The sequence below is a fragment of the Nioella nitratireducens genome (genome assembly GCF_001879715.1).
Classification (GTDB): Bacteria; Pseudomonadota; Alphaproteobacteria; order Rhodobacterales; family Rhodobacteraceae; genus Nioella; species Nioella nitratireducens.
Genome location: NZ_MNBW01000019.1, coordinates 1 through 56539 on the forward strand (window position 1 = coordinate 1; position 56539 = coordinate 56539).

Below are 56539 nucleotides of genomic sequence, written 5' to 3' on the forward strand. Positions count from 1 at the left end.
CTTCCTGTGCCCATAGCTCGTCTCCTTTGCTGCACATTATGCTATCAAAGGAGCGGCACCAAACCGCGACAGGTCCAATACGGTGCGGCAGAGCGCATGAGTTTTGACATTGGACTTTGCTAAAAAGGTGCAACCCATGCAACTCTGTGCGCCCGCGCGCAGATAGAAGGGCCGCAGGGGCCTTCCACGCCCCCCCACCTCCTCGATCTGTGACCCCTGACACAGTGTCACCCCGGCCACACCGTCGCCCCGGCCCTTGCGCTCAAAGCAGGGGTATTTTTCGCCCATTTCTGAGGTGCGAACGCGCCTTTGAAAGCAGTTATTCATTAAAAACAAAGACTTATGGGTTACATGGTTACAAAACAAAATTTCTATTTGTAACCCAACGGGAGCAGAAAAGTTACTATATATCAGATAGTTACAAGAGAGGTTACAAAGTTACAAAGGTTACATGAAAAACAAGAGTTTCCAGATGATCCCAACCGATTTCCGCTATGCTCATTCGCCGCCGCTTCGCTCAGATCGACAGCCGGTTCCGAGCTTCATGGAAAGGTGCAGAGGGTGAAAATTTTGCGCGACAGGAACCCCTGCGCTACCCCGGCGCGGGGGTGATGGATAGTCCCCTACCGCGTGACCCGCCCAGCGCCCCGAAATGGCAATCCGTGGTAGCCCGGTGGTAGCCATGAAAAACAAAAGGCTCAGCCGATACCGGCTAAGCCTTTGATTTTAGTGGTGAGCCGTGCAGGATTCGAACCTGCGACCCACTGATTAAAAGTCAGTTGCTCTACCAACTGAGCTAACGGCCCACTCTGAGATGTGAAAGGCGCCCTGCGGCGCCCCCTCACAGGCGGGTTCTCTATAAACACCACCGGGGGGCGTCAAGGGAAAAACTGCCCTTTGGGATTTCAAATCGACATCCGAAGGCGTATATCCCCGGCCATGGCGGAAAACATGCTTCATACCGGCCTGCCCTTCATGAAAATGCACGGGCTTGGCAATGACTTCGTGGTCCTCGACTCGCGGCAGACCCCCGTCGTGATGACGCCCGCATTGGCGACGGCGCTGGCGGATCGGCATCGCGGGGTGGGGTTCGACCAGCTCGCGGTGATCCATGACGACGCCGAGGCCGACCTGCGCCTCGTGTTCTACAATTCCGACGGCTCGCTCTCTGCGGCCTGTGGCAACGCAACCCGCTGTATCGCGCGCTACGAGATGGCGCGCACGGGCAAGGCGGCGCTGAGCCTGCGGACCGAGCGGGGGCTGCTTTCGGCGCTGGATACGGGCGATGGGCTGACCTCTGTCAACATGGGGCCACCACAGCTTGCGTGGGACGCCATTCCATTGGCGCGCGAGATGGACACGCTGAGGCTGCCGCTGGACGGCGCGCCCACCGCGACCGGCATGGGCAACCCGCATTGCACCTACTTCGTCGAGGATGCAGAGGCGGTGGACCTTGCGGCGCACGGGCCCGTCATTGAGCACGATCCGCTCTTTCCCCAGCGCACCAATGTGCAATTCGCCCATGTCATCGGCCCCGACCACCTGCGCATGAGGGTGTGGGAGCGGGGCACGGGGATCACCCTCGCCTCTGGCTCGTCCAGTTGTGCCACGGCGGTGGCGGCGGCGCGGCGGGGCCTGACCGGACGCACGGTGCGAATCGAGCTTGACGGCGGCACCATCCACATCGACTGGCGCGAGGATGGCGTCTGGATGACCGGCCCCACCGCCCATGTCTTCGACGCCGTCCTGACGCCTGATTTCCTGGCGGGGCTGGCATGACGACCCCGCCTGTGTTCCACACGCTCGGCTGCCGCCTGAACGCCTATGAGACCGAGGCGATGAAGGCCCTGACCCAAGAGGCCGGGGTCGGCAATGCCGTGGTGGTCAACACCTGCGCGGTGACGGCCGAGGCGGTGCGCAAGGCCCGGCAAGAGATCCGCAAACTCCGCCGCGACAATCCCGGCGCGCGCATCATCGTCACGGGATGCGCGGCACAGACAGAACCCGAGACCTTCCGCGCGATGGACGAGGTGGATGTCGTCATGGGCAACACCGAAAAGATGCAACCCGAGACATGGGCGGGCCTTGCGGGCGATTTCATCGGCGAGACCCAGAAACTCATGGTCGACGACATCATGAGCGTGACGGAAACCGCCGGCCACCTGATTGACGGTTTCGGCACGCGCAGCCGCGCCTACGTGCAGGTCCAGAACGGCTGCGACCACCGCTGCACTTTCTGCATCATCCCCTATGGTCGGGGCAATTCGCGTTCGGTCCCTGCTGGCGTCGTGGTGGACCAGATCAAGCGGCTGGTGGATCGCGGCTATAACGAGGTGGTGCTGACCGGCGTCGACCTGACCTCTTGGGGCGCCGACCTTCCGTCAGAACCCAAGCTTGGCGATCTGGTCATGCGCATCCTGAAACTGGTGCCCGACCTGCCGCGCCTGCGTATCTCCTCCATCGATTCGATCGAGGTGGATGACAACCTGATGCAGGCCATCGCCACCGAGCCGCGCCTGATGCCGCACCTGCACCTGTCCTTGCAGGCGGGCGACAACATGATCCTCAAGCGCATGAAGCGCCGTCATTCCCGCGAAGACGCCATTGCCTTTGCCGAGCAGGCCCGCCGCCTGCGCCCCGACATGACCTTTGGCGCCGATATCATCGCGGGTTTCCCGACCGAGACCGAGGCGATGTTCGCCAATTCGCTGGCGCTGGTCGAGGAGTGCGGGCTGACATGGCTGCATGTCTTCCCCTACTCGCCCCGCCCCGGCACCCCGGCGGCGCGGATGCCGCAGGTGAACGGCAAGGCGATCAAGGCGCGCGCGGCGCGTCTGCGCGCGGCGGGGGCGGCACAGGTTGCCCGCCATCTGGACGCGCAGGTGGGGCGGGCGCACAAGGTGCTGCTGGAAAATCCCCATATGGGCCGGACCGAGCAATTCACCGAAGTCACCTTCGCCGACCCGCAGCCCGAGGGCCAGATCGTCGACGTCGTCATCGCCGGGGTCGCGGGCACCCAACTTCACGCCTGAGACCACCACCTCGCAGGATGGGCATCCTGCCCACCACCCGCGCGCCGGAGTGCGGTGGTCGGGTCGTCCCCCTGCCCTGAACAGCGCCCCGTTATACCGAGCTACCCCCCAAATTCGGACACTGACGTAGGCTATGATTTGCTGTCTGCTGGTCTTCGACGAGAAGGAGATCAGAGATGTCGAAGCGGAAGCAGCATTCGCCTGAGTTCAAGGTGAAGGTGGCGCTGGACGCGCTGAAGGGTGAGCAGACGGCGGCCCGGCGGCAGAGGGTGACCCCGATGCCTGGAACAAGATGCTGAACCTCAACATCAACGCCGCCTTCCGCTGCGTGAACGCGGTTCTGCCGCGCATGATCGAGCGCCAGACCGGCGACATCCTGTTCACCAGTTCCGTCGCGGGCGTGGTGCCCGTGGTGTGGGAACCCATCTACACCGCGTCGAAATTCGCGGTGCAGGCCTTCCTGCACACGACCCGCCGGCAGGTGTCCGAACACGGCATCCGCATGCCTTCGCTACGATCTCGGATGCAATGGCCGCGATGTCGTCGGCTGACGACATATGTGTTCCACGAGCCGCCTTGGAACGATTTCACGCGCATAGATTTGAGCTCTACGCGCAAATGCAGGAGCTTGCGAGACGTCTGGCCAAAGGCGCATAGTCCCTCAACACAGCCACGACCAAGGCGATCGCCGGGGGGTATGAAGACGGCTTTCTGGCGACAGAAGCCCTCGACAAGGCGACCTCGTAGCAGCGACAGTCACGGGTGGCGGGCCTGATAGGATCGGGCCTTCAAGGGGCCTTCTGTAAACGGGCAGGGCTTGCCCCATTGCTTGGCGGAAAGGGCCTCACATGCGGATCTCGATCGACGTCCAGATGCACTATCGCTTCTCCCGTCCCAACACGGTGTTTCTAGCGTTGGAGACGGCGCGGACCGACGGGCAGCAGGTCTTGGACTCCACGATGCAGCTTGGCGATGCGCGCGTTGATCGGATCATTGGGGATGACGCGATCGGTGAGCGGATCTGGGCGCGGGTGCCAGGGTTGGAGATGCGGTTGACCTATCGCGCCATGCTCGACATCTCGCGGCCTGTCACGTCGCTTGACGGGCTGCGGGCCATGCCGCTGCACATGATCCCGGGCGCTGTCGCCCCCTACCTGCGCCCGTCGCGTTATTGCCAGTCCGACAAGTTCATGGCCTTTGTCGAAAAACGGTTCGGGCATCTGGTTGGCGGACAAAAAGTGGCGGCGATGCGCGATTGGGTTGAGGCGGAAATGTCCTATGTGCCGGGCAGTTCCCACGCCGATACCGATGTTCTGGATACATTTGCCGCCCGACAAGGAGTGTGCCGCGATTATGTGCACCTGTTCTGCGCGCTGGTTCGCGCAGCCCAGATCCCGGCGCGGGCGGTGGCGGCCTATGGTGCGGATGTCTGGCCGCAGGATTTTCATGCCGTGGCCGAGGTGTGGCTGGACAATGGCTGGCATCTGGTCGATCCCACGGGAATGTGCGCACAGGATGCGATCGCGGTGGTCGGGGTCGGGCGCGATGCCTATGACATCGCCTTCATGGATTCCGAGGCGCCGGCGGAAATGCTGTTTCAGCAGGTTCAGGTGTCGCGGGTCTGATCGGCGAAGCCCATGCATGAAAACGGCCCGCGCAGGGGCGGGCCGTCAGCGTTGAGCTATCTGGAAACGCCCTCAGACGGCGAGGTATTCCTCGCGCAGTTCCTTGTTCTGGAGCACTTCCTTGGCGTCGCCGTCGAACACGACCGAGCCAGTGTCTAGGATCACGGCGCGGTCAGCCAGATCCAGTGCCGCCAAAGCGTTTTGTTCCACGATGATCGTGGTGATGCCCTGGTCGCGGATCACGTTCAGCGTCTTGGCGATTTCCTGCACGATCACAGGGGCCAGCCCTTCGTAGGGTTCGTCGAGCAACAGCACCTTGATGTCGCGGGCCAATGCGCGGGCAATGGCCAGCATTTGCTGTTCGCCCCCCGACAACGTCACGCCCTCTTGCTTGCGGCGTTCGCCAAGGCGCGGGAACAGTTCGTAGAGACGGTCCAGCGACCAGCCAACAGGCGGCGTGATCTGCGCCAGCTTAAGGTTTTCCTCGACGGTCAGGCCGGGGATGATCCGCCGGTCTTCGGGCACAAGCGCGAGGCCCGCGACAGCGGCCTGGTGGCTTTTCATGGTGTGCAGTGGCTGGTGATCCAGCCAGATCTCGCCATGGCGCAGCTCGGGGTTGTCGACCCGGGCGATGGCGCGCAGGGTCGAAGTCTTTCCCGCCCCGTTGCGCCCCAAAAGGGCGAGGATTTCGCCTTCATGGACGTTGAAGCTGACATTCTGGACGATGTAGCTTTCGTCGTAATAAGCGTCCAGCTCCCAGACCGACAGGAAGGCCGGGGCGTGCGAGGCATGGTTGGCGTTCGGGTCGAACTCCGGTTTGACGTTCATGCGTTAGTTCCTCCATTGGCCCGAACCGGGCGCGGCTCCGGTCAGACCTGGGCTTCGCCAAGATAGGCTTCGCGGACCTTGGGATTGCCCTTGATGTTTTCCGGCAGGTCTTCGACCAGCGGCGTGCCCTGCGCCAGCACGGTGATCCTGTCGGACAGGCTGAACACAACGTGCATGTCATGCTCGATGATCGCCATGGTGATGTTGCGCATTTCCTTGATCTGTTTCAGCAGGTCGATCGTGTTGTTGGTATCGGCCCGCGCCATCCCTGCGGTGGGTTCGTCCAGCAGCAGCAGGCGCGGGTTCTGCACAAGGCTCATCGCCATTTCCAGCCGTCGCTTGTCACCGCGAGAGAGCGAGGCAGCGTGCATGTTTCGCTTGTCGATCATGCCCAGCTCTTCCAGCATCCCCTCGGCCTGCGCCAGAAGGTCCGCTTCGTGGGCGATGCTTTCGATGGCGTGCATCCGAAAAACCCCGTCCCGTTTGGCAAAACAAGGGATCAGCGTATTTTCCAGCACCGTGAGATCCCCGAAGATCTCGGGCGTCTGGAACACCCGGCTGATCCCCATCTGATTGATCTCGAAGGGCTTCTTTCCCAGAACGCTTTGCCCGTCGAAGGTTACGGTGCCCGAGTCGGGGATCAGCTTGCCGACAAGGCAGTTCAGCAGCGTGGACTTGCCCGCCCCGTTGGGCCCGATGATCGCGTGGCAGGATCCTTCCGCCACGCTGAGGTTGACATCACCGAGGGCTTGCAGGCCCCCGAAGCGCTTGTTGACGCCAGATACTTCAAGAATTCCCATCGACGTCTCTCCTCACTCGCCCGGCTGTTCGGCCGTGGTGGACCCGGTGCCCGGGGTTGGCGCGTCGCCGTTGCTGCGCTTGCGGCGAAACAGGTTGCCCAGCTTCTTGCCGCCTTCCACGATGCCGCCGGGCAAGAAGCACACGACCAGCACGAAGACGAGGCCGAGGGTCAGGTGCCACCCCTTGCCGATGAAGGGGTGCAACACGGTGACGAGCGTGTTTTCCAGCCAATCGGGCAAGGGGGCGAACCAGCCATGCACGACCGAGTCGTTGATCGTCGAAACGATCGACTCGAGATACTTGATCAGGCCGGCCCCGAGGATTGGGCCGATCAGGGTGCCCGCGCCGCCGAGGATGGTCATCAGAACCACCTCGCCCGAGGCGGTCCAAAGCATCCGCTCGGCGCCTGCCAGCGGGTCCATGGCCACCATTAGGCCACCGGCCAGGCCAGCATACATGCCCGAGATCACGAAGGCCGCCAGCGTGTAGGGGCGCGGGTTCAGGCCGGTGTAGTTCATCCGGTTCTGGTTTGATTTCACGGCGCGCAGCATCAGCCCGAAGGGCGAGCGGAAGATGCGCACAGCGAGGTAGAAGGCAAGCGCCATGATGATTGCCGCGAAGTAGTAACCGGTGCTGATCGTGAAGGACCATGCGCCGAAATCCAGCGTGACGGCGTGCGACATGTCGAGGCCGAAGACGGTCGGCACCGGGATGTTGCCCCCGTCGGTGGCCTGAACCCCGAAGATGCGCGGATCGTCGGTCGACAGCGACAGGCCAGACTCACCGCCCGTGATCGGCGTCAGCACCGAGTAGGCGAGGCTGTAGAACATCTGCGCGAAAGCCAGAGTCAGGATCGAGAAGTAGATCCCCGAGCGGCGCAGCGAGACGTATCCGATCAGAAGCGACACGGCCCCGGCGACCACGACCGATGCGATCAGCGCCGGGATCACGTTCATCGTCAAGAGCTTCATCATCCAGACACCGGTGTAAGACCCGATGCCCAGAAAGGCTGCGTGACCGAAGGACAGATAGCCGGTGAGGCCGAAGAGGATGTTGAAACCGATGGCGAAGATGCCGAAGATCACCAACTTTTGCATCAGGTCCGGGTAGCCCGCGTTGAACTGGGCCATGCCGGAGGTGTCGGGAAACGGGTTCAGCAGGATGGGCGCGAATACCAGCATCGCGATCACGATGAGGAAGAGCCGCAGATCCGCCTTGTTCAATCCAAGCATGGATCAGTCCTCCATAACGCCCTTGCGGCCCATCAGGCCACGGGGGCGGGTCAATAGCACGACGACAGCAACGAGGTAGATGATCACCTGGTTGATGCCGGGAATGAATTCGATGATTTGCGACATCGAGGCAAAGCTTTGCAGAATGCCGAGCAGGAAGCCCGCGGCAACCGCGCCTTCGAGGCTGCCCATGCCGCCGACAACCACCACAACGAAGCTGAGCACGAGGAAATCCATCCCCATGTGATAGTTCGGCGACAGGATCGGTGTATACATCACGCCCGCAAGGCCCGCGACGATCGAGGCGATGGCGAACATGGCCACGAAGCGCTTGTCGATGTCGATGCCCAAAAGCCCCACGGTCTCGCGGTCGGCCATCCCGGCGCGCACGACCATCCCGAAGGTGGTGTAGCGCAGGAAGGCGAAGACCGCGCCAATCACGACGGCGGCGAAGCCGAAATAGACGAGGCGCCAGTAGGGATACATGATGGCGTAGGCGTCGAAGCCGATCCACCGGCCAAAGTCGAAGCTGCCGGTAAAGGCCTCGGGCGCGGGCATCGGGATCGGGTTGGCGCCGTAGAAGGCCTTGACGATCTCTTGCAGCACGATGGCCAGACCGAAGGTCACGAGGATCTGGTCTGCATGGGGCCGCTTGTAGAAATAGCGGATCAGGCCGCGTTCCATCGCCACGCCGATAAAGGCCATGATCGGGATCGCGAACAGGATCGACAGCGGCACCGACCAGTCGATGATCGAATGGCCCATTTCTGGGCCGAACCACGCCTCGACATATGGTGTATTGACTACCATCGGATTGCCGAGAAAGTCGGTGCGGGTCGGATCAATCGCCTCGAACGACAGGTTGAAGATCTTGTTGAGCGTCACCGCACAGAACGCGCCCAGCATGAACAGCGCGCCATGGGCGAAGTTGACGACCCCGAGCGTGCCGAAAATCAGCGTCAGGCCAAGCGCGATCAGCGCATAGGCCGAGCCTTTGTCGAGGCCGTTGAGAATTTGCAGGATGATGGTTTCCATGGCTGCACGGGATCCTTTGCCGATGTGCCGATATACGCGGCTCTCAGTCCGGGGGGGCGTGTGGGCCCCGGACGGTGCCAAAAAGACCCGGGCGCTGGTGAGGCGCGCCCGGGTCCGAACTGTGCCCTGGCTTATGCGCCGGGGTTACAGGAGCCGAGCGATCCGCCCTGGAAGTCAGGGTGGTCGATCGGATAGGTGACGGTCTCACGCGGGGTGATCTCGACAACTTCCAGAAGGTCGTAATCGTTCTCGGGGTTCTCTTTCCCGCGCACGACCAGCACGTCCTTGAAGCACTGGTGATCTTCGGCGCGATAGAGGGTCGGACCGTTGCCCAGACCGTCGAACTCGTAGCCTTCCAGCGCTTCCACGACCGAACAGGGGTTGAAGCTGCCGCCACGCTGCACGGCGTCTGCATAGAGCAGGGTCTGCACGTAGCAGGTATGCGCGGCCTGCGACGGCGGGAAGCCGTACTTGGTGCCGAAGGAACGGGTAAAGGCTTGCGACCCTTCGTCCTGCAACGACCAGTGCCAGTTGGTGGAGCCGTAGATGCCTTCGATCGCCGATCCCGCACCACGGGCCATCAGGCGCGAGAAGAGCGGAACGATGATTTCGAACGTCTTGCCGTTGGCCATCATGTCGCGGAGACCGAACTGCACGGCTTGCGTCAGCGAGTTGACCATGTCGCCACCGTAGTGGTTCAGGATCAGCACGTCGGCGCCAGAGTTCGCCACCGGGGTCAGGTAGGACGAGAAGTCGCCCGCGCCCACCGGGGTGCGCACCGTGTTGATGGTCTCCCATCCGAGTGCCTCGGTGTAGGTGCGCATGGAGTTTTCCTGCGACCAGCCCCAAGTATAGTCTGCGGTCAGGTGATAGGCCTTGCGGTCGTTGCCATAGGCATTCGACAGGATCGGCGCCAGCGCGTGACCGGACATCTCGGTGTTGAAGAAGTGGCGGAAGCCGTTTGCGCGGCGGTCCTTGCCGGTGGTGTCGTTCGAGTGGGTCAGACCGGCCATGAAGATGACGCCTGCGTCTTGACAGAGGCCCTGCACGGCAATGGCCACACCCGAGGACGAGCCGCCGGTGATCATGATGGCGCCGTCACGCTCGATCATCGAGCGGGCCGAGGAGCGGGCCGCGTCGGACGATGTTTGCGTGTCGCCGGTCACGTACTCGACGCGGCGGCCAAGGATGCCGGTTCCGTCCAGTGCCTGGCTGGAGAAGGTGCTCAGCATGCCGCCGTCGCCTTCGCCGTTCAGGTGCTCGACCGCCAGCATGTAGGCGCGCAGTTCGTCGGCACCCTCATCGGCATAGGCGCCGGTCTGGGGCACGTTGAAGCCGAGCGTCACGGACGACGCACCGGGTTCGTTGGTGAACGCGCGGGCCGAGCCGGTGAAGATCGTCGGCAGCGCCAGGCCAACACCGGTTGCGGCACCAGCTTTCAGCACGCCGCGACGCGAGAAACTCTTGGTAGACATATATTCCTCCCATGGATTTTTCCGCCTGGACCTCCCAATCCGGGCAGGGGCAACGATGGCCCTCCTTTACAGTCTGGAAGAAGCCATTTGTTATCCAGTCGGGCGAACTGGCGAAATTAAGTTTTGCAAAGTTCTTTACAATTTTGGCGGGGGTGTTGAAAATTATGATATAAATCAGCCGTCTGCGTGTAGGGCTATTTGGACGAACCCTCGTCCCACGGCAGATACCGCCAAACCGGGCACCCTGCTTGCCCAAAAACCCGGCAGACAACCCGGCCCGGATCGCGACGCAAGGTTACGAACATGGGGTGGCCCGGTCGGTCAAGGCCCCCGTTACACGCACAATGCGAATCCTGTCCGGCCCAAAGGGGCGTGAGTGCACCGCGTCTTGGCCCCGTCTCAGAACGGCATTCCCGAGACGCGCGCCACCAGTTCGGCCAGATTCCGCGCCTCGAATTTCTGCAACAACCGCGCGCGGTGCTGCTCGACCGTGCGATAAGACAGGTCCAGTGCGCGCCCGATCTCTTTCGAGGTCAGGCCCTTGCCGGTCATCATCGCCACCTCGCGTTCGCGCGGGGTCAGGTGCACCACGGGGCGCGCCTCCGACAGGTCCGAGAACGACCAGACGCTGCGCGCAAACGGATCGTCGGGGGTCAGTGACCGGCCCCGGCCGCGCGCCCAGAACTGCTGTCCATCCAGCCGCTGCATGATCCGCTCGTCATCATAGCTTGGGCTTTCCCGCAGCACCGCCAGCCCGCGTTCCCCGATCCTCTGGTAATCCTCCACAGATGGGTAAAGCCGCGCCATCTGCATACCTTCGAAGGCCCCGACCGGCCCACGGAACATCTCGGCAAAGCGCTGGTTGGCGGCCCGGATCACCCGGTGTTCCAGCAGGACAAGGCCGATCGGCGCATGTGTAAAGGCAAGTGTTTGCGGGTCCATGGCCACGGGTGTAGCGGGTTTGCCCTGGCTTTGGGACTCCCCTTGTGCCGTCCCCTTGTGCCGCCCCCTGGTCCGGCTCGCCCGTAGTTCTACGGAATTGCGGCCCCGCCTGCCCGCGCCCATGCTCTGCCCCGGAAAAAGGGAGAATGCAGCATGGTCCATATCGTCGGCTGGGGGCATACGAAATTCGGCAAGCTCGAAGGGCAAGGGCTGGAAGACCTGATCGTCGATGCAGGACGAGAGGCGCTGGCCCATGCGGGTGTTGCGCCCGGTGATGTGGATGGCATCTGGATGGGCCATTTCAACGGCGGCATGGTGCCCGATGGCTTTCCGTCCTCGATGGCATTGTCCATTGACCCAGCCCTGCGCTTCACCCCCGCGACCCGGCTGGAAAACGCCTGTGCGTCCGGGTCGGCCGCCGTCTTTGCGGCGCGCAACGCGATCCTTGCGGGCGAGGCCAAGGTGGCCCTTGTGTTGGGCGTCGAGAAGATGACGCACCTGCCCACGGCGGATGTGGCCGCCGCCCTTGGCCATGCCGCCTATCAAAAAGAAGAAGCGGGCCTGTCCTTCCCCGCCGTCTTCGCGGGCTTCGCGCGGGCCTATTTCGACAAATACGGCGACAAGACCGAGGCGCTGGCGATGATCGCCGCCAAGAACCACAAGAACGCCATGGCGAACCCATTGGCGCAGCTGCACAAGGAACTGCCCGTGTCGTTCTGCGCCTCGGAAAGTGAGCGCAACCCGATGATCGCGCCGCCGTTGAAGATGTCGGATTGTTCGCTGGTGTCCGACGGGGCCGCCGCCATCGTGCTGGTGGCCGATGACGTGGCCAAGGCCATGCCCCGCGCGGTCCGCCTGCGTGCGGCGGAACAGGTGAATGACTTCCTGCCCATGTCGCGCCGCGACCTGACCGCCTTTGAAGGCCCCAAGGAAGCCTTCCGCCGCGCTTTCCTTGCCGGGGGTGTCACGCTCGACGATCTGGACGTGGCCGAGGTGCATGACTGTTTCACCATCGCCGAGCTTATGATCTACGAGGCCATGGGCCTCGCCGCGCCGGGGCAGGGCGAAACCGTGCTACGCAATGGCACGGTTCTGCCCGGTGGAAAACTGCCGGTGAACCTGTCGGGCGGGCTCAAGGCCAAGGGCCACCCGGTTGGGGCGACGGGGGTGTCGATGCACGTCCTTATCTCGCGGCAGGTCACGGGCACGGCTGAGGATATGCAGCACGCGGGCGCGTCTTTGGGTATGGTGTTCAACATGGGCGGCTCGGGAGTCGCCAATTATTGCACCATTCTAGAGGCGGAGCGCGCCTGATGAACATCTCTTTCTGGCTTCACCGCGTGGCGCAGCCTAGCCCTGATCGCCCCGCGATGCATCTGGGCACGGATCTGGTTGAAACCTACGGCAGCTTCCACGCCAAGGCCGCTGCCGTCGCTGGTTGGCTGGACGCCAAGGGTATCGGCCCCGGCGACCGGGTGGCGCTGTTCATGCAGAACGTGCCCGATTACCTGATCGTCCAATATGGCGCGTGGTATGCGGGCGCTGCGGTGGTGCCGATCAACGCCAAGCTGCACGGGCGAGAGGCCGCGTGGATCACGCAGAATGCCGGGGCGAAGCTCAGCTTCGCATCTCCGGGAATGGCCGAAGCGCTGGCCGAGGCCGGGGCAGAGGGCGAGATCGTGAATATCGGCGCGGGCATGGACGTGATCTACGCAAGCAACCCGCTGCCCCCACAGGACCGCGCCCCGCAAGACCTTGCGTGGCTCTTCTATACCTCGGGCACCACGGGCCGTCCCAAGGGCGTGATGATCACCCACCGGATGCTGATCTCGATGGCACTCTGCTACGAGGTCGATGCCGATCCCGTCAGCGCCGAAGACGCCGCGCTCTATGCCGCACCGCTTAGCCATGGAGCGGGCATCTACAACCTGATGCATGTCCGCGCGGGTGCTCGCCATGTCTTCCCGCCTTCGGGTGGGTTTGACGAGGCCGAGATTTTCGCGTTGGCCAAACACCATGGCCGGGTTCACATGTTCGCCGCCCCCACCATGGTCAAACGTATGACCGAAGTGGCGAAGGCCAACGGTGAAACCGGCGCGGGGTTGCGGACCATCGTCTACGCGGGCGGGCCGATGTATGTCGCTGATATTGTCGAGGCGGTGGACCATTTTGGCCCCGTCTTCGTGCAGGTCTATGGCCAGGGCGAATGCCCCATGGGGATCACAGCGCTGAACCGCCATGACGTGACCGACCGCAGCCACCCCCGCTGGCGAGACCGGCTGGCCTCTGTCGGACGCGCGCAATCGGCGGTCGAGGTGCGGATCGGCGATGCGCAAGGCACCCCGCTGCCCGTGGGCGAGCATGGCGAGATCATGGTCAAGGGCGACACCGTCATGCCCGGCTATTGGCAGAACCCCGAAGCCACGGAAAAGACGCTGCTGAATGGCTGGCTGATGACGGGTGACATGGGCTTCATGGATGCCGACGGCTATGTCACCCTGCAAGACCGCTCCAAGGACATGATCATTTCCGGCGGCTCCAACATCTACCCGCGCGAGGTGGAGGAAGTGCTGTTGATGCACCCGGATGTGTCCGAGGCGTCGGTTGTCGGCAAGGCCCACCCGGAATGGGGCGAGGACGTCGCCGCTTTCTATGTCGGCACCGCCCGACCGGAAGAGCTGGACCAATTGTGCCTCGACAACATCGCGCGGTTCAAACGGCCCAAGTTGTATCGGCGGGTCAAGGCCCTGCCCAAGAACAACTATGGCAAGGTGCTGAAGACCGAGTTGCGCAAATTGCTGGAGGAAGACAGATGACGGACCTTTCGGGAAAAACCGCCCTTGTAACCGGATCGGTGCAAGGCATCGGGTTGGCGATTGCCGAGGCATTGGCGGGTGCTGGCGCGCGGATCGCGGTGCATGGCATCGCGGGCGACGCGCAAATCCACGAGGTCTGCGAACACTTGCACAAACTGGGCAGCCCTCAGGCCGAGTTCTTTCCCGGTGACCTGCGCCAGCCCGACCGCATAGACGAACTGATGGAGGCCGTCGCGGCGTGGGGCGGGGCGGATATCCTCGTGAACAACGCCGGCATTCAGCATACCGCACCGATCAGGGACATGCCGCGCGCGCAATGGGATGCGATCCTTGCCATCAACTTGTCGGCAGCATTCCACACCATGCAGCACGCGCTGCCGGTGATGGCCGAACGCGGCTTTGGCCGGGTGGTCAATATCGCCTCCGTGCAGGGGCTGATCGGCTCGGTCGAGAAAGCGCCTTACGTGGCCGCCAAGCACGGGCTGGTCGGCCTGTCCAAGGTCGCCGCGCTGGAATATGCGCGGGCGGGCAGCCGAGAGTCGGGCGGCGTGACCGTGAACTGCATCTGCCCCGGCTGGACCGAAACCACGCTGCTTGGCCCGCAGATCGACGCGGCGGTCGCGGCCCATGGCGGGTACCGCGAGGAAGGAATCGCGGCGATGGTTACGGGCAAGCAGCCCTCGGGCCGCATGTCCGACCCGTCCGAAATGGGGCGTCTGGCGCTGTGGCTCTGCGATCCGGCCTCTCACAACGTCACCGGCACCGCGATCCCGGTGGATGGGGGCTGGACGGCACAATAGGCGCCCCTTGACGCGGATCGGCAGACAGGGTGATCAGCGCGGCGCAGAAGTTTGCCGGGCCCGAGCCCGCCACAGTGTGAACAGGCCTGCCGCCACGACAATCGCCGCGCCGATGACGACGTTGGCCTCTATCCCTTCGCCGAAGACCACGATCCCCAGGGTCGAGGCAAAGACCAGTTGCAGATAGGCGAAGGGCTGCACCGCGCTCGCTTCGGCCAGTTCATAGGTCTTGATCAGGGTGAAATGCCCGGCAGCGCCGGTAACGCACAAAAGCGCCATCCACGCCCAATCGGGGGCGGTCATCGGCTCCCAATACCAGATTCCGACCGCGGTCATGGCGATGGCCCCCACGGTTCCGGTCCAGAAAAAGCTGGTGGCAGCGCTGTCCTTGCGGGCGGCAAAGCGCGTCAGCAGACCATAAAGCGCAAACATCAGGGCCGAGGCCAGCGGCACCACGGCGCGCGGATCGAACACGCCGAAGCCGGGTTCAAGGATGATCACAACGCCAAGGAACCCTACCCCGATGGCAACCCATCGGCGCCAGCCCACCTGTTCGCCCAGAACCGGGCCGGACAGGGCCGCGATCAACAGCGGGTAACAGGCAAAGACGGCGTGGCTTTCCACCAGCCCCAACAGGGTAAAGCCCAGAACCATCACGCAGATTTCCGTCACCAACAGAACCGCGCGAAAGCTTTGCAGGATCGGCTGTTGCGTGGCCGCGGCGGCCCGAAGGCCCCCGGCCTTTCGCGTGGCCACGGCCATCACGAAAGCCGCGAAGAACCAATAGCGGACCATCACCACCATCATGACGTTGTATTCCCCCGCCAGATGGCGAGAAATTCCGTCCTGCATGGCAAAAATGAAGGTGGTCAGCACCATCAGGAAGATGCCGGCCCGCGTGTTCTGTGCACTCATGGTGTCCTGCCCGTGGTCATGTGTCTCTTGCGGCCATAGCCCGGTACGCGGGTGACGTCGAACCCGGCGGCGACAAGGGCGCGTCGCACATCGCCCGCCGCCGTGTAGGTCGCAAAGCTGCCGCCCGGTGCGGTGTGGCGTCCGACCTCGGCCAGCAGATCCGCTTGCCACAGGTCGGGGTTCTTGGCCGGTGCAAACCCGTCGAGGAACCATGCATCTGCGGCGTCGTCCCAGTTTGGCAGCGTCTGGCGCGCGTCGCCCACGATCACCTGCATCTCGATATCGTCGCGGATCAGGGGCTGCGCCGGATCGGCCAGCAACGCCGCGACATCCCCGGCATCCGCGTTTGCCTCGGGGAAAGCGGACAGGGCGCGCAGCGCATCCTCGGGGGGCATCGGGAACGCTTCGAAGCTGGTGAACCGCAAGGGGCCGTCCATGCCCGCCGCCCGCCATGCCTGCCGCGCCGCGATCAGGTTCAGCCCGGTGCCAAAGCCAAGCTCGGCGATGCGAAAGCCGGGCCGGAACCGCGCGGGCAGGTCATTACCTTGTAAAAACACATGCCGCGTTTCGGCCAGACCGTTTTCCAACGAAAAATAGGGGTCATCGAAGCGTTCCGACACGGGAACGCCGTTCTCTTTCCACAGGGTTCGGTCTGTCTGGGCATTGCTCATGGCCTGACCTATGAAGGGTTCCGCGAGGTTCGGCAAGCAGGAGCGATCCATGGTGGATGTCACGGTCAGGGGGGCGGGGATTTTCGGGCTGAGCGTGGCCTGGGCTTGTCTGGTGCGGGGGGCTTCGGTTCGGGTAATCGACCCGAACGGGGTGGCTTCGGGGTCGTCCGGCGGGCTGGTCGGGGCGCTCGCGCCGCACACACCGGAACGCTGGAACGACAAGAAAGAGCTTCAATTTCAAAGCCTTGATATGGCCGAGGCGCTGTGGGCAGAGGTGGCTGAGCTGGGCGGCAAAGATCCGGGCTATGCCCGCACGGGGCGCATCCAGCCGGTGGGCGCGCTGGAATTGGCCACCGAACGCGCCCGCGCGGCGCAAGAGCTGTGGAAGGGCAAATACACATGGGAGATCCGCGATGTGCGGGAGTTCGGGGCGTTCGTGCCGGTCACGCCATCGGGCCTTGTGATCCACGATACGCTCACTGCGCGCGCCCATCCGCGCAAGGCAACGGCGGCCCTTGCGGCGGCGGTGATCGCCAAGGGTGGCGAGATCGTCGAGGATGCCGCGGAACAGGGCAAGGTTGTCCATGCGACGGGCGCGGCGGGGTTGGTGGCGTTGTCGGAAGAGCTTGGCAAGCCTGTGGGGGCGCCGATCAAGGGACAATCCGCGATCCTCGATTACGACGCCCGCGACTTGCCGCAGGTTTTCGTCGATGGTCTGCATGCCGTGCCCCATGCGGATGGGACCGTGGCTATTGGGTCAACCACGGAACGAGAGTTCGACGATTCCAGCCGCTGTGACGGCGGGCTGGACGATATCCTGGGCCGGATCGTGCGCTTGATCCCTGTTTTAAAAAACAAAACCGTGTTGGAGCGCTGGGCCGGATTGCGCCCGCGCGCCCGATCGAGGGCGCCGATGTTGGGGGCCTATCCGGGGCGGGACCGGGAATTCATCGCCAATGGCGGGTTCAAGATCGGCTTTGGCATGGCGCCCGTTGTCGGGCAGCTCATGGCCGACCTGGTGCTGGACGGAGAAGACCGGATTCCAGAGAGTTTCCGGGTCGAGGCGTCCTTGCCCAAGGGGTAGGAGAACTGGCCGGGGCGGTCCCCCGGCCAAGATTTCCGACAGGTGCGTCGGTTATTTCTGACACCCCTGTCGGAAATCCGTTAACCTTTCACCCGCGCGCGACCTCTTTGCGCAGGTCGGCCATCAGCTCGGTCAGTGTCGCCTCGTAGCGTTCGTTCACCAGCCGCCCGTCCGCATCGAACTGGTCCGAGGTGCTGCCCACCAAAACCTCTGGCCCCGGCAACAGACGCGGGCGGAAGGGCAGCAGGCAGAGGCGCAGGGTCCATTGCGTGCGTTCGCCGCCCGCGCGGCCGCCGGTTGCGGCCATGATCGCCACGGGCTTGTCGCGCCACGGGCTGCCCTTGGTGCGGCTGACCCAGTCAAGCGCGTTTTTCAGCACGCCCGACAGCCCCTTGTTGTATTCCGGGCCCGAGATCACGACCGCGTCGGCGTGCTTGATCTGGTCGGCGAGGCGCTGGACCTCGGCGGGGATGCCGTCGCTGTCTTCCAGATCGCCGTCATACAGTGGCAGGCGTAGGTCGGCCTCGATGAAGGTGGCGGGGGCATATAGCCGAGCCGCTTCGCGCATCAGCTTGCGATTGTACGATCCCGCGCGTAGCGAGCCTGAAATCCCCAAAAGGGTTCCGCTGGACATTCTATCTCTACTCCGATCAAACCTTGTCGGGACAATCTAAGATCGAGGTCTGGAATGGCAAATGTACATGGTGGGCAAATCCTGGTGGACTGTCTGAGGGCTTTCGGAGTCCGGCGGGTTTTCTCGGTGCCGGGGGAAAGTTTCCTGGCTGCGCTGGACGGATTGCACGACAGCGGACTGGAAAACGTCGTCTGCCGTCAGGAAGGTGGCGCGGCGATGATGGCCGAGGCGCATGGCAAGATGGGGCCGATGCCCGGCGTGGTCTTCGTGACACGCGGCCCCGGTGCGACCAATGCCAGCGCGGGCCTGCATATCGCCATGCATGATGCCACGCCTCTGGTCTGTTTCGTCGGGCAGGCCCCGCTGAAGCACCGTGACCGGGGCGTGTTCCAAGAGGTCGATTACCGCGCGTTTTTCGGGCCGTTGGTGAAATGGGTGGCCGAGGTCGAACGCACCGACCGCATCGCGGAATATGTCGCCACGGCGTTTCGGATTGCCCGGTCGGGCCGCCCCGGTCCGGTCGTGCTGGCGCTGCCGGAAGATGTGCTGTCGGCCCTTGCCGAGGAAACGCCCCACACCGACGCCGCGTCGCCGGATCTGGAGATGTCGGACCGGCAGGCCAAACGAGTGCTGGAGGTTCTGGGCACGGCAGAGCGCCCGATGATCGTGGTTGGCGGGTCCAGTTGGGATGCCACGACCGCGCAAACCGCGGCCGAGGTCGCCCGGCGTCTGGGTGCGCCGATCGCGGCCACGTTCCGGCGGCAGGACTATATCGACAACGATCACCCCAATTATGCGGGCGATCTGGGGGTGGGCATGAACCCCGCGTTGGGCAAGCGCTTGTCGCAGGCGGATGCGATCCTGGTGGTCGGGGCCGAGTTGAACGACATCACCACGCAGGATTTTTCGTTGATCGACGCCGCCCATCCGCCCCGGATCGTGCAGGCGAGTTCCGATCCCGATGCGCTGTCGAAACACTACCCGGCAGAGCTGTCGTTTACGGTCGATCCGGCGGCGGCCTTTGGTGCGCTTGCGGCGGCCTTGCCCGATCGCGCGGGGGCCGACCGGGGGGCAAAGGCCGCGCGGGCGGAATTCGAGGCCTGGCAGACGCCCAAGGAAACCCCCGGCGAGGTGAAGCTGGAAGAGGTCATCTGCTGGCTGCGCGACAATGCCGACCCCAAGACGATCATCACCAACGGCGCGGGCAATTACGCGGCCTTCCTGCACCGCTATTACCGCTTTCGCCAGTTCGGCACGCAATTGGCGCCGACCTCGGGGTCGATGGGCTATGGCCTGCCCGCCGCCGTGTCGGCCAAGCTGAACCACCCCGAGCGGCCGGTGATCTGCCTTGCCGGGGACGGCTGTTTGCAAATGACCATTCAAGAGCTGTCCACCGCCCGCCAATATGGTGCGGATATCATCGTGATCGTGGCCAATAACGGGCGCTACGGCACGATTCGGATGCACCAGGAAAAGAGCTATCCGCAGCGGGTGTCGGGCACCAACCTGTTCAATCCCGATTACGTGGCGCTGGCCGGGGCCTATGGCGGCACCGGGCATCTGGTGACGAAAACCGGGGAGTTCCCCGCCGCCTATCGCGCGGCTGAGGCCGGCGGGCTGCATATCATCGAGCTACGGCTTGATCCCGACATGCTGTCGACCGGCTTTTCGATCAGCGATCTGACACAGGACTGATGTGTCCTGCCAACCGCATGGCTCCCACTTTTGCGCGACATGCCCTAGGTCGGGCGACCAGACGCGGTCTGCGGGGCGGCGGCGTCATCCAGCAATCGCACCTCGCGTTGCGGAAACGGGATCGAGACGCCGTTTTCGTGGAACGCGTCCCACAGCGCGAGAAAGACGTTGCCACGGATGTTGGTAAGGCCGCCGGTGGGATCTTCGATCCAGAAGCGCAGGATGTAATCCACCGAGGAGTCGCCGAAGCCGACGATATGGCAAACCGGCTGCTTGATGGAAAGGACGCGATCCACGCTTTTCGCGGCCTCGATGGCCAGCGCGCGCACTTTGTGCGGGTCGTCGCCGTAGGACGTGCCGAAATGGATGTCGAGCCGCACATAGGCGTCGGAGTGGGACCAGTTCACCACCTGGTTGGTGATCAGGTCTTCGTTCGGAATCAGGTATTCCTTGCCGTCGCGGGTGACGACGCTGGCGTAGCGCGCGCCGAGCGTGTTGATCCAGCCGAAGGTGTCGCCAAGGCTGATCACGTCACCCGGTTTGATCGACTTGTCCAACAGAATGATGATGCCCGAGACGAGGTTGGACACGACCTTTTGCAGACCGAAGCCAAGCCCGACGCCGATGGCGCCAGAGAGGACCGCCAGCCCGGTCAGGTCGACGCCGACGGCGCGCAGCCCGGCAAAGAGCGCCGCGCCGTAGAGCAGCAGTTGCACGGCCTTGACCACAAGCACGCGCATCGAGGGGGAAATATCCTCGTTTCGCTGGATACGGGCCGAGGCGGTCTTGGACAGGAAACGCGCCCCGAAGAGCAGTGCCGAAACGAGGACGAAGGCCTGCACCAGCAACAGCAGCGACAGGCGCATGCCGCCAATCGGGAAGCCGACACTGTCGAGCACGATCGCCGCGCGGTCGGTCAGGTTCAGGATCGAGAGGGTCACATAGCTCCATGCGCCATATCGCAGGATGGTGCGCATGACGGGCGAGCGGACATAGCGGGTGACGAAGGTGACGACCAGCCAAGCCACCGCCAACCGCGCCGCGATGCTGAGCAGGTAGGATCGGCTTGGCCATGTCACCTCGCGCATGATCCAGACCGTCAGCCAGATCAGGACGACGAAGAAGATGCCCAGCATCCGCTTGTGCACGAAGGCCAGAATGCGCATTCGCCACATCGGCCAGCCCTGCCGCGAGGCCATCCATTTGCGGATGCGGGGGCCGAACAGGCGGCGTAGCAGCCAAGCGGCCAGCAGCAGGCCCGCGACGATGCAGATCTGGTAGAAATTCCACGGGCGCAGCAGGCTTTCGGCGAAGGTGCGCAGCTCGTCAAACAATGACAGCCCGATATCGGCCGCCTGATCCAGCGGTGTCGGTGACGGGGCCGCGTCGAGCGGGGTGGGGGTGTCTGGCTCCATGATGCTCCTTCGGGGCTGGATGAATCATGGCGCGTCGCGGCCCAACGGGCAAGCGCAACCCTTGGCAAGCGCGCGGGCCGGGTGTATCTGCCGGGGGGATGACACGAATTTTCGACATGGATGACCGGACGCGCCTGCCCTGGCGGTTTTACGGTCTCTGCGCCTCGGGGCGGGTCAGCGGGCTATCGCCCAGCTGACCTTCGCCACCCTGTTCGCAGCCACACCCCCGAGAGAGACCCAAAGATGACCGGCAAGACGCTCTACGACAAGATCTGGGATGCCCACCTGGCCCACGAGGCCGAGGACGGCACCAGCCTGCTTTATATCGACCGCCACCTGGTGCACGAAGTGACCAGCCCGCAGGCCTTTGAAGGGCTGCGCATGACGGGCCGCACGGTGCATGCGCCCGACAAGACCATCGCCGTGCCGGACCATAACGTGCCGACCACGCCGGGCCGCGACAACCCCGACCAGATGCCAGAGGACAGCCGCATTCAGGTGGCTGCGCTGGACACCAACGCCAAGGAATTCGGGATTCACTACTACCCGGTGTCGGACGTGCGTCAGGGCATCGTGCACATCGTCGGCCCCGAGCAGGGCTGGACCCTGCCGGGCATGACCGTGGTTTGCGGCGACAGCCACACCGCAACCCACGGTGCCTTTGGCGCGCTGGCGCATGGCATCGGCACCTCTGAGGTCGAGCATGTGCTGGCGACGCAGACGCTGATCCAGTCGAAATCCAAGAACATGAAGGTCGAGATCACCGGCACGTTGCAACCGGGCGTCACCGCCAAGGACATCACCCTTGCCGTGATCGGCGAGACCGGCACCGCAGGCGGCACCGGCTACGTCATCGAGTATTGCGGCGAAGCGATCCGCGACCTGTCGATGGAAGGCCGCATGACCGTGTGCAACATGGCGATTGAAGGTGGCGCGCGCGCGGGCCTGATCGCGCCGGACCAGAAGACCTTTGATTATGTGCAGGGTCGCCCGCACGCGCCGAAGGGCGCCCAGTGGGAAGCGGCGCTGGCATGGTGGAAGACTCTCTATTCCGATGACGACGCGCATTGGGACAAGGTCATCACGCTGAAGGGCGAGGATATCGCCCCCGTCGTGACCTGGGGCACCAGCCCCGAGGATGTGCTGCCGATCACGGCGAGCGTTCCGGCCCCGGAAGACTTTACCGGCGGAAAGGTCGATGCGGCCAAGCGCGCGCTCGACTACATGGGCCTGACGCCGGGCCAGAAGCTGAGCGACGTGGCCATCGACACCGTCTTTATCGGCTCCTGCACCAATGGCCGGATCGAAGACCTGCGGGCCGCCGCCGCCGTGCTGAAGGGCAAGAAGATCAAGGACGGCATCCGCGCGATGGTGGTTCCCGGTTCGGGCCTTGTGCGCGCGCAGGCCGAGGAAGAGGGGCTGGCCGATATCTTCAAGGAGGCCGGTTTTGAATGGCGTCTGGCGGGCTGTTCCATGTGCCTTGCCATGAACCCTGACCAACTGTCCCCCGGTGAGCGTTGCGCGGCAACCTCGAACCGGAACTTCGAAGGGCGTCAGGGCCGTGGGGGGCGCACCCACCTGATGAGCCCGGCCATGGCCGCCGCCGCTGCCGTGACCGGCCACCTGACCGATGTGCGCGACCTGATGTAAAGCCACGAATCGCCTGCGCCGGTTGTCTTGCGCCCCGCGCGAAACAGCGGCCGCAGGCCGCCGCGCATCGACGGGCCGCCCCCCGACACGGCGATTTGGTCGGGCTTGGCGCACCGCTCAGAGCGTGTGCGGGTTTGGCCGACATACAGCGCTGCTGCACAAAGGTGGAATCGCAGCTCCGGGGCCCACCGACTTGGGGGACCCATACGTTGCGCGGGGAATACGAGGGACCGCCTGCAATGGCGGTTTTGCACAAATGCCCGGCGGGAAACCGTCGGGCATTCGCATTTCGGCACTGTTTTGACACATTTGATTGTCAACCTGTCTTAACAGACAGGAGACATCTGGAATGAAGCAACTCGAGTTTTGGCTATCCTTGGGCAGTCCGTACACCTATCTGACGGTGATGCGGCTTCCTGAGATCGTCCAGAAAACCGGTCTGGAAGTTGAGTGGCGCGTCTTCTCGCTTCGCAAGGTCATGAGCTCGCTTGAAGGTCATCCGTTCTCGGAAAACCAGCCCAAGGCCAAATACATGTGGGATGATATCGGACGTCGGGCCGCGAAATATGGCTTGTCCCCGCGCCTGCCTGCGCCGTTTCCGCTGGATGCCTGCGATCTGGCCAACCGGGTGGCGCTGGTCGCCGATCAGGAAGGACGGCTGAGGGATTTCGTCATTGCCAGCTTTCGCCGGTGGTTCCATGACGGCCACCCCGCCGGGGCCGAGCCCAACCTGAGCCACAGCCTGACCGAAGTGGGCCTGAACCCGGACAAGGTGATTCGCCGCGCAGAAAGCGCCGCGATTGAACGGGCCTTTGAAAAAGAGACCAGTGCCGCGCGCGAGCGGGGGATTTTCGGCGCCCCCAGTTTTGTCGTCGATGGCGAATTGTTCTGGGGCGATGACCGGCTGAATGACGCAGTGGCCTTTGCCATTCCGCAGCCCAAGGCGCGGGTGATGAAGAAATCGGCCTCGGTCGTCACGCAATTGCGGCCAAAGCCCGGTCCAGGGCGGAATTCGATCGTACCCCGCAGGCCGTTGCCGCACGGGTAACGAGGGTATCGACGGCTGTCGCCGGATCGTCGGCGCCAAGGGCCTGGCTCCGCGCGGCCAGCCTGTCGATTGCCGTGCCGCTGTTCCCCAGTTTGCCGACCAGCCAGTCGCAAAGCAGCACCATGTCGCCCGCCTGAGCTTCGCCGGTTCGGTAATGATCCATGATCGCATCGCGCAGTTCGGTCTTGCCGCCATTGGGAAAGTCACCGTCCTGTGCCAGCACAAGGGCGGCCAGCCCGACCGTGGCCATGCGCGGTTCGACGATCGACTCGACCGGGTCGGAATGCTGGCGGATCAGGCCCGACAGCCGCGTGCCGCGCCCGGCCAATTCCTGCCCAAGGTCCATCGCCATATCGACAGTGTTGCGCAGCGTGCCGATCTTGCGGCGATGGGTCAGGAAAATGCCAACCGGGATGGCAAGGAATATGGCTATTGCGAGGATGGTTTCCATGAAGACTCTCCTTTGACAGGACTTTGACATGACACCCCGGTCCGGCCAGGACCGGCCGGGGCGGATGCAAGCGCGATCAGAGGAAAATGCGTTCGATCGTCCAGTAGGCGGCCACGATGCTGATCACGACCGAGCCGACCATCGACACGGCCCGATAGGTCACCTGAAGCTCGCGCACGGGCTTTTCTTCCTCGGGCAGAGGGGCCAGCGTAGACAGGCGGCAGGCCACCATGACAAGCACCAGCATCGTCATGATGATGGCGAGCTGGCCGAATTCGACGCCGATGTTGAAGCCGATCAAGGCGGCGACAAAGCTGCTCGCGGTGATTCCGAATTCGCCAAGCACCGTTGCAAAGCCAAGCCCGTGCAGCAGGCCGAAGGCGAAGACGACGGCGGTTCGGGTTTTCACGTTGGTATGGCCCCAGATGTTTTCCAGCCCGACGAACACGATCGACAGCGCGATGAGGGGTTCGACGATGCTGGGGGACACCGAGACGATGCCAAGACTGGCCAGGGCCAGCGCTATCGTGTGGGCCGCGGTAAAGGATGTGACCTGAAACAGCAGGGGCCGCAGGTGCAGCGAGAAGAAGAAGAGGCCGAGCACGAAGAGGATGTGGTCGACGCCGAGGGGAACGATATGTTCAAAGCCCACCGGGATATAGCGCAGGAAGACCGAGCCTGCGCCCTCGGTCCGGATCTCGATCCGCGACAGGGGTTCGGTCAGGTTGCCGTCTTGCAGAAAGGCGGTGTAGGCATCCTCGCCGCCGCCGACCTGCCGCACGACCAGGTCACCATAAAGCGCGGCCCAGCCGAATTGCACCGGGCTGTCGCCTTCGGGCAGGTCTGCCGTCAGGTTGATGGTCGAGGTTCGGGCAACGTCGGTGTTGCCGATCTCGGGGATCGACGCGCCCACGAGGGTGGGCACGATGCGCGCTCCATCCACCTCGATCACGATGCGGCGGGCCATGCGCGGCCAGAACTCATCGAGCGCGGTGCGCAGGGCCATCGGGCTCATGGTGCGGTAGCGGTCGTAGGTTTCGGCTTCGGGGGCCTCGGTGGTATCGACCAGTGTCGAGAGGTCCATTTCCGCAAGGATGGATTCCAGTGACAGCTGAATGTCTACGGATACCGAGTCGGGCCTGACGGCGATGTCTGAAATGGCAGGGTCGATTTCATGGGCGCGGGCAAGGGGGGCGGCGCTCACGAGGATGAGAATTGACAGCGCAAGGAAACGCGCCAGTTTGTTTGAAAACATATTGGAATCTCTCATGTCCTATCTCGCTCGCGTTTTGTTTGCCGTAAATGTGGCGCTGTTGCCAGCCATTCCCAGTGCCGCGCATGAATTCTGGATAGATCCGGTGGAGTATTCGATCTCGCCCGGGGATCAGTTGCAGGCGCATATTCGCGTCGGGTCCAACTATGACGGCACCTCTCTGGTCTATTTGCCGCGCAATTTTTCGCGGTTCGAGGTGGCGATTGGGGATGAGTTGATCGCGGTCGAGGGCCGGATGGGCGCGCGCCCGGCCTTGCAGATGGAGACCCCCGGCGAGGGGCTGGCGGTGATCCTTTACGAGGCCACCGACAATATCGTGAACTGGGACGAGTGGGACCGCTTCGTGGGCTTTTGTGAACACAAGGATTTCACCGAGGTTCTGGACCGTCATCTGGACCGTGGCTTGCCCCAGACCGGGTTTTCAGAATCCTATACCCGCCATGTGAAAAGCCTTGTCGCGATCGGCGATGGCGCGGGCGCGGATCGGGCGTTTGGCCTGCGCACCGAATTCGTGGCGCTTGCCAATCCCTATACCGACGATCTGTCGGACGGCCTGCCCGTGCGGTTGCTGCTGGAGGGTGAGCCACGCCGCGATGTGCAGGTGGAACTGTGGGACCGCGCCCCGGATGGCGAGATTTCGGTGGTGAAATACCGGACCGATCAGGACGGCGAGGCGCTGTTGCCGGTGGTGCCGGGGCATATCTACATGGCCGATTCCGTCACCATGCTCGAGCGTGAACCGGAAACCCCGGACGATCCGGTGTGGCATTCGCTTTGGGCCTCGCTCACCTTCGAGGTGCCTGCGGAATAGGGGCGTCTTGTGTTGGCGAGGCGAAGCGGCTATGCCCCTTTGCGGACGTGAAGGAGACCCCGTGACATGGAAAAGTTCACCAAGCTGACCGGCATCGCCGCACCGCTGCCGTTGATCAACGTCGATACCGACATGATCATTCCCAAGCAGTTCCTGAAGACGATCAAGCGCTCGGGCCTCGGGGTGAACCTGTTCGACGAAATGCGCTATGACGATGACGGCAACGAGATTGCCGATTTCGTGCTGAACAAACCCGCCTATCGCAACGCGGAAATCCTTGTCGCCGGTGACAATTTCGGCTGTGGCTCGTCGCGGGAACACGCGCCTTGGGCGCTGCTTGACTTCGGTATCCGCTGCGTGATCGCACCAAGCTTTGCCGACATCTTCTTCAACAACTGCTTCAAGAACGGCATCCTGCCCATCGTCCTGCCGCAAGAGCAGGTCGATCTGCTGATGGACGATGCAGAGCGTGGCGCCAATGCCGTGGTCTCGGTCGATCTGGAAAACCAGACCATCACAGGCCCCGATGGCGGGGAAATCCACTTCGAGGTCGACGCTTTCCGCAAGCATTGCCTGCTGAACGGTCTGGACGATATTGGCCTGACGCTGGAGAAAGCGGCGTCGATCGAGGCGTTCGAGACGAAGGCTGCGCAAGAGCGCCCTTGGGTCTGAAAACCTCGAAAACACAACATGTTGCCCCTCGGAATTTCCGGGGGGCTATTTTTTTGTGACTGATGCAACAGAGAGACAGTGAATTTCTCAAAATCGCCACAGTGATTTCTTAGCCCCAGTCAAACACTTGCGAAGTTGGGCGAATGTGGGCAAGATCGTGGCAAATGAGGCAATCCGGTGGCAGCCGGATAAAAACGTGGATTAAGGGTCCGTTCAAAAAGGACCCGTCCAGGTTGAGGATTTGGGCAGTGATCGCACAGCTAACCAGCGCTGTGGTGCGGGCGATTCTTGTATTGATCGTCATTTCCACACCGTCCCTGCTGCTACCGGCGCAATCGCCGGATGGCGGGCAGGTGGTCATGCTTGTGGCCCTGTTCGCCGCTATCTTCACTTTTTCCGAATATGCCTCGACCTATCCCAGCCTGATCGAATTCCGGGATGCGCCGCCGTTCAACCGGGTGCGCCTGATCGGCATGTTCATCACGCTCTTCCTGCTAAGCCTTGTCGCCGGGTCATCGGAAGGGCCGGAAACCTTGAACCTGATCGTGAACGCGACCGGGCTGGTTCTGGCCCATGCTCTGGATTTTGCCTATAGCCCGATCTGGCTGTTGCAGGTCTACCTGCCCGAGAATGCGACCACGGCCGATCTGACGCTGTTACGCACCATGGGGGGGCTGAGCTTCCTTGTCGGCTTGGTGACGATCAGCATCTTCGCGGTCATCATGCGGCTGAAAAGCTGGCCGAACCCCAATACCAGCTTCAACGTCTGGGTGAACCTGCCGACCTTCGATCCCACGGCGGGCGGCGACGTGGTGGCCCGGTTGACGCGGGACTCTCGTATTAACCTGATCTTAGGATGTGCTCTGCCATTCCTGATGCCGGTCTTGTCGAGCTACGGAATCGAGAACCTTCAGATCTCGGTGTCACGCTCGCCGCAACTGATGGTCTGGCTGGTGGGTTTATGGAGCTTTTTGCCCGTTTCCATGCTGATGCGCGGCCTTGCCATGGGGCGGGTCGCCCAGATGATCACCGAGCGGCGCAAGCGCCTGGTGCGGGACATGGACGAAAACGTGGCCTTTGCGCCAGCCTGATCCTGCTGCTGCTGGCTGCGCTGCCAGCCTGTGCTGAAACCCTTCGTATCGCGACCTACCAGACCGAACTGTCGCGGGCCGGCCCCGGCCTGCTCTTGCGCGATATCCTGTCGGGCGAGGATGCACAGGTCGCCGCCGTGGTGGCGGTGATCGCCAATGCCGGGCCGGATCTGTTGCTGTTGCAGGGGGTGGATTACGATCTGGAGGGGCGGGCGCTTGGGGCCTTGGCGGATCGATTGCAGGCGGCGGGGGCGATCTATCCCTATCGTCTGGCGTTGCCGCCCAATACCGGGGTTCCCACGGGGTTGGATCTGGATGGCGACGGGCGGCGCGGTGGCCCAAGGGATGCGCAGGGCTGGGGGATGTTTCGCGGTCAGGGCGGGATGGCGGTGCTGTCGCGGCTGCCGATACAGCAGGACGGGGTTCTGGATTTCAGCGGCTTTTTGTGGAGTGACCTGCCCGCGGGGCAGGCAGCGCAGGTGCTGGGACCAGAGGCCCTGAGGCGGCAACGTCTGGCCAGCGTGGCGGCGTGGGAGGTGCCGGTTGTGACCCCGGCCGGGGCGATGCGGCTGCTTGCCTTGCACGCGACGCCCCCGGTTTTCGACGGGCCCGAGGATCGGAACGGGCACCGCAACGAGGATGAGCTTTGGTTCTGGCTGCGGCGAATCGACGGCTGGTCGCCCCGGGGGGCGCCGTCGCTGCGCGCGCCCTTCGTGCTGGCCGGTATCCTGAACGCAGACCCCGAGGATGGAGAGGCCCGGCGGGGCGCGCTGACCGCCGCGCTTGGCCATCCGGCATTGCAAGATCCCCGCCCAACGAGCGCGGGCGGGGCGGAGCTGGGCGATGCCACGGACACCGCCGACTGGCCCGACCCCGAGCCGGGAAACCTGCGGGCAAGCTATGTGTTACCCTCGGAGGATCTTGCGGTGGTGGGGGCGGGCGTGTTCTGGCCTGCACCCGGTGATCCCGCGTGGCCGATCCTCGGGGGAGAGGATGGCAACGGGGCGTCACGCGGGCGTCTTGTCTGGGTGGACATCGCTTTGCCCTGAGCCGGTCTTTCCGTGCGTCGGCATATGCTGTGCGACCATGGATTCAAACGGGGTTTCTGTGAAATCGGGCAGCAGGCGGTGAAATTTCGCCCCATCCAGTTCGTGCGGCGTGTCGTAGAGATAGCGCATTTCCATCAATTCGCGCGCCAGTTCCCAGACCGGTGCGGCCAGCCGCATCTGCCACCAGGGAAACCGGCGTATGGTCAAGATCCGACCCATCCGGGCTTCGAGTGCGGTCTTCAGGTCGGTCATTGAGAAGGCATTGCCGGGGAAAGGCACATCCTCGAACCGGGCGAGGTTTTCGCGCCGGTCGGCCAGGGCCACGGCGGCGCGGGCCATGTCGGGCAGGTAGGCATAGGCGCGGCGTATTTCGGGTTTGCCCATGGCGGTGATCCGGCCCTTGGCGAGGTTTTTCAGCGTCACCATGTTCAGGATCGCACCGGGACTGGCCGGGTCGATGAAGTCGCCGCCGCGCAGAATGATGGTCTGCACGCCCTCGGAGGCGGCCTTGCGATACCGGGCTTCCATGCGTGCGCGGACGTCGCCCTTGCGGGCAACCGGGCGGTGCGGCGTGTCGGCGTCCCACGGACCGGGCTGGTCGCCGAAAACGTAGACATTGCCGGGGATGATGACGGTCGCGCCGCTGGCCTTGGCCGCCGCCAGAACCTGCTCGGTAATCTGCGGAATCAATTTGTCCCAAGCGTGGTAATTGGCCGGGTTCATCGCGTTGACGATCACGTCGGCCCCTTGGGCATCGCGGATCATGTCGCCGGTCTTGCGGTCGAAGCGGCGCACGGTCCAGCCTGCGGTTTCAAACGCCAGCGCGGCGTTGTGGCCGAAATTGCCGGACGCGCCGAGAATGAGGGCTGTTTGCGTCATGGGAGGTTTCCTTTTCCTGAGGTGCATCATCGTTTGATTGGACCCTAGACCTTTGCCTTGTGCATATGTATTGCCAAAATTCGGGTCTGTGCTATTCATTATTGAATGACAAAGACCGTGTTCGACTGGACCCTTCTGCGTGCCTTTCTGGCGGTGTGCGACACCGGATCGCTTTCTGCGGCGGCGCGCGACATTGGCCAGAGCCAACCCACCCTCGGGCGCCATATCCGCGCGTTGGAAGAGCAGGCCGGCGGGCCGCTGTTCGAGCGTCACGCGCGAGGGCTGCGGCCAAGCGCGCTTGGGCAGGCGTTGCTGCCGGGGGCCGAGGCGATGCGCGAGGGGGCAAGGCAGGTGGCGTTTGCCGCCGTCGGCCGAGATCAGCGCGCGGCGGGACCGGTGCGGGTTACAGCCAGCGTCGCGGTCTCGGTCTACATGTTGCCGCCGATCCTTGCCGCGATCCGGGCAGAGCACCCCGAGATCCAGATCGACCTTGTGCCGTCGGACAGGTCCGAGAACCTGCTGTTTCACGAGGCCGATATCGCCCTGCGCATGTATCGCCCCGAGCAGTTGGACATGATCACGCGGCATCTGGGCGACGTCACCCTCGGGTTTTATGCAACACCCGACTATCTTGCACGCCGGGGCACGCCGGAGACCTTTTCCGACCTGATGGGACACGAAATGATCGGCTATGACCGCGACGACCGCATCCTGCGCGGCTTTCGCGCGGCGGGGCTGAACGTGTCGCGCGACTGGTTCGTGGTGCGCACCGACGATCAAATCGCCTATTGGGAACTGGTCTGCGCCGGGGCGGGGCTCGGCTTTGGGCAGGTCGTGGTGGGGGGGCGCGACCCCCGTGTGCGGCGGATCATGCCCGACGCGCCGCTGCCAACGCTGCCGGTCTGGCTGACCGCGCACGAGCGCACCCGTCATATCCCCCGCGTCGCCCGCGTATGGGAGGCATTGGCAGAGGGGCTGCGACCCTTCCTTTCTTGACCCTCCGGCCCGCAGCCGTTACCCGGTATCGACCCTAAATCAAGGACGGACTGACCCATGAGCAACCCCTCGCTTCTTATCCTGCCCGGCGACGGCATCGGCCCCGAGGTGATGGCCGAAGTGCGCAAGATCATCGACTGGTATGGCGCCAAGCGCGACGTCACTTTCGATGTGAGCGAAGGGCTTGTCGGGGGGTGCAGCTATGACGCGCATGGCACGCCGCTGACCGATGAGACGATGGACAAGGCGCAGTCGGTCGACGCGGTACTGCTGGGGGCCGTGGGTGGCCCGAAATACGACAGTCTCGATTTCAGCGTAAAGCCCGAACGCGGGTTGCTGCGCCTGCGCAAGGAAATGGACCTTTACGCCAACCTGCGCCCGGCCCAGTGCTTTGACGCGCTGGCTGATTTCTCGTCGCTGAAAAAGGACGTGGTGGCCGGGCTCGACATCATGATCGTGCGCGAACTGACATCCGGCATCTATTTCGGCGAACCGCGCGGGATCATCAAGGAAGGCAACGAGCGCGTCGGCATCAACACGCAACGCTATACCGAATCCGAGATCGCCCGCGTCGCCCGGTCTGCGTTCGAACTGGCCCGCAAGCGCGGCAACAAGGTCTGCTCGATGGAGAAGGCCAACGTGATGGAATCGGGCATCCTGTGGCGCGACGTGGTGACCGAAGTGCATCAGGCCGAATACCCGGATGTGGAATTGTCGCATATGTATGCCGACGCGGGTGCCATGCAGCTGTGCCGCTGGCCCAAGCAGTTCGACGTGATCGTGACCGACAACCTGTTTGGCGACCTGCTGTCCGATGCGGCGGCGATGCTGACCGGGTCGCTCGGGATGCTGCCATCTGCCTCGCTTGGCGCACCGATGGAAAACGGCCGCCCCAAGGCGCTGTATGAACCCGTCCACGGTTCTGCCCCCGACATCGCCGGTCAGGGCAAGGCCAACCCGATTGCCTGCGTTCTCAGCTTTGCCATGGCGTTGCGCTACAGCTTTGACATGGGCGCGGAAGCGGATCGTCTGGAAAAGGCGGTCGAGGATGTGCTGGCCGATGGTCTGCGCACTGCCGATCTGTTGGGGGAAGAGGGCGCGACGCCCGTGTCCACCAGCGAAATGGGCGACGCTATCGTCGCCAAGCTGGACAGCAGTCTGTAATCGAAGGGGCGCCGTTCAGGCGGCGCCCTGACCAGCCCCGGCCAGACGCACCGACAAGGGGCGTTCGGTCGGGGATTGTGCCGCCAGCGCGGCGTAGGACAAGCTGCGATCGGCGTTATGCGCCGTCCGCTGCAGCCAGCGCATCGCATCGGTCAGGTCGAAGACCTCGGGCACGCTGACCAACCCCACATGTTCGCGCAACAGGGCTGAGCGGCGCAGTTGCTTGGCGCGCCCGGCAATCAGGGCCGCCAGCCGTGTCATCTTGGCGGGGTCTGGCGGGGTTTTCTGCGCATAACGGCGTAGGGCCGCGCCAAAGGCGAGGGCCGGACGCCTGAGGCCGGGATCGGTCAACAGCACGGGAAGCATGTCGTCGGCCATCATTTGGTGCGCCATGCGGTGCATGTGGTCGAACATGTGCAGCAGCGCCGCGTAGCGGTTGGACACCGCCTTGTCCTCCTCCGAGACGTGAATTTGCGTCAGGTAGTGCTGCAGCTCGTCCAACGCCGGTTCCAACCCCTTGGCTTGTGGCCCCGGCCCGCGCCCGCCCCGCGGGTGCAGATAAGTGCCCAAGGCCCGGAACAACGCGCGCTGAATGGCCAAGGCGCTGCTGCGTGCGGCATCCATCGCGGCGCTCGGGTCGTTCAGCAACCTCCGGTCGAGCGCATCGGTCAGGTTGCCGGTCCGGCCCGGCACAAGGCGTTGGATCATGTGCGCGAAGGGGGTGGTCAGCGGCAGCATCACGACCACGCCGATCAGGTTGAAAAGCGTGTGAAACGCAACCAGTGCCGATGGGTTCGTGGCCCCTAGGGCGTGGTCCAGCAACGGCACGACGATGGGAAGCAATCCGAACGCCGCCACGCCTGTCACCACGTTGTAGGCACTGTGCGCGACCGCCGTGCGCCGCATGTCGCGAGAGCCGCCAATCGTGGCGAGGATCGCGGTGAACGTGGTGCCGACGTCCATCCCGATCGCCAAAGCCGCGCCCTGACCCAGGGTGATCGACCCGGCGCTGAGCAGAACCAGCGTGGCCGCGATCCCGGCACTGGAGGACTGGATCACCATGGTGATCCCCACCCCGATCAGCAGCAGCAACGCCCGGTCCCCGAACGTGTCGCCCGGCAGGATCTCGGGCCTCAGCCAGGTTTCGAACCCCGACACGGCGTCTTTCATCATGTCGAGGCCGATGAAGATCAGGCTGAACCCGGTCACCGCCCGCGCGACCCGTGCAAGGCGCCCGCCCGCAAGCAGGCCCACCAGAACGCTGACCAGCAACAGCGGCAGGGCGATGATGCCCAGATGCAGCTTTAGCCCCAGCAACGCCACGATCCAGCCGGTGACGGTTGTGCCGACATTGGCACCGAAGATCACGCCAAGTGCCTGCGGGAAGGTCATCAGCCCGGCCCCGACGAAGCCGATCACCGTGACCATGGTGGCCGAGGAAGACTGGATGACCGCCGTGCTGGCGGCCCCGGTCAGTGCCCCGGTGACCGGGGACGTGGTGAAACGGGCAAGAAATCTGCGCAAGTGATGGCTGGCCAGCGCCCTAAGCGCTTCGGTCATCACTTGCATGCCGACCAGAAACAGGCCTACACCGCCCGCCAATGTCAGAAGTTCCGGTGTCATCCGCCCTCCGTTTCGTTGCAAGAGTGTGTCTGGACTTCCCATCGGCGACAACCGATTTGGCCGGTTCCCGCGTGGGTTGTCAGCGCCGTCGATCCGTGGTCGTGTTAGCGGAACCAGAGCCGGGATTCAGTGTGACATGAACCTCAAGGGTGCGCTCTTCGCGCTTCTCGCCTTCGCCATCTTCGCCACCCATGACGTGGTGATCAAATATCTCGGGGCCACCTACGAGGCGCCGCAGATCATCTTTTTCTCGGTGCTGTTCAGCTTTCCGTTGATCGTGTTCATCCTGCTGCGCGATTCCGAGGGCGGGTCGCTGCGCCCGGTGCATCCGTGGTGGACCGCCGCACGCACGATCAGTTCGGCCTTTGGTGCCGGGGGCGCGTTCTACGCGTTTTCGGTTCTGCCGCTGACGCAGGTCTATCCGATCCTCTTCGCGATGCCGCTGCTGATCACCATCTTTGCCATTCCGATTCTGGGGGAACGGGTCGGGATTCACCGGGCGCTTGCGGTGATCGTCGGCCTTGTCGGTGTGATCGTGGTGCTGCAACCGCGCACGGCCACGCTCAGCCCCGGACATTTCGCGGCGCTTGGGGCGGCGGTGTTTTCGGCCTTTGCCTCGATCGTCATGCGCAAGATCGGGCGGGAAGAGCGGACGGTTGTTCTGCAACTCTACCCGCTGATCGTGAATTTTCTGGTCATGGGCGCGCTGTTGCCGTTCGTCTATGTGCCGATGCAACTGGTGGATCTGGGCGCCAGCGCGGTGGTGGCGAGCTTTGCGATGATGGCGACCGCCTGTCTGGTGATGGCCTATCGGCTGGCGCCGGCCGTGATCGTCGCGCCAATGCAATATTCACAAATCATCTGGGCCAGCATTTTCGGCGCGCTTTTCTTCGGCGAAACGCTGGATCGCCCGACGGTCATCGGAACCGGGATCATCATCGCGTCGGGGCTCTATATCGTGTTGCGGGAAGATCGGCGTTCGACAGGATCGAAACAACCGGTCTTGCGCACGCGGACGCGTGTGGGCACACCGTCGTCACCGCGTATCGCCGCTTTCCTTCGCCGAAACCGCCCTGAATGACCGATCCATCAGCCCCCATTCGCCTTGCCGTCGTTGCGACCGCTGTCCACAGTGTCAAGACACTGGAAGCCCTGCGCGAGGTGGCGGGCGACCGGATCGCGCATGTCGTGCATCTGGGCGGGCGCGAGGCCGACTACAAGGCCAATAACTTCTTTCGGATGCGCGCCGTTCAGGGCCAACGGGGCGACCTTATGGGGGACGACCGGTTTACGGGAGCGGCCCGCGCACTGGAAACCGGGCCGCAGATGGCCGAGGCGCAGATCGAGGCGATCGACACGCTGACGCGCGGGTCGGACCAGATGGCCTATGGCTTTCATGGGATACAGGATGTGCAGGATTACCAGCACATCACCCATATTGCCCATGACGTGATGGGGCGGATGCTGGAGGACGAAGGGATCAACCATGTGCTGTTCTTCGACATCCCGCACATGTTCTATGACACCTGCCTGAAACACGCCGCCGAGGCGCGGGGCGTCGAGGTGCTGATCCTGCGGCAGAGCTTTTTCCCGAGGCAGTTCTTTTCGATGCGGCGCACCGCCGAGTTGGGGCATCTTGGGTCGCGTCCCGGCGACGCGAATGCCGCGCCTGTTCCGCTGCCCGACGGGGGGGCGGACCTGTTCTATATGGAAGGGATCAAGCAGGAGAGAGAGGCGCCGGGGGGCCTTAGCCTGCGTGGAGTGGGGCAGATGATTGCCCATCACGCGGTGAACGCGCCATGGAAACTGTTGAACCCGGTCTACATGGCGCGGCTTGTGCGGCGGATGCGGCGGATCGCGGGGCGGTTTCCCAAGTGGCGCGATCCCTTCGCCAGCTTTTTCCATACCGATCATCTGGCCTATTTCGACTACCTGGCCGGGGTCGAGGATCATGAGCCGGACCTTCAACGCCCCTACGTCTATTTTCCCCTGCAACTGCAACCGGAAATGACCACCAGCAGCCTTGGGGGCCGGTATCGGGACCAATTGCTCGCCCTCGAACGGCTGGCCGAGATCCTGCCCGAGGGGCACAAGATATACGTCAAGGAAAACCCCAAGCAGACCGGCAAAATGCGCAGCCCGCTGTTCTTTCACCGGCTGGAACGGATCGAACAGGTCGAGCTGATGCCAAGCCATGCCAACAGCCAGACCTTGCTGGCCCATGCGGTGGCCGTGGCCAACGTTTCTGGCACCGTGGGGTGGGAGGCAGTTGCCGCGGGCAAGCCGGTTCTGTGTTTCGGGGCGACATGGTGGGCCGAAGCGCCGGGGGTGACACGCTATCGGCCCGGACTGGGCTTTGACCAGCTCATCGCCAATGTGCCGGAGCGCGCCGCCGTGGAACGGTTCACTGGCGTGCTTCGGGCGCGGTCCCATGTCGGCTATGTCCAACGTCATTTCGCCCGCGCCGACGCGGATGTGCCGGATGAGGACAACGCGCGCGACGTGGCGCGGACGATCCTTGGCCTGCTTGAGGGAGAGGTGCCCCTGACCTTTGACCCCATGGAGGCGACCCCATGAGCCGTATCGCCATCATCCCTGCGCGCGGCGGGTCCAAGCGGATTCCGCGCAAGAACATCAAGCCGTTCCTTGGGCAGCCGATGCTGCACTGGCCGATCCGGGCGGCGCGCGGCAGCGGCCTGTTCGACAGGATCGTCGTGTCGACCGATGACGCAGGCATTGCCGAGGTTGCGCGCGCCGCGGGGGTCGAGGCGCTGATGCGCCCCGCCGACCTGTCCGACGACCGGACCGGCGTCGTTCCGGTGGTGCAACACGCCCTGCGCGAAATTGGCGAGGGTGCGGAGGCCGCCTGCCTGATCTATGCGACCGCGCCGTTCCTGCGGGCTGAAGACCTGACGGCGGGGTGGCGGGCGCTGGCGGGGGCGTCCTTTAGCCTGTCGGTCACCACCTTCCCGTTTCCGATCCAGCGCGCGGTTCTGAAAACGCCCGAGGGGCGGCTTGCCATGGTCCAGCCGGAGCACGCCCAGACCCGCAGCCAGGACTTGCCCGAGGCGTTCCACGACGCCGCGCTGTTTGCATGGGGGACGCGGGCCGCTTGGCTGTCCGATCTGCCGCTCTATGGCCATGCAACAGCCCCGGTCGAAATCCCGCGCCATCTGGTGCAGGATGTGGACACGCCCGAGGACTGGACCCGCGCGGAATACATGGGTCGCGCGTTGATCGCCGCCGGAGAGATCGCCGCACCTTGACCCGCGCGCCCTGTCAGAGGAGAACGCTCTTATGATCCAGCCTTTTCAGATTGAAAACACCAAGCTTGGCGAGGGGGAAAAGTGCTTTCTGATTGCCGAGCTTTCCGCCAACCATGACCGCGACCTCGACCTTGCGTTGAGACTGGTCGATATCGCGGCCGATGCCGGGTGGGACTGCATCAAGTTCCAGACCTATAACGCCGACAGCCTGACGGTGCCGTCCTCGCACAGTTCGATGAAGATCGACCAGGTCTGGGGGACGGACAACCTCTATGACCTCTACAACAATGCCGGGATGCCGATGGAGTTCCACGAGCCGCTGTTTGCCAAGGCGCGCGACCGTGGGCTGATCCCGTTTACCTCGATCTACGATCCCCGCGATCTGGAGTTCGTGGAAGGCCTCGATTGCGCGGTCTACAAGATTGCCAGTTTCGAGATGACCTTTGACGATCTGCTGATCGAGGTGGCCGGCACCGGTAAGCCTATCATCATGTCGACAGGCATGGCCAATCTGGGCGAGGTCGATCACGCGATGGAGGTGTTGGAGAAATACCGCTCTGGCCCTGTCACGCTGCTGCATTGCGTCAGCAGCTATCCGGCCCCGGTCGAAGAGGTGAACCTTGCCTCGATGGAGACGCTGAAAAAGCGGTTCGGGCGGCATGTCGGGTTTTCCGACCACACCATCGGGCCGAAAGTGGCGCTGACGGCGGCGGCCATGGGGGCCGTGGCCATCGAAAAGCATTTCACCGATGACATGTCGCGTCCGGGACCGGACCATCGCTTTTCGGCAACGCCGGATGTGCTCAAGGAAATCGCGGACGGCGTGCAGTTCATCCACACCGCGCGCGGATCCGAGCTGAAGGATACGGCGGCGGCAGAGGCAGGCAACCGCGAGGCGTTTCGCCGGTCGGCCTTTGCGTTGCGCGATCTCAGGGCGGGCGAGGTTCTGACTCCCGCCGATTATCGCTTCGTGCGCCCGAATGCCGGTGTTCCGGTGGGCGACAAGCCCGCGCTGATCAACCGGGCGCTTGGGCGGGACGTGAAGAAATACGATCCCATCACCTACGAGGATCTGGCCCCCAGATGAGGCTGCGCCCCGCCACGATCGAGGATGCGCGCCTGTTGTTCGACTGGCGCAACGATCCGGTCACGCGGGCGATGTCGGTTCGCCGCGACCCCGTGGCGTGGGAGGATCACCTTGCCTGGCTGGAGGCGAGCCTTGGCAGCCCCCTGCGCCGCATCCTGATCGCCGAGGACGGGGTGCCGCTTGGCACCGTCAGGCTTGACCGCGATATTCGCACCGAGGTCTCGATCACGCTGGCCCCGGCGGCGCGCGGCCATGGACGCGCTGCCCCGATCCTGCGGCTGGCGACCGAGGGGCGCGGGCCCTTCGTGGCGCGAATCCGCCCCGACAATGCCGCCAGCCGCCGCGCCTTCGAGGCGGCTGGATTTGCCTTCACCCACCATGCCGACGGTATGGACTGGTTTCTCAAGCCCTGACAAAGGACGATGCCATGACCCCTGAACAGATCGAAGAAAAGCTGAAGCTGATCGACGCTATCGAGCAGGTGCGCACCAAGAACAACGTGAACTGGATGAACCTTTTGCGCGTCGCGCTGAAGGCCGACCCCGCGGGCACGCTGGAGCTGGTGCGCGAGATCAACACCAAGGACAATGAAATCTCGGAACTGTTCGCCAAACTGGGCGAGGCTGTCTGAGGGGGAACCGGGCGCGCAGACCCGCGCGCCCGGTTTGTCAGATCACAATGTTGAATCGTTGCCGGATGGCGGCGTCGATGTCGGGCGCAATCATGCTGCCCGCCCGGCGCAGGATCGACTCCTTGCGGGCAATGGCGGTGTCCAGCAGCTTGGGGCGGCTCGCTTCGTCCCATTCCTTGGGGCTCATCCGGTTGCCGATCTCGGGATAGATGTATTCCGTTTGCATCAACCGCAGTGTCTGGTCCGAGCCGAGGTAGTGGCCCGGCCCGCCAAGGCAGACCTCTTTCATGGTGTCGAGCGACACGAAATCCTCGCTCACCTCAATCCCGCGCACGCAGCGTTGGACCTGACCGAGCACGTCGTTGCCCAACACGAGGCTTTCGAGGCAGAAGCCCAAGAGAGACGCGTGCATCCCTACGGACTCGTAGACCATGTTGAGGCCGGATAACCCGGCCAACACATTGGTGATCCCCTGTTCCCACCCGGCCTGCATGTCGGGCAGCTTGCTATCGGAAATCCCCGCCGCCGCGCCGCCGGGCAGGCCGTAGAAGTGATGCATCTGCGCGCAGCCTGCCGTCAGCAGGGCCTGCTCGGCGGACCCGCCCGACATGGCCCCGGTGCGCAGGTCGCTGACGAAGGGCCAGGTGCCGAAGATCGCGGGATGACCCGGCGCGATGGCGTTGACATAGACCACGCCCGCCAGGCATTCGGCCACTGCCTGCACGATGGCCGTGGCAATTGGGGCGGGGGCGGTGGCCCCAGCTTGGCCTGCTGACAGCAACAGCACCGGCATCCCCGCGCGGATGCAGTTTTCCATCGCAACGCAGCTTTCCTCGGCGAATTTCATCGGCGGCACGACGAAGCAGTTGGAATTGGAGATGAAGGGGCGCGTGCGCCATGCCTCTTCTCCGCCGGCGATCAGGTGTATCAGGTCCATGCAGCCCGAGACATGAGAGGGGTCCGAGAACGACGTGCCGACATGTTTCGTCGTGCCTGCGCAACAGCCGTAGATCGTGTTCACGTCCATGTCGTAGTTGTCGGGAATGTCCCGGCAGACCATGGGCCGTTGCAGGAAGTGGATGTTGTCGAGGTTATGCACCAGCCGCGCCGCGTCATAGAGGTCGGCCGCCGTCGATTCGCGGTAGGTTTCAGTGGCCAGGTCGACGATATGCACCGCAGCGCCTGCCGTGCCGAAATGGGTGCGGGTGCCGGACAGGTGCAGGTCGTATCTGGGATCGCGCCCGCATAGGGTGATGTCGCGGGCCGCCTTGGCCAGCATGTCCTCGACCAAGGAGCGGGGGAAGCGCAGCCGCCCGTCATCGCCAAGGATCGCGCCTGCCGCCGTCATCGCCGCGACACCGGACGCCGGGGCTTGGCTCAGCCCGATTTCCTCTAGCGCTTGCAACGCCGCTTCGTGGATTCGGATCACCTGCGCCTCGGTCAGGGGTTTGAAGCGTCCGCCTTCGAGGCCGGGGCGCACAGGCCGGATATCGTCGGCCAGCGGGGCCGAGCGCAGCGCCTTGCGTGCAGCCCGTCCCCCGGCGCGGCGCGCCCGGGGCGAGGTGGGGGCAGGGTCCATCATGTCCATCACAGCTTTACCCTTTCGGCCTTGGGGTCATACATCGGCTTCAGGCTGGCCACGGCGGCGTGCCGGGTGCCTGCGATCTCGATTTCATAAGTGGAGGCCAACACATCGGCGGCGCTTTCGCCGGCGCAGGGCACGTAGCCAAGGCCCACGGCAGCCCCGAGGAAATGCCCGTAACTGCCCGAGGTCAGGTATCCGACCATCTGGCCATCGCGGATGATCGCCTCGTTGTGGAACAGCATCGGATCAGGGTCTTGCAGGCGGAACTGCACCAGTCGCCGGGTCAGACCCTCTGCGCGTTTTCGCAGCACGGCGTCGCGCCCGATGAAGTCGCCCTTGTCGGTCTTGACGGCAAAGCCAAGCCCCGCCTCCAGCACGTGATCTTCGTCGGAAATGTCATGGCCGAAATGGCGGAAGGCCTTTTCCGTGCGGCAACTGTCCAGCGTGTGCAGCCCGCAAAGCTTCAGGCCTGTCGCGGCCCCGGCCTCTTCCAGCGTTTCAAAGACGTGGGCGGCCATGTCGGAGGAAACGTATAGCTCCCACCCAAGTTCGCCCACGTAGGTCACCCGATGCGCGCGGGCCAGCCCCATGCCAATCTCGATCTCGCGCGCCGTGCCGAAGGGATGCGCGGCGTTTGAGAAGTTATCGGGGCTGACCATCTGCATCAGGTCGCGCGATTTCGGCCCCATGACGCAGAGCACCGCCTCTGCCGCCGTCACATCGGTGATGACAACGAATTCATCGCCCAGATGCCGCCTGAGCCACGATAGATCGCGTTGCAGAGTCGCCCCCGGCACGACAAGGAAGAACACGGTGTCCGACAGGCGCGTCACGGTCAGGTCGCATTCGATGCCGCCGCGACTGTTGAGCATCTGGGTATAGACGATCTTGCCCGGTGCCACGTCCATCTGGTTGGCGCAGAGCCGTTGCAGGAAGGCCAGCGCGCCCGGCCCTTCCACCCGGATCTTGCCAAAGCTGGTCATGTCGAACAGGCCCACGCCCTCGCGCACCGACAGATGTTCGGCGGCGTGGTTGGCAAACCAGTTCTGGCCCTTCCAGTCGTAGCGGTATTCGCGTTCCTGACCGTCGAAGGCGAACCAGTTGGCGCGTTCCCACCCTGCCATTTCGCCAAATACCGCGCCGCGTGCCTTGAAGTGGTCGTGCAGCGGCGACCGCCGCACCCCGCGCGCGGTTTCTACCTGCCGGTAGGGGTAGTGGTCGGCATAAAGCAGCCCGAGCGTTTCGCTGACCCGCTCGCGCAGATAACGCCGGTTGCGCTGGAACGGCTGCGCCCGGCGGATGTCGGATTCCCACAGGTCAAACGGCGGCTCGCCATCCTCCATCCACTGCGCCAACGCCATGCCCGCCCCGCCCGACGACACGATCCCGATAGAGTTGTAGCCCGCCGCCACCCAATACCCTTTCAGTTCCGGCGCTTCGCCAAGGTAATAGCGGTCATCGGGGGTGAAGCTTTCCGGCCCGTTGAAGAAGGTGTGAATGCCCGCCGTTTCAAACATCGGCATCCGGTTCATGGCCATGCCCAGAATGGGTTCGAAATGGTCGAAATCCTCGGGCAGGCTATCGAACTCGAAGTCTTCGGGAATGCCGGACATTCCCCACGGTTTCGCCTTGGGTTCGAACGCACCAAGCATCATTTTCCCTGCGTCTTCCTTGTAATAGGCGCATTCATCGGGCACCCGCAGCACAGGCAGGCGGGAAAGCCCCGCGATTGCTTCGGTCACAAGGTAGAAATGCTCGCAGGCATGAAGCGGCAGGGTGACGCCCGACTGGTTGGCCAGATCACGCCCCCACATGCCGCCGCAGTTCACCACCAGATCGGCAGTGATATGACCTTGGTCGCCGCCGCTTTCCCAATCGACGCCGCTCACCGCGCCGTTCGCCTGCGTCACGCCGGTGACCTTGACGCCCTCGATCACCTTTGCGCCGTTCATCCGCGCGCCCTTGGCCAGAGCCATGGCAATGTTGGCCGGGTCGCATTGCCCATCCAGCGGCAGATGCACTGCGCCCACCACGTCGCCGACATTCAGGTGCGGATACATCGCCTTCACCTCGTCCGGCCCGATCTCGGCCACATCGACGTCGAAGGCGCGGGCCAGCGTGGCTTGCCGCAGCAGCTCCTCGTGTCGATGTTCGGTCAGTGCGACGGATATCGAGCCGTTCTGCCGCATCCCCGTGGCGACGCCGGTTTCCTCCTCCAGCCGGACGTAAAGATCGGCGGAATACTTGGCCAGCCGCGTCGCGTTCTGGCTGCCGCGCAATTGCCCGATCAGCCCCGCCGCGTGCCATGTGGTGCCGCAGGTCAGCGTTTTGCGTTCCAGCAGGACGATGTCTGTCCAGCCGAGCTTGGCAAGGTGATAGGCCACGGAACAGCCTGAAACCCCGCCGCCGACGATGACGACGCGGGCGTGGGTTGGAACGGTGCTCATGCCCGCAGCCTTTCGTTTTCCGGATCCCACAGCGGGCGGTCGTCTTGCACCACCGCGCGGAACCGTTCGCCGTAGATTTCGACCTCCAGCGCCGTCCCCGGCACCGCCAGATCAGCCCGCACCATGCCAAGCGCGACCGAGGCCCGAACGCGGTAGCCCCATGCGCCCGAGGTTGTTTCGCCCACGATCTGTCCGTCATGCCAGAGGCAGGACATGTAAGGCGCATCGCAGTCGCCCGCCTCGACCAGCAGCGTCACGAAGCGTTTCTTCGACCCCTGCTGTTTTTCGGCCATCAGGGCAGCCTTGCCGGCAAAGTCCTGCGGCTTGTCCAGCTTCACGAACCGGTCCAACCCGCCTTCGAACAAACTGTAATCCGTGGACAGATCGCCCTTCCACGCGCGATAGCCTTTTTCGATCCGCAAGGAATTCAGCGCCCACATGCCGAAGGGCTTGGCGCCTGCGTCGATGATCGCCTGGTAGATCGCGGGCATATCCTCGTTCTGGGCATGGACCTCCCACCCCAGTTCTCCGGTAAAGGACACGCGGATCAGGAAGGCGGGCTTGCCCGCTATCGTCGTGTGCTGATGGGTCAGCCAGCCCATGGACAGGTCCGCATCGGTCAGCCCCGCCAGCACATCGCGAGAGGTCGGCCCCGCCACGATCAGACAGTCCCGGTCGCGGGTAGTCTCGGTCACCGTGACGCCCTCTGGCACCGACCGCTTGACCAACTCGCCGTCATGCCATTGGGCCGTGGCCGCCGTGATCAGAACGAAGCTGTTTTCCTCCAGCCTGATGCAGCTCATCTCGGTCAGGATGCGGCCGCGGTGGTCAGAGACATAGATCAGGCCGATGCGGCCCACCTTGGGAATGCCCCCGGTGCAGAAGCCGCGCAGCCATTCGTCCGCGCCGTCACCCTTGACCCAGAACCGAGAGAATCCGGGCAGATCCAGCACGCCACAGGCATCGCGCACTGCTTCGCATTCTTCCTTGATCCGTTGTTCCCACGGACCGGACCGGCCCCAAGTGTGAGTGCTGTCTTCGCTGGTGTCGTCGCCTGCTTTCGCGAACCAGTTGGCCCGTTCCCACCCGTTATAGTCCCCCATCACGCCGCCAAGCGCTTTCACCTTGTCATGCACCGGCGACAGCTTGCGGTCGGGTGCGGCGGGCCAGCGGTGCCAGGGGAAATGCATGGCGTATTCGTTGCCATAGACTTCCATCCCCTTTGCGACGCAATATTCATGATCGGTGTAGTCGGTGTAGCGGCGCGGGTCGCAGGCCCACATGTCCCACTCGGTCGCGCCATCGACGATCCATTCCGCCAGAACCTTACCAGCCCCGCCACCTTGCGCGATGCCGAAGGTAAAGACGCAGGCCTCAAACGCATTTGTCACGCCGGGCATCGGCCCAAGCAGCGGCATCCCGTCTGGTGCGTAGGGGATCGGCCCGTTAATGATGCGGCTGATCCCGGCCGTGGCGGCCAGCGGAACACGCTCCATCGAATCCGCGACGATATCTTCGATCCGCTCAAGGTCATCAGACCAGAGCTGGAAGCTGAAATCGTCGGGCATCACGTCGTCGGGCGTGTCCCAATGTGCGCGGCAGGTGGGCTCATACGGGCCGATATTGAAGCCGTGCTTTTCCTGCCGGAAATAGTAGGACACATCCACGTCGCGCAGCAGCGGCAGCTTGCGACCGTTTTCCTTCGACCATGCTTCGATCTCGGGGATTTCTTCTGTCAGCACGTATTGATGGCTCATCACCATCATCGGAACGGTGCGCCCGCCATAAGGCTTGAACCATTCGCCGACACGCTGCGCGTAGTAGCCTGCCGCGTTCACCACGTACTCACAAGCGATGTCGCCCTTGTCGGTGTGAACGATCCATGTGCCGTCCGCTTTTTGCGTCACGCCGGTGGCCGGGCAGAAACGAAGGATTCTGGCCCCCATGTCGCGCGCGCCCTTGGCCAGTGCCTGTGTCAACTGCGCGGGGTCGATATCGCCATCGTTGGGGTCATAGAGCGCCCCGGCTAGGTCATGCGTTTCGATAAACGGATAGCGCTGCTTCACCTCTTCGGGCGTCAGGATCTCCAGGGTCATGCCCTGTTGCAGCCCCATCCCCTTGGCGCGTTCGAACTCTTGCATCCGTTCCTTGGAATGCGCCAGCCGGATCGACCCGGTCTGGTGATAGTTCATCGGGTAGTCCACCTCTTCGCCCAAGCGTGCGTATAGCTCGGTCGAATAGCGCTGCATGTTCATCACCGCCCACGACGTCGAGAAGGTCGGCACATTGCCCGCCGCGTGCCAAGTGGACCCGGCCGTCAATTCGTTCTTTTCCAGCAGGACGCAATCGGTCCAACCCTTCTTGGCCAGATGATACAAGCTCGACGTGCCGACCGCGCCGCCCCCGATGATGACGACCTTTGCCGATGCGGGAATCTCTGCCATCCGACCCTCCTGTTCCGTGTTGTCTTGAACATTGGGGCAGGATCGCAGCGCTATCAATCGTCTTGTATCGGGGTTATTAATCGACAAACCCGATTAGGGGCGCTGCCACCGACCGTTTAGGATGCTCCGATGCAGATGGAATTGATCGAAACCTTCCTTGATCTGTGCGAGACCCGCAGCTTCAACCAGACGGCGGAACGATTGGACATTACCCAATCGACGGTATCGGGCCGGGTGAAAGCGTTGGAAAAAGCGCTGGACCGGCGGTTGTTTCTGCGCAGCCGGTCGGGGACGTCGCTGACGCTGGAGGGAATGCGCTTTGAACCCCATGCCCGCGCGCTGCGGGTGAACTGGTCAGAGGCCCTGCGCGCCACCCGCGATGCGGGGCCGACGGCGACGACGCTGCGGGTCGGAATCCAGCGCGACCTGACCAGCACCAATATTGCCGACTGGGTGCGCGAGGTCAGGGCGTTCCTGCCCGAAACGGCCCTGTATGTAGAGTCGGATTTCTCGGTCCAGATGTGCAACGACCTTGTGCAGGGCGAATTGGACATTGCCGTGATCTACACGCTCAAACCGCATCCCGACCTGCATTTCGAAACCCTGAAGGAAGTGCGCTTTCGCATGGTTTCCGACGTGGCCGAGCGCCTGTCGGACGTGCCGCAGGACAGCTATATCATGGCCGAGATCTCGCCCGCCTTCGATCGGGTCCATCGCAGCCTGCTGCCAGAGCTTGGGAATGCGCCGGTTCGGTGCGGGCAGAATTCCTTGCTGGAGGCGCTGGTCACGTCGCTTGGCGGCACGGCCTATGTTCTGGAGGAAACGGCAGAAGCCCTAGTAGCATCGGGCCGCTTCGCCTTTGTCAAGAAAGCGCCGATCATTCCGCAGCCGGTCTATTCGGCGATCCATCTTCGCAATCGCCACCGGTCGTCGCACCGCAGGTTGATCCAGATGCTCGCGGCCCATTTCGCCGACCGACCGGCCCCGCCGATCAGCGTTTGAGCCAGCGAAAGACCAACGGGCCGGTGAAGATAACCAGCACGATGCGCACGATATGGGTGATCGAGACATAGGCGATGTCGCCGCCCATGGCGAAGGCCAAAAGGCTCATCTCGGTCAGGCCCCCCGGCGAATACGCAAGGAACGCCTGACTGACATGGGTGCCGGTCAGCCATGCCACGACCGAGGCAAAGCCAAGGCCGGTCGCCAACATCCCAAGGGTGGAAAAGATGCCAAGAAACAGGTCGCGCCCGACCTCTTTAGCGCTGGCACCGATGAAGCGGCACCCGATGATGGTGCCCATCACGATCTGCGCGGCAACCACCAGAACCGTCGGCGGCGGCACCGTGACGAGGTGAAAGAAATGTGCAGCGCCCGACAGCAGCATCGGCCCGAGGATCGGCGCGGCAGGCATGCGGAGCGATCGGCCAAGGAAGGCCCCTGCAACGGCACAGGCCGCGAGAATGAGGTAATCGGCCAGCCCCACATCCCATATCCCGGTCCACGCGCGGCCCTGACCGCTGGAGGTGACTCCAAGCGCCAAGCCGAAATAAAGGGCGACGAAGCCGATCACCAACAAGATGCGGCTGGCATGGGCCAACGCGATGCTCTTTTCGTTGCCCCCCTGTTCGGCCCCGAGGATCAGCATCTCGTTCAGGCCGCCGGGCATGGCGCTGAAATAGGCGGTGACCGGGTCGTATTTTCCGATCTTGCGATAGAACAGGAAGGAACTGCCAGCCGCGACCATCAGGAAGGGGGGCAGGACCAGAAAGCTCACCAGCCAGTCGCCGAGGGCCGACAGGATATCCGGCGAAATCCGGGACCCGAGCAGCACGCCGATGACGGGAATCACGATCGGGCGCAGTTTGGCCGGGCCGGAGGTCGGGGCGTGTAGCATGGCCGCGATGGTGTTGCCGATCATCGGCCCCAGCATCCACGGCAGCGGCAGCCCGAGCGAATAGGCAAGCAGCCCGGTCAGGATTCCGAGGGCAAGGGCGAGTCCCGCCCGCACCTGTTTTCGGTCGAGCAGGCTTGCTGTGCTCTCGGCGGTGCTCACCCGCCAGCCATGTGGCGGTCGCCACGGGCCTTGGCCAGGTCGATCTGACGCTGGCGTTCTCGGAACCGCTCGCGGTCTGCGTCGCTATGTTCGGCCAGGCATTGGTGACAGGACACGCCGTCCTCGAATTCGGGGCGGGTGCGGTCCTGGGGTTGCAGCGGACGGCGGCAGGCGCGGCACAGGATATGCGGGCCTTCTGTCAGGCCGTGTCCGACCGAGACGCGTTCATCGAAGACGAAGCACTCGCCATGCCAGAGGCTTTCATCCTCGGGCACATCCTCCAGATATTGCAGGATGCCGCCCTTGAGGTGATAGACCTCGTCCACCCCCTGTTCGATCAGGAAGTTCGTGGACTTTTCGCACCGGATGCCGCCAGTGCAGAACATGGCGATACGCTTGTTGTGGAAGCGATCCTTGTTTGCCGCCCACCATGCCGGAAATTCGCGGAAGCTGGCGGTTTCGGGGTCCACCGCGCCCGCGAAAGTGCCGATGGCGATTTCGTAGTCGTTGCGGGTGTCGATCACCGCCACGTCGGGCGCGGATATCAGAGCATTCCAATCCTTGGGCCGCACATAGTGGCCGACCTTGGCCTTGGGGTCGACGCCCGGCACGCCCATGGTGACGATCTCTTTCTTCAGCCGCACCTTGAGACGGGGGAAGGGCATTTCGGTCGCGGTGCTTTCCTTCCACTCCAGATCGGCGCAGCCCGGCAGGGCGCGGATATGGGCCAGTGCAGCGTCGATCCCGGCGCGCGGGCCAGCGATGGTGCCGTTGATCCCCTCTTGCGCGATCAAAACCGAGCCGCGCACGCCACCTGACTCGCATACCGCGCGCAGCGGTCCACGCAAGGCGTCGGGGTCATCGAAGCGGGTGAAATGATAGAGCGCGGCAACTGTGAACATGCCGCTGAAATACGCCCAATTGAAACAGGGAACAAGAGGCCCAAGCCCGGTGGATCCACCGGGCGCAAGGCGGCACGAGTCGTTGATTTTCGTGCCGCAACGGGGGCAGTGTGGCAAACGGAGGTTCGCTTGGCGGCTGGCTGGTGCGGTGATGGATCAAAGCCCGAGCGCGTCCATCATCCGATAGGTCGTAACCGTCGCTGCAACTCCGAGCTTGCGAAACCGATGGAAGGGGATTGGCTGAGCTTCTGTCACCGGGAATGGCAAATCGGCCTCTGCCGTGCCAGTGCCCCAATCGGCCAGCATCTTTCCCATGGCCGTGGCCAAGGCCACCCCGCGCCCGTTATAGCCGAGCGCGGCAAGCGCACCGGGGGCAACGCGTATGACCTTGGGATAATGATCGGGCGTCACCGCAACGAACCCGCCCCATGCATGGCGCCAGCCAAAAGGTGCAAGCTGTGGGAACATCTGCACGCTGGCCTTGCGCAGTGCCGCCAGTCGGGCCGCAGTGGCCCGGTCGCCATAGGCCCCGCGCCCGCCCATGACGAACCTGCCAGCGGCATCTTTCCGAAAGTAAAGCAACAGGCGCCGCAGATCCGAGGGCGCTTGCCCGCCCGGCAGGATGGTTTGCGCGATGTCGTCAGGCAGCGGGTCGGTGGCAACCTGCACCGAGCGGACAGGCACCACGGTTTTCGCAAGCCCCGGTATCAGGCCATCGGTGTAGCCGTTGGTCGCAAGGACGAGCTTGCCCGCGCGCACCGTGCCTGTCCGTGTGTGCACGACATGGTGGCCGTCCGTCATCGTCAGCGCCGTTGCACGGCTGTTTCCATGGATCACCGCGCCGGCCTTGTCGGCGGCAACGGCCAGTCCGGTAGCATAGTTCAGCGGGTGCAGGTTGCCGCCGCGCAGGTCGATCAGGCCGCCCCGATAGGCGGTGGTGCCGATCATCGCGGCGGTTTCATCGCGCGACAGCATCCGAACCGGTTGTTCCCGCGCGGCCCATTGGTCGGCCTTGCCTTGCAGGTCGCGCAAGGTGGCGGGGCTGTGCGCGGCGCGAATCCAGCCGACGGGGCGGGGGTCGCAGGGAATGCCGTGGCGTTCGATAAGATCGAAGACCAACCGTCCGGCGCCTCCGGCGAAGGCGACCATGCGGGCCCCGACCTCTCGTCCGAACCGATCTTCTGCGTCGTCAGGGTCGACATGCAGGCCCGGATTGACTTGGCCGCCGTTGCGCCCCGAGGCGCCCCAGCCCGGCTGTTCGGCCTCCAGCAGGACCACGCGCAGCCCGGCCTCGGCGGCATGAAGCGCGGCAGAGAGCCCGGTGAACCCGCCCCCGACGATGGCCAGATCGGCCTCGGCCTCGCCAGTCAGGGGCGGAAAGACCGGGGCCGGGGTTGCTGTCGCGGTCCAAAGGCTATCGGCGATCACGGGGCGGTCATTGGGGATCATGGCGACACCTTTTTCATGCCCGAACCCTCGACCATAGGCCCCGGCCCGGTCAACCGCATTGACCCATGCCGCGCCGGGCCCTAGGCCTTGTGGTCAAGAAACAGGAGGCCGCATATGACCCATGCCTTGATCGTCATCGACGTGCAAAATGATTTCTGCCCCGGCGGTGCGTTGGCCGTGCCCGAGGGCGACGTGATCGTGCCGGGTATCAACGCCTTGATGCCAGAGGTCGACGCCGTGGTGTTGACACAGGATTGGCACCCCGCGGGGCATTCCAGTTTTGCCTCTCGGCATTCGGGGCAAGACCCCTATGCCTTGATCGAGATGCCCTACGGTCCACAGGTGCTGTGGCCCGACCATTGCGTGCAGGGGTCCAATGGGGCCGCGTTTCACGCCGATCTCGACGTCGATCGGGCCGATCTGATCATTCGCAAGGGCTTTCAGCCCGCAATCGACAGCTATTCGGCCTTTTTCGAGAATGACCGCACGACCCCCACGGGGCTGGAGGGTTACCTGCGCACGCGCGGGATCGACCGGTTGACGATGGTGGGCCTTGCCACGGATTTCTGCGTCAATTTCTCGGCGGTGGATGCGGCCCGACTGGGGTTCCAGATCACCGTGCGGCAGGATCTGTGCCGGGCGATCGACCTCGACGGGTCGCTTGCAGCGGCCATCGAGGGAATGGCGATGGCGGGGGTCGCGCTGCAATAGCAGGGTGGTTCAGGCTTTGCCGGAGCGCACTTGCGCGGCGAATGCCTCGATCTCCTCGGCCGCGTTGTCGAGGTTGGACGCAATGTCTCCAAACCGGTTTCGAAGGGCGTCGCAAGATGCCGCAGAGCTGTGCGGTGCGTCTGAAAACGCCTGAAGCGAGGCGGGATCGGTGATCTGCGGCAACCCCGTGAACTTGTCGGAATCGTTGGCGAACACCGCTGCCGGTCGGCCTGCATACACCCCGTCCAAAAGGGCCGTGGAAGGGGTCGATACCATCAGGTCCGATACCGCCAGGATGTCGGTCATGGTCATGCCCCGCAGCGGGCCGCTGCCCTGATGGGAAAGCACCACATTCGGACAGGCGGCCAGACGGCGATCAAGCTCGGCCATCGGCGCGCGCTTCTTGCCCCGGTGGGATCGCAGGATGGTCAACACGTCGGGGTTGGCGCGGGCGAAGCCTTCGATCAAGTCATAGCAGGTGCGGATCTGCTCCTGCGAAAAGCGATCTTGCCACCGGAACGAATGGCAAAAGAGCAACCTCTGGCGATACGCCGCGACTGCTGGGGCCACGCCCGGCGGCAGGGGGCGCGGGTCAAGGACGGCGGGTTTCAGAAAACCCACGGATGCCGCCTTGCCGATGGCCGGGCCGAAGACCGACGGGTCGGGCGGTTCATACAGCAGAACGAGGGCGGAGTCCCACGGCAGCGGCCCGCCGCTATCCGAATAGGTCCAGTCGCGTTGAATCACCCCATGCTGCACCGAGACACAGGGTTTGCCCGCCCGCGAAATCGCCGCGGTTCGTTTGCCATGGGCCGTTTCATCTGTGGCGGGATCAGAGAGGCCAAGCAATATGTCGAAGCGCTTGAGATACGGCCGGTAGAGATGCTTCAACCACCGGTTCGGCCGCACGACCGGCACCATCCCCGCACCGCGCAGAAGCGGCAGCGCCCGAGGTTCCTTGCGAGCAAGGGCCGTTGTCGCAAAGACGTTGACGTCAACCCGGCCCCGCGCCGCCAAGACCCGCAGCAGCGCAAAAAGCGCCTCGAAATCGGGCAACCCGTTCAGGAAGACACCGATCCGCGCCTTGCCGTTCACGCCAGCGCGTCTTTCAGTGCGGCAACCACCCGGTCCTGTTGTTCCTCGTCCAGTCCGAAGTAGAGCGGGATCGAGATTGCCCGGTCGTAATACCATTCCGACACCGGGAAATCGCCGGGTTTGAAGCCGAGCCGCCGGTAATCGGGCTGGGTATGCACCGGGATGTAATGCACGTTCGCGCCAATACCCGCCGCGCGCAGGGCATCGAAGACCGCGCGCCGCGTGTGGTTGGTTCGGTCGGTGTCGATCAGGATCGGGTAGAGATGCAGGGCAGAATAGCTGTCGGGGTTCTGCCACGGCAGGATCAGCGGCAGATCGGCCAGCAACGCATCATAGCGTTTCGCCATCTTCTGGCGATGCGCGACGAAATCGGCCAGCCGCCTGGCCTGGCTGACGCCAAGCGCCGCCTGCATTTCGGTCATCCGGTAATTCAGGCCAAGCGCGACCTGATCGTATTCCCACGGTTCAGCGTTTTCGCTTTCCATCAGCGCCGGGTCGCGGGTGACCCCATGCGACCGGAAAAGGCCCATTTGCGCGGCAAGGTCGGCGTTCTGCGTTGTGGCGAGGCCACCTTCGGCTGTTGTGATGATCTTCACCGGATGGAAGCTGAAGACACAGATGTCAGAGAAGGCACAGGCCCCGATGGGCTGGCCATCATAACTGCCGCCGATGCAGTGGCTGGCGTCTTCGATCACGCGGATGCCGTGTTTTTGCGCAATCGCACCGATGGCCTTCATATCCGCCGACTGGCCCGCGAAATGAACCGGGATCAGGATGTCGGGCTTGCGGTCCGCCGTGGCAAGCTTGGCCTCCAGCGCGACGGGGTCCATGCAGTAATCGCTGGCGCGGATATCGACAAAATCCACATCTGCCCCGCAGAGCCGCCCGACATTGGCCGACGCCACGAAGGTATTGGGGACGGTCCACAGCAGGCCACCGGGTTTCAGCCCAAGCGCGAGGCAGGCAATATGCAGTGCCGAGGTGGCAGAGTTCACCGCCACCGCATGGGCCGCGCCGGTGGCACCTGCAATCGCGGCCTCGAATTCCGGCACCTTGGGCCCCTGCGTCAGGAAATCCGAGCGCAGCACCTCTACCACGGCGGCGATGTCGTCTTCCGAGATGTCCTGCCGACCGTAGGGGATGAAGCCCGTATCCGCCATCAGAAGTGCCCGATGGTTTCCGCGTTGGCCTGAATCCAGGCGCGCAACGTGTCGATATCCATCCAGTCGGCATTGTTGTCCGACGTGTAGGCGAAACCGTCTGACACTTTCCGACCATCCTTGATCCGGACCGCATCCCTGGACCAGTTGTGAATCGCGGGCAGGATCTTGAAGTGCTCGTCATACTCGTAGGTATGCGGCGCGTCCTCTTCGCCGATCATCTGCTCGTGCAGTTTTTCACCGGGGCGGATGCCGACCACCTCATGCTCGAAGCCGGGCAGGCAGGCCTCGGCGATGTCGAGGATGTTCATCGACGGGATCTTCTTGACGTAGATTTCGCCGCCAACCATGTCGTTGAAAGCGTGCCAGACCAGTTCCACGCCTTGCGGCAGGGTGATCATGAAGCGGGTCATGCGGGTGTCGGTGATCGGCAGTTTGGCACCGTCGCCCATGGATTTGAAGAACGGGATGACCGAGCCGCGCGACCCCATGACATTGCCGTAGCGCACCACCGAGAAGCGGCAGCCATCGCCACCGGCATAGGAATTGCCCGCAACGAACAGCTTGTCCGAGGCCAGCTTGGTCGCGCCATACAGGTTGATCGGAGACGAGGCCTTGTCCGTCGAAAGCGCCACGCATTTCTTGACGCCCTTGTCGATGCAGGCGTCGATCAGGTTCATCGCGCCGTTGACGTTGGTCTTGACGCATTCGAACGGGTTGTATTCCGCGGTCGGCACGATCTTGGTCGCCGCTGCGTGAACGACATAATCGACCCCGTCGAGCGCGCGATACAGGCGGTCCCGGTCGCGCACATCGCCGATGAAGAACCGCACGCGGGGGTCGTTGCCGAATTTCTTGGCCATATCCCACTGTTTCATCTCATCGCGGGAATAAATGATCAGCCGGGCGGGATCGTATTTTTCCAGCGTCATGGGCACGAAGTGGGACCCGAAGGACCCGGTGCCGCCGGTCAGCAGGATGGAGGCGTTTTTTTCCATGATATCGCTCATCTTGTCGGTTGCGAGCCTTCTCGCAGGGATTGCAGGCGGGATCAAGTTGAGCGGCGCATTTCCCGCTTGCAAAGGCATGATTCCCCCGCTATCCCGCCCGGCACGGTCGGAGTGTAGCTCAGCCTGGTAGAGCACTGTCTTCGGGAGGCAGGGGTCGGAGGTTCGAATCCTCTCACTCCGACCAATAAAATCAAAGATTTAGATGAGAATACATGCCGCCAATTGGGTGTATTGTCTCGATTTTGTCTCAGCCATAGAAGTGCAACCATGCCCGGGATCGAAGTAGGCTTAGCATAGGTAGCCTACTAGAACCGCACCGAGGCGCGGTGCATTGCTTAAGCAAACGAGTACTTCACCGATGTCCGCCAAGTCCCGCAGATTGCTCGCACCACGAGGAATCTTGTGCAGGATGAGCCCTGTAGTACCGGCACTCTGCTTTGATGACCTGAGCGCCCTCCAGAGGACGGGTCGCCCTTGCTAGATATGCTGTATTGCAGGCGACCATGTCGACCTTGCTGGCAACGGCGCTTCACACTGCTGATTTTTCGGGTAAAATCATCATATGGAAACTCACTTCAAATCACTATCGATCGAGTCGTGGCGACAGTATCGCAATGTCGATATTCAATTCCATCCTCGCTTGACGGTCATTACTGGCCCGAACGGAACGGGAAAGAGCACTATCCTAAGTCTACTGAATCGCCACTTTGGCTATGGCCGAAACTATCTTTCTACCCCTAAGAAGAACAAGAAGACCGGGATAATGCAATTCAGTACCGGCGCGTATGATTGGCTGATGAATAAATTGGCCCGCCCGGAAAGCAGCAATGAGGTAGCAGTAGGTAAGATCCACTATAGCTCTGGGGAAGTCGGAGAAATCCGAGTCCCAAGCCAGAATGCGATCCAGTACGGAATAAATGTCACCCCACAACCCGCAGTTCAGGGTGTCCACATAGATTCTCACCGCCCGCCTTCCGTGTACAAGCAAGTCCCTCACATCCCAACATCGGCAATTAATAAATCCAATATTGCACAATCTCTCAACAAAGAACTACGCCAATTCTACCAGAGTGGAAGCTCCCGTGAAGGGACACTCTTTCATATTAAATCTGCGTTGATTGCGATGAGTTTGTTCGGCCACGGCAACGAAACAATGGAGGCGGATTACGAACTAATTGATTTATTTAAAGGGTTCGAGGAGAAGCTCAGGATAATCTTACCGAAATCGCTTGGCTTTGAGCGATTAATCATTCGAATGCCTGAGGTGTTGCTCTCAACAAGATCGGGTGATTTTGTGGTCGACGCAGCCTCTGGCGGCGTCATAAAGCTCTTTGAGATCACGTGGCAAATCTACTTCTTTTCGCAACAAAAAAAGCATTTTGTGGTGACGATGGATGAACCTGAGAACCATCTTCACCCTTCTATGCAGCGAACCTTCCTTCGAAATCTCATGGACGCTTTCCCGAAGAGTCAGTTCATAGTCGTCACGCACAGTCCCTTTATTGTTTCGTCTGTTAAGGACTCGTCGGTGTACGTCCTGAACTACGTCGATGTCGAAGGCATCACTGAGCCGGGTTTCGATGAAGATCAGTCCGTTCGCGGCCTCATGGGCGCGAGAGTGGACAGTCAAAAGCTCGACACTGTTAATCGTGCTGGCACTGCTGCACAGATCCTTAGAGAGGCGCTCGGGGTGTCCACTACGATTCCACAGTGGGCGGACGAGCGAACTAAAGAGATCATCGAAGGCTATAAAAATCAGCCAATCACTAGTGAAGCATTGGATCGACTGACTGCTCAGCTCGAGAGTGAGGGTTTGGTCAGTGAGATTCCAGCTGCAATCAAAGAGCTAACCCAAAAGAAATGATTGCACTCACCAAACTAGCATCCCCAAGAATCTTAACTCAGAATGCGGCTGCCTGGCGAGCTGAGCTTCTCGCGACGATCGCTGCTGGCGAAGAGCCGACCAAGGCTCAAAAAAATAGATACAATCATGTCGACATTAAGGCGCAGCTGGTTGAGGAGACACACGGTAAGTGCTCATATTGTGAGAGCAAAATGCGTCATGTGGATGATGGCGACATAGAGCACATATTGCCAAAGGCTAAGCATCCTGATCTCAGCTTCGATTGGGAAAATTTAACTCTTGCTTGCACAATCTGTAATAGAAAGAAAGGAGACCACGACGCTCCTCCTGGAGATGCGCAGAGCCTTGTTAATCCATATCAGGATGACCCGAAGGCTCATTTTCTATTTCATAGAGAGATTCTCACGCCAACTCCGGAGAGTGTTCGCGGAAGCAATACTGAGAATATACTTGAGCTAAATAGGGCTGACCTGAGAGAGCGAAGGCGCGAGAAAATCGATGAGCTGCACCAGTATGTGACTGCCTACGCTCAGGCCGAAGACGATTATAAACCACTTGTCTCTCGTCAAATCCGCAAGCAATGCGTCGGCGCTGACAAGGAATACTCTGCGTTCTTGGAGCAATATATCTCAGAGATGATCACAAGGGGAACGTTACCAGAAGATGTACTAAGTTAAATAGCTGGTTTTTGTTGATATTGAGATCTCTGTCTGTTTCAAGTCGTTCGATGGCTCTGCCCCCGCGTTCAAGGCGTTATAACTATCTCGATATAGCCGAAGTATCTTTTCAAGACTTCCTACCCCCGCGGGGACACCGGGCAAATCTGTATCTGTGTATCGCTCTGGGTCACATTCCAAGACACTTGAGGCAGATTCATGCTCTTCAAGCCAATTATACGGCTGTAGATCAACATATTTTCCGGCTACCGCGCGGTTCGAGAAGGCGTTTTCGACGATCTCACGTTTTTCCGGTGGATCTGCGATTTCATAAAGCGAACAATGAGCTACCCCCCGAATTTCGGACACTGACATAAGCTACGAATTGCAGTTTGCTGATCTTCGACGAGAAGGAGATCAGAGATGTCGAAACGCAAGCAGCACGCGCCCGAGTTCAAGGCGAAGGTCG

50 protein-coding genes, 2 tRNA genes and 2 pseudogenes are annotated in these 56539 nt (G+C 63.0%); 30 read left to right on the top strand and 24 right to left on the bottom strand.

Features of this window, described 5'->3' with window-relative positions; translation table 11 throughout:
• Positions 1-730: 730 nt before the first annotated feature.
• Positions 731-806: transfer RNA gene (locus BKY27_RS16045), tRNA-Lys, on the bottom strand.
• Positions 807-939: 133 nt separating this feature from the next.
• Between BKY27_RS16045 and dapF the strand changes: the two genes are divergently transcribed.
• From dapF to BKY27_RS16065, 5 genes and pseudogenes are all read left to right on the top strand, one after another.
• Complete coding sequence (gene dapF, locus BKY27_RS16050; protein ID WP_071675505.1) at positions 940-1779, top strand: diaminopimelate epimerase; 840 nt, start codon at positions 940-942, stop codon at positions 1777-1779.
• Complete coding sequence (mtaB, locus tag BKY27_RS16055; protein WP_071675506.1) at positions 1776-3032, top strand: tRNA (N(6)-L-threonylcarbamoyladenosine(37)-C(2))-methylthiotransferase MtaB; 1257 nt, start codon at positions 1776-1778, stop codon at positions 3030-3032. The genes dapF and mtaB overlap by 4 nt, the downstream gene beginning before the upstream one ends.
• A gap of 176 nt (positions 3033-3208) precedes the next feature.
• The gene (locus tag BKY27_RS20545) at positions 3209-3331 is read left to right on the top strand and encodes a hypothetical protein (protein ID WP_267888898.1); all 123 of its coding nucleotides are present in this window, start codon (positions 3209-3211) and stop codon (positions 3329-3331) included.
• Positions 3283-3537: pseudogene (locus tag BKY27_RS16060) on the top strand (SDR family oxidoreductase); the annotation flags it as partial. The gene BKY27_RS20545 and the pseudogene BKY27_RS16060, both read left to right, overlap by 49 nt.
• Positions 3538-3880: 343 nt before the next feature.
• A complete protein-coding gene (locus BKY27_RS16065) occupies positions 3881-4657 on the top strand; it encodes a transglutaminase-like domain-containing protein (protein WP_071675507.1) in 777 nt (258 codons plus the stop codon).
• Between the two features lie 72 nt (positions 4658-4729).
• Here BKY27_RS16065 and BKY27_RS16070 read toward each other — a convergent pair whose 3' ends face one another.
• From BKY27_RS16070 to BKY27_RS16095, 6 genes are all read right to left on the bottom strand, one after another.
• Positions 4730-5485, bottom strand: a complete 756-nt coding sequence (locus BKY27_RS16070; protein WP_071675508.1) for an ABC transporter ATP-binding protein — start codon at positions 5483-5485, stop codon at positions 4730-4732.
• Positions 5486-5526: 41 nt separating this feature from the next.
• Positions 5527-6285: an ABC transporter ATP-binding protein gene (locus BKY27_RS16075; RefSeq protein ID WP_071675509.1), complete on the bottom strand. Its 759-nt coding sequence runs from the start codon at positions 6283-6285 to the stop codon at positions 5527-5529.
• A 12-nt stretch (positions 6286-6297) separates the two neighbouring features.
• Complete coding sequence (locus BKY27_RS16080) at positions 6298-7518, bottom strand: branched-chain amino acid ABC transporter permease (RefSeq protein WP_071675510.1); 1221 nt, start codon at positions 7516-7518, stop codon at positions 6298-6300.
• 3 nt (positions 7519-7521) lie between these two features.
• Positions 7522-8553, bottom strand: coding sequence for a branched-chain amino acid ABC transporter permease (locus BKY27_RS16085; RefSeq protein WP_071675511.1), 1032 nt, complete (start codon positions 8551-8553; stop codon positions 7522-7524).
• A 131-nt stretch (positions 8554-8684) separates the two neighbouring features.
• Entirely contained in the window at positions 8685-10028 is a 1344-nt protein-coding gene (locus tag BKY27_RS16090; protein ID WP_071675512.1) for a substrate-binding protein, read from the bottom strand.
• 399 nt (positions 10029-10427) lie between these two features.
• Positions 10428-10970 carry a PAS and helix-turn-helix domain-containing protein gene (locus BKY27_RS16095; RefSeq protein WP_071675513.1) on the bottom strand — a complete coding sequence of 181 codons (543 nt, stop codon included), beginning with the start codon at positions 10968-10970 and terminating at the stop codon, positions 10428-10430.
• Between the two features lie 153 nt (positions 10971-11123).
• Here BKY27_RS16095 and BKY27_RS16100 point away from each other — a divergent pair, with 153 nt between their 5' ends.
• From BKY27_RS16100 to BKY27_RS16110, 3 genes are read left to right on the top strand one after another with little or no spacing between them, the layout of a single operon-like run.
• On the top strand, positions 11124-12284 hold the full coding sequence (locus tag BKY27_RS16100; RefSeq protein WP_071675514.1) for an acetyl-CoA acetyltransferase: 1161 nt from the start codon (positions 11124-11126) through the stop codon (positions 12282-12284).
• Positions 12284-13786 (top strand): class I adenylate-forming enzyme family protein, encoded by a 1503-nt coding sequence (locus BKY27_RS16105; RefSeq protein ID WP_071675515.1) that lies wholly within the window; start codon positions 12284-12286, stop codon positions 13784-13786. Before BKY27_RS16100 ends, BKY27_RS16105 begins: the two co-directional genes overlap by 1 nt.
• Positions 13783-14586, top strand: a complete 804-nt coding sequence (locus tag BKY27_RS16110) for a 3-hydroxybutyrate dehydrogenase (protein ID WP_071675516.1) — start codon at positions 13783-13785, stop codon at positions 14584-14586. The genes BKY27_RS16105 and BKY27_RS16110 overlap by 4 nt, the downstream gene beginning before the upstream one ends.
• Positions 14587-14619: 33 nt before the next feature.
• Here BKY27_RS16110 and BKY27_RS16115 read toward each other — a convergent pair whose 3' ends face one another.
• Positions 14620-15501 carry a DMT family transporter gene (locus tag BKY27_RS16115; protein ID WP_071675517.1) on the bottom strand — a complete coding sequence of 294 codons (882 nt, stop codon included), beginning with the start codon at positions 15499-15501 and terminating at the stop codon, positions 14620-14622.
• Entirely contained in the window at positions 15498-16172 is a 675-nt protein-coding gene (mnmD, locus tag BKY27_RS16120; RefSeq protein ID WP_071675549.1) for a tRNA (5-methylaminomethyl-2-thiouridine)(34)-methyltransferase MnmD, read from the bottom strand. Before mnmD ends, BKY27_RS16115 begins: the two co-directional genes overlap by 4 nt.
• A 49-nt stretch (positions 16173-16221) precedes the next feature.
• Here mnmD and BKY27_RS16125 point away from each other — a divergent pair, with 49 nt between their 5' ends.
• Entirely contained in the window at positions 16222-17256 is a 1035-nt protein-coding gene (locus BKY27_RS16125) for an NAD(P)/FAD-dependent oxidoreductase (RefSeq protein ID WP_071675518.1), read from the top strand.
• An 88-nt stretch (positions 17257-17344) separates the two neighbouring features.
• Here BKY27_RS16125 and BKY27_RS16130 read toward each other — a convergent pair whose 3' ends face one another.
• On the bottom strand, positions 17345-17890 hold the full coding sequence (locus tag BKY27_RS16130; RefSeq protein WP_071675519.1) for an NADPH-dependent FMN reductase: 546 nt from the start codon (positions 17888-17890) through the stop codon (positions 17345-17347).
• A 54-nt stretch (positions 17891-17944) separates the two neighbouring features.
• Here BKY27_RS16130 and BKY27_RS16135 point away from each other — a divergent pair, with 54 nt between their 5' ends.
• Entirely contained in the window at positions 17945-19585 is a 1641-nt protein-coding gene (locus tag BKY27_RS16135) for a thiamine pyrophosphate-dependent enzyme (protein ID WP_071675520.1), read from the top strand.
• 44 nt (positions 19586-19629) lie between these two features.
• Here the strand turns inward: BKY27_RS16135 and BKY27_RS16140 are convergent, their stop codons facing one another.
• Positions 19630-21000, bottom strand: a complete 1371-nt coding sequence (locus BKY27_RS16140) for a mechanosensitive ion channel family protein (protein WP_071675521.1) — start codon at positions 20998-21000, stop codon at positions 19630-19632.
• Positions 21001-21243: 243 nt separating this feature from the next.
• Between BKY27_RS16140 and leuC the strand changes: the two genes are divergently transcribed.
• Both leuC and BKY27_RS16150 read left to right on the top strand, forming a co-directional pair.
• Positions 21244-22650, top strand: a complete 1407-nt coding sequence (gene leuC, locus BKY27_RS16145) for a 3-isopropylmalate dehydratase large subunit (protein WP_071675522.1) — start codon at positions 21244-21246, stop codon at positions 22648-22650.
• Between the two features lie 349 nt (positions 22651-22999).
• Positions 23000-23698, top strand: a complete 699-nt coding sequence (locus BKY27_RS16150; RefSeq protein WP_071675523.1) for a 2-hydroxychromene-2-carboxylate isomerase — start codon at positions 23000-23002, stop codon at positions 23696-23698.
• Here BKY27_RS16150 and BKY27_RS16155 read toward each other — a convergent pair.
• Positions 23625-24149: a hypothetical protein gene (locus tag BKY27_RS16155; RefSeq protein ID WP_071675524.1), complete on the bottom strand. Its 525-nt coding sequence runs from the start codon at positions 24147-24149 to the stop codon at positions 23625-23627. The genes BKY27_RS16150 and BKY27_RS16155 overlap by 74 nt on opposite strands.
• Before the next feature lie 76 nt (positions 24150-24225).
• On the bottom strand, positions 24226-25419 hold the full coding sequence (locus BKY27_RS16160) for a HupE/UreJ family protein (RefSeq protein ID WP_233491864.1): 1194 nt from the start codon (positions 25417-25419) through the stop codon (positions 24226-24228).
• Here BKY27_RS16160 and BKY27_RS16165 point away from each other — a divergent pair.
• From BKY27_RS16165 to BKY27_RS16180, 4 genes are all read left to right on the top strand, one after another.
• Positions 25418-26233, top strand: coding sequence for a DUF4198 domain-containing protein (locus BKY27_RS16165; protein WP_071675550.1), 816 nt, complete (start codon positions 25418-25420; stop codon positions 26231-26233). The two genes, BKY27_RS16160 and BKY27_RS16165, sit on opposite strands and share 2 nt — an antisense overlap.
• Before the next feature lie 66 nt (positions 26234-26299).
• Entirely contained in the window at positions 26300-26905 is a 606-nt protein-coding gene (gene leuD, locus BKY27_RS16170) for a 3-isopropylmalate dehydratase small subunit (protein WP_071675526.1), read from the top strand.
• A gap of 248 nt (positions 26906-27153) precedes the next feature.
• Complete coding sequence (locus BKY27_RS16175) at positions 27154-27996, top strand: hypothetical protein (protein ID WP_071675527.1); 843 nt, start codon at positions 27154-27156, stop codon at positions 27994-27996.
• Positions 27997-28091: 95 nt separating this feature from the next.
• Entirely contained in the window at positions 28092-29045 is a 954-nt protein-coding gene (locus BKY27_RS16180) for an endonuclease/exonuclease/phosphatase family protein (protein ID WP_199559116.1), read from the top strand.
• Here the strand turns inward: BKY27_RS16180 and BKY27_RS16185 are convergent.
• A complete protein-coding gene (locus BKY27_RS16185) occupies positions 29004-29924 on the bottom strand; it encodes an NAD-dependent epimerase/dehydratase family protein (RefSeq protein WP_071675528.1) in 921 nt (306 codons plus the stop codon). The genes BKY27_RS16180 and BKY27_RS16185 overlap by 42 nt on opposite strands.
• Before the next feature lie 105 nt (positions 29925-30029).
• On the opposite strand from BKY27_RS16185, the gene BKY27_RS16190 reads away from it, so the two are divergent.
• Both BKY27_RS16190 and leuB read left to right on the top strand, forming a co-directional pair.
• Positions 30030-30920, top strand: a complete 891-nt coding sequence (locus BKY27_RS16190) for a LysR family transcriptional regulator (protein WP_071675529.1) — start codon at positions 30030-30032, stop codon at positions 30918-30920.
• Positions 30921-30977: 57 nt separating this feature from the next.
• On the top strand, positions 30978-32084 hold the full coding sequence (gene leuB / locus BKY27_RS16195) for a 3-isopropylmalate dehydrogenase (RefSeq protein WP_071675530.1): 1107 nt from the start codon (positions 30978-30980) through the stop codon (positions 32082-32084).
• A 15-nt stretch (positions 32085-32099) separates the two neighbouring features.
• Here the strand turns inward: leuB and BKY27_RS16200 are convergent, their stop codons facing one another.
• The gene (locus BKY27_RS16200) at positions 32100-33707 is read right to left on the bottom strand and encodes a Na/Pi cotransporter family protein (protein WP_071675531.1); all 1608 of its coding nucleotides are present in this window, start codon (positions 33705-33707) and stop codon (positions 32100-32102) included.
• Positions 33708-33843: 136 nt separating this feature from the next.
• Between BKY27_RS16200 and BKY27_RS16205 the strand changes: the two genes are divergently transcribed.
• The 6 genes from BKY27_RS16205 to BKY27_RS16230 are packed head-to-tail and all read left to right on the top strand — an operon-like array spanning position 33844 to position 38691.
• A complete protein-coding gene (locus BKY27_RS16205; protein ID WP_071675532.1) occupies positions 33844-34788 on the top strand; it encodes a DMT family transporter in 945 nt (314 codons plus the stop codon).
• Positions 34785-36284, top strand: a complete 1500-nt coding sequence (locus BKY27_RS16210; protein WP_071675533.1) for a capsular polysaccharide export protein, LipB/KpsS family — start codon at positions 34785-34787, stop codon at positions 36282-36284. The genes BKY27_RS16205 and BKY27_RS16210 overlap by 4 nt, the downstream gene beginning before the upstream one ends.
• Positions 36281-36973: a pseudaminic acid cytidylyltransferase gene (gene pseF, locus BKY27_RS16215; protein WP_071675534.1), complete on the top strand. Its 693-nt coding sequence runs from the start codon at positions 36281-36283 to the stop codon at positions 36971-36973. The genes BKY27_RS16210 and pseF overlap by 4 nt, the downstream gene beginning before the upstream one ends.
• Positions 36974-37004: 31 nt before the next feature.
• The gene (locus BKY27_RS16220) at positions 37005-38060 is read left to right on the top strand and encodes an N-acetylneuraminate synthase family protein (RefSeq protein ID WP_071675535.1); all 1056 of its coding nucleotides are present in this window, start codon (positions 37005-37007) and stop codon (positions 38058-38060) included.
• Positions 38057-38473 carry a GNAT family N-acetyltransferase gene (locus BKY27_RS16225; protein WP_071675536.1) on the top strand — a complete coding sequence of 139 codons (417 nt, stop codon included), beginning with the start codon at positions 38057-38059 and terminating at the stop codon, positions 38471-38473. The genes BKY27_RS16220 and BKY27_RS16225 overlap by 4 nt, the downstream gene beginning before the upstream one ends.
• Before the next feature lie 14 nt (positions 38474-38487).
• Positions 38488-38691, top strand: coding sequence for a hypothetical protein (locus tag BKY27_RS16230; RefSeq protein ID WP_071675537.1), 204 nt, complete (start codon positions 38488-38490; stop codon positions 38689-38691).
• A 37-nt stretch (positions 38692-38728) separates the two neighbouring features.
• Here the strand turns inward: BKY27_RS16230 and BKY27_RS16235 are convergent, their stop codons facing one another.
• Genes BKY27_RS16235 through BKY27_RS16245 form a run of 3 tightly spaced genes read right to left on the bottom strand, consistent with a single transcriptional unit; the run spans position 38729 to position 45167 of the window.
• The gene (locus BKY27_RS16235) at positions 38729-40273 is read right to left on the bottom strand and encodes a trimethylamine methyltransferase family protein (RefSeq protein WP_071675552.1); all 1545 of its coding nucleotides are present in this window, start codon (positions 40271-40273) and stop codon (positions 38729-38731) included.
• A gap of 5 nt (positions 40274-40278) precedes the next feature.
• Positions 40279-42723 carry a GcvT family protein gene (locus BKY27_RS16240; RefSeq protein WP_071675538.1) on the bottom strand — a complete coding sequence of 815 codons (2445 nt, stop codon included), beginning with the start codon at positions 42721-42723 and terminating at the stop codon, positions 40279-40281.
• Positions 42720-45167: a GcvT family protein gene (locus BKY27_RS16245; RefSeq protein ID WP_071675539.1), complete on the bottom strand. Its 2448-nt coding sequence runs from the start codon at positions 45165-45167 to the stop codon at positions 42720-42722. Before BKY27_RS16245 ends, BKY27_RS16240 begins: the two co-directional genes overlap by 4 nt.
• Before the next feature lie 129 nt (positions 45168-45296).
• Here BKY27_RS16245 and BKY27_RS16250 point away from each other — a divergent pair, with 129 nt between their 5' ends.
• Positions 45297-46169 carry a LysR family transcriptional regulator gene (locus BKY27_RS16250; RefSeq protein WP_071675540.1) on the top strand — a complete coding sequence of 291 codons (873 nt, stop codon included), beginning with the start codon at positions 45297-45299 and terminating at the stop codon, positions 46167-46169.
• Here BKY27_RS16250 and BKY27_RS16255 read toward each other — a convergent pair.
• The 3 genes from BKY27_RS16255 to BKY27_RS16265 form a co-directional block, all read right to left on the bottom strand.
• A complete protein-coding gene (locus BKY27_RS16255) occupies positions 46159-47223 on the bottom strand; it encodes an AbrB family transcriptional regulator (protein WP_233491865.1) in 1065 nt (354 codons plus the stop codon). The genes BKY27_RS16250 and BKY27_RS16255 overlap by 11 nt on opposite strands.
• Entirely contained in the window at positions 47220-48125 is a 906-nt protein-coding gene (gene trhO / locus BKY27_RS16260; RefSeq protein ID WP_071675541.1) for an oxygen-dependent tRNA uridine(34) hydroxylase TrhO, read from the bottom strand. The genes BKY27_RS16255 and trhO overlap by 4 nt, the downstream gene beginning before the upstream one ends.
• A gap of 156 nt (positions 48126-48281) precedes the next feature.
• A complete protein-coding gene (locus BKY27_RS16265) occupies positions 48282-49574 on the bottom strand; it encodes an NAD(P)/FAD-dependent oxidoreductase (RefSeq protein WP_071675542.1) in 1293 nt (430 codons plus the stop codon).
• Positions 49575-49688: 114 nt separating this feature from the next.
• Between BKY27_RS16265 and pncA the strand changes: the two genes are divergently transcribed.
• Positions 49689-50285 (top strand): bifunctional nicotinamidase/pyrazinamidase, encoded by a 597-nt coding sequence (pncA, locus tag BKY27_RS16270; protein WP_071675543.1) that lies wholly within the window; start codon positions 49689-49691, stop codon positions 50283-50285.
• 9 nt (positions 50286-50294) lie between these two features.
• Here the strand turns inward: pncA and BKY27_RS16275 are convergent, their stop codons facing one another.
• Genes BKY27_RS16275 through pseB form a run of 3 tightly spaced genes read right to left on the bottom strand, consistent with a single transcriptional unit; the run spans position 50295 to position 53550 of the window.
• On the bottom strand, positions 50295-51380 hold the full coding sequence (locus BKY27_RS16275; protein ID WP_071675544.1) for a hypothetical protein: 1086 nt from the start codon (positions 51378-51380) through the stop codon (positions 50295-50297).
• Complete coding sequence (gene pseC, locus BKY27_RS16280; RefSeq protein ID WP_071675545.1) at positions 51377-52540, bottom strand: UDP-4-amino-4,6-dideoxy-N-acetyl-beta-L-altrosamine transaminase; 1164 nt, start codon at positions 52538-52540, stop codon at positions 51377-51379. Before pseC ends, BKY27_RS16275 begins: the two co-directional genes overlap by 4 nt.
• Positions 52540-53550: a UDP-N-acetylglucosamine 4,6-dehydratase (inverting) gene (pseB, locus tag BKY27_RS16285; RefSeq protein ID WP_233491866.1), complete on the bottom strand. Its 1011-nt coding sequence runs from the start codon at positions 53548-53550 to the stop codon at positions 52540-52542. The genes pseC and pseB overlap by 1 nt, the downstream gene beginning before the upstream one ends.
• Before the next feature lie 107 nt (positions 53551-53657).
• Here pseB and BKY27_RS16290 point away from each other — a divergent pair.
• The 4 genes and pseudogenes from BKY27_RS16290 (at position 53658) to BKY27_RS16300 (ending at position 56091) form a co-directional block, all read left to right on the top strand.
• A tRNA-Pro gene (locus BKY27_RS16290) sits at positions 53658-53734 on the top strand.
• A gap of 378 nt (positions 53735-54112) precedes the next feature.
• Positions 54113-54247, top strand: a pseudogene (locus BKY27_RS20670) (ATP-binding protein); the annotation flags it as partial.
• A gap of 66 nt (positions 54248-54313) precedes the next feature.
• On the top strand, positions 54314-55414 hold the full coding sequence (locus BKY27_RS16295) for an AAA family ATPase (RefSeq protein WP_233491867.1): 1101 nt from the start codon (positions 54314-54316) through the stop codon (positions 55412-55414).
• The gene (locus BKY27_RS16300; RefSeq protein WP_071675548.1) at positions 55411-56091 is read left to right on the top strand and encodes an HNH endonuclease; all 681 of its coding nucleotides are present in this window, start codon (positions 55411-55413) and stop codon (positions 56089-56091) included. Before BKY27_RS16295 ends, BKY27_RS16300 begins: the two co-directional genes overlap by 4 nt.
• Positions 56092-56539 lie beyond the last annotated feature (448 nt).

What these genes read in the sequence shown, in the direction of transcription:
- dapF (WP_071675505.1), top strand. Translation starts at nt 940, where the DNA reads ATGGCGGAAAACATGCTTCATACCGGCCTGCCCTTCATGAAAATGCAC.
- mtaB (WP_071675506.1), top strand. Translation starts at nt 1,776, where the DNA reads ATGACGACCCCGCCTGTGTTCCACACGCTCGGCTGCCGCCTGAACGCC.
- BKY27_RS20545 (WP_267888898.1), top strand. Translation starts at nt 3,209, where the DNA reads ATGTCGAAGCGGAAGCAGCATTCGCCTGAGTTCAAGGTGAAGGTGGCG.
- BKY27_RS16065 (WP_071675507.1), top strand. Translation starts at nt 3,881, where the DNA reads ATGCGGATCTCGATCGACGTCCAGATGCACTATCGCTTCTCCCGTCCC.
- BKY27_RS16070 (WP_071675508.1), bottom strand. Translation starts at nt 5,485, where the DNA reads ATGAACGTCAAACCGGAGTTCGACCCGAACGCCAACCATGCCTCGCAC.
- BKY27_RS16075 (WP_071675509.1), bottom strand. Translation starts at nt 6,285, where the DNA reads ATGGGAATTCTTGAAGTATCTGGCGTCAACAAGCGCTTCGGGGGCCTG.
- BKY27_RS16080 (WP_071675510.1), bottom strand. Translation starts at nt 7,518, where the DNA reads ATGCTTGGATTGAACAAGGCGGATCTGCGGCTCTTCCTCATCGTGATC.
- BKY27_RS16085 (WP_071675511.1), bottom strand. Translation starts at nt 8,553, where the DNA reads ATGGAAACCATCATCCTGCAAATTCTCAACGGCCTCGACAAAGGCTCG.
- BKY27_RS16090 (WP_071675512.1), bottom strand. Translation starts at nt 10,028, where the DNA reads ATGTCTACCAAGAGTTTCTCGCGTCGCGGCGTGCTGAAAGCTGGTGCC.
- BKY27_RS16095 (WP_071675513.1), bottom strand. Translation starts at nt 10,970, where the DNA reads ATGGACCCGCAAACACTTGCCTTTACACATGCGCCGATCGGCCTTGTC.
- BKY27_RS16100 (WP_071675514.1), top strand. Translation starts at nt 11,124, where the DNA reads ATGGTCCATATCGTCGGCTGGGGGCATACGAAATTCGGCAAGCTCGAA.
- BKY27_RS16105 (WP_071675515.1), top strand. Translation starts at nt 12,284, where the DNA reads ATGAACATCTCTTTCTGGCTTCACCGCGTGGCGCAGCCTAGCCCTGAT.
- BKY27_RS16110 (WP_071675516.1), top strand. Translation starts at nt 13,783, where the DNA reads ATGACGGACCTTTCGGGAAAAACCGCCCTTGTAACCGGATCGGTGCAA.
- BKY27_RS16115 (WP_071675517.1), bottom strand. Translation starts at nt 15,501, where the DNA reads ATGAGTGCACAGAACACGCGGGCCGGCATCTTCCTGATGGTGCTGACC.
- mnmD (WP_071675549.1), bottom strand. Translation starts at nt 16,172, where the DNA reads ATGAGCAATGCCCAGACAGACCGAACCCTGTGGAAAGAGAACGGCGTT.
- BKY27_RS16125 (WP_071675518.1), top strand. Translation starts at nt 16,222, where the DNA reads ATGGTGGATGTCACGGTCAGGGGGGCGGGGATTTTCGGGCTGAGCGTG.
- BKY27_RS16130 (WP_071675519.1), bottom strand. Translation starts at nt 17,890, where the DNA reads ATGTCCAGCGGAACCCTTTTGGGGATTTCAGGCTCGCTACGCGCGGGA.
- BKY27_RS16135 (WP_071675520.1), top strand. Translation starts at nt 17,945, where the DNA reads ATGGCAAATGTACATGGTGGGCAAATCCTGGTGGACTGTCTGAGGGCT.
- BKY27_RS16140 (WP_071675521.1), bottom strand. Translation starts at nt 21,000, where the DNA reads ATGGAGCCAGACACCCCCACCCCGCTCGACGCGGCCCCGTCACCGACA.
- leuC (WP_071675522.1), top strand. Translation starts at nt 21,244, where the DNA reads ATGACCGGCAAGACGCTCTACGACAAGATCTGGGATGCCCACCTGGCC.
- BKY27_RS16150 (WP_071675523.1), top strand. Translation starts at nt 23,000, where the DNA reads ATGAAGCAACTCGAGTTTTGGCTATCCTTGGGCAGTCCGTACACCTAT.
- BKY27_RS16155 (WP_071675524.1), bottom strand. Translation starts at nt 24,149, where the DNA reads ATGGAAACCATCCTCGCAATAGCCATATTCCTTGCCATCCCGGTTGGC.
- BKY27_RS16165 (WP_071675550.1), top strand. Translation starts at nt 25,418, where the DNA reads ATGTCCTATCTCGCTCGCGTTTTGTTTGCCGTAAATGTGGCGCTGTTG.
- BKY27_RS16160 (WP_233491864.1), bottom strand. Translation starts at nt 25,419, where the DNA reads ATGAGAGATTCCAATATGTTTTCAAACAAACTGGCGCGTTTCCTTGCG.
- leuD (WP_071675526.1), top strand. Translation starts at nt 26,300, where the DNA reads ATGGAAAAGTTCACCAAGCTGACCGGCATCGCCGCACCGCTGCCGTTG.
- BKY27_RS16185 (WP_071675528.1), bottom strand. Translation starts at nt 29,924, where the DNA reads ATGACGCAAACAGCCCTCATTCTCGGCGCGTCCGGCAATTTCGGCCAC.
- BKY27_RS16190 (WP_071675529.1), top strand. Translation starts at nt 30,030, where the DNA reads ATGACAAAGACCGTGTTCGACTGGACCCTTCTGCGTGCCTTTCTGGCG.
- leuB (WP_071675530.1), top strand. Translation starts at nt 30,978, where the DNA reads ATGAGCAACCCCTCGCTTCTTATCCTGCCCGGCGACGGCATCGGCCCC.
- BKY27_RS16200 (WP_071675531.1), bottom strand. Translation starts at nt 33,707, where the DNA reads ATGACACCGGAACTTCTGACATTGGCGGGCGGTGTAGGCCTGTTTCTG.
- BKY27_RS16205 (WP_071675532.1), top strand. Translation starts at nt 33,844, where the DNA reads ATGAACCTCAAGGGTGCGCTCTTCGCGCTTCTCGCCTTCGCCATCTTC.
- BKY27_RS16210 (WP_071675533.1), top strand. Translation starts at nt 34,785, where the DNA reads ATGACCGATCCATCAGCCCCCATTCGCCTTGCCGTCGTTGCGACCGCT.
- pseF (WP_071675534.1), top strand. Translation starts at nt 36,281, where the DNA reads ATGAGCCGTATCGCCATCATCCCTGCGCGCGGCGGGTCCAAGCGGATT.
- BKY27_RS16220 (WP_071675535.1), top strand. Translation starts at nt 37,005, where the DNA reads ATGATCCAGCCTTTTCAGATTGAAAACACCAAGCTTGGCGAGGGGGAA.
- BKY27_RS16225 (WP_071675536.1), top strand. Translation starts at nt 38,057, where the DNA reads ATGAGGCTGCGCCCCGCCACGATCGAGGATGCGCGCCTGTTGTTCGAC.
- BKY27_RS16230 (WP_071675537.1), top strand. Translation starts at nt 38,488, where the DNA reads ATGACCCCTGAACAGATCGAAGAAAAGCTGAAGCTGATCGACGCTATC.
- BKY27_RS16235 (WP_071675552.1), bottom strand. Translation starts at nt 40,273, where the DNA reads ATGATGGACCCTGCCCCCACCTCGCCCCGGGCGCGCCGCGCCGGGGGA.
- BKY27_RS16240 (WP_071675538.1), bottom strand. Translation starts at nt 42,723, where the DNA reads ATGAGCACCGTTCCAACCCACGCCCGCGTCGTCATCGTCGGCGGCGGG.
- BKY27_RS16245 (WP_071675539.1), bottom strand. Translation starts at nt 45,167, where the DNA reads ATGGCAGAGATTCCCGCATCGGCAAAGGTCGTCATCATCGGGGGCGGC.
- BKY27_RS16250 (WP_071675540.1), top strand. Translation starts at nt 45,297, where the DNA reads ATGCAGATGGAATTGATCGAAACCTTCCTTGATCTGTGCGAGACCCGC.
- trhO (WP_071675541.1), bottom strand. Translation starts at nt 48,125, where the DNA reads ATGTTCACAGTTGCCGCGCTCTATCATTTCACCCGCTTCGATGACCCC.
- BKY27_RS16265 (WP_071675542.1), bottom strand. Translation starts at nt 49,574, where the DNA reads ATGATCCCCAATGACCGCCCCGTGATCGCCGATAGCCTTTGGACCGCG.
- pncA (WP_071675543.1), top strand. Translation starts at nt 49,689, where the DNA reads ATGACCCATGCCTTGATCGTCATCGACGTGCAAAATGATTTCTGCCCC.
- pseC (WP_071675545.1), bottom strand. Translation starts at nt 52,540, where the DNA reads ATGGCGGATACGGGCTTCATCCCCTACGGTCGGCAGGACATCTCGGAA.
- pseB (WP_233491866.1), bottom strand. Translation starts at nt 53,550, where the DNA reads ATGAGCGATATCATGGAAAAAAACGCCTCCATCCTGCTGACCGGCGGC.
- BKY27_RS16295 (WP_233491867.1), top strand. Translation starts at nt 54,314, where the DNA reads ATGCAATTCAGTACCGGCGCGTATGATTGGCTGATGAATAAATTGGCC.
- BKY27_RS16300 (WP_071675548.1), top strand. Translation starts at nt 55,411, where the DNA reads ATGATTGCACTCACCAAACTAGCATCCCCAAGAATCTTAACTCAGAAT.